Source organism: [Enterobacter] lignolyticus SCF1, from assembly GCF_000164865.1.
Classification (GTDB): domain Bacteria; phylum Pseudomonadota; class Gammaproteobacteria; order Enterobacterales; family Enterobacteriaceae; genus Enterobacter_B; species Enterobacter_B lignolyticus.
This window is the reverse complement of the sequence record NC_014618.1, coordinates 4,343,714-4,401,384: the sequence shown is the minus strand read 5'-3', so window position 1 is coordinate 4,401,384 and position 57,671 is coordinate 4,343,714. Positions and strand designations below refer to the sequence as shown.

General features: G+C 58.9%; 50 protein-coding genes (1 of these 50 cut by a window edge). 10 read left to right on the top strand and 40 right to left on the bottom strand.

The genetic code is table 11. From position 1 onward, the window contains the following. Positions 1–85: 85 nt before the first annotated feature. Positions 86–2,233, bottom strand: a complete 2,148-nt coding sequence (locus ENTCL_RS20415) for a formate dehydrogenase H subunit alpha, selenocysteine-containing (RefSeq protein ID WP_013368036.1) — start codon at positions 2,231–2,233, stop codon at positions 86–88. A gap of 272 nt (positions 2,234–2,505) precedes the next feature. Between ENTCL_RS20415 and ENTCL_RS20405 the strand changes: the two genes are divergently transcribed. Beyond that, on the top strand, positions 2,506–3,237 hold the full coding sequence (locus tag ENTCL_RS20405) for a response regulator (RefSeq protein WP_013368035.1): 732 nt from the start codon (positions 2,506–2,508) through the stop codon (positions 3,235–3,237). 2 nt (positions 3,238–3,239) lie between these two features. Here the strand turns inward: ENTCL_RS20405 and ENTCL_RS20400 are convergent, their stop codons facing one another. The 6 genes from ENTCL_RS20400 to ENTCL_RS20375 form a co-directional block, all read right to left on the bottom strand. After that, positions 3,240–4,256, bottom strand: coding sequence for a carbohydrate kinase family protein (locus tag ENTCL_RS20400; protein ID WP_157865616.1), 1,017 nt, complete (start codon positions 4,254–4,256; stop codon positions 3,240–3,242). Beyond that, complete coding sequence (locus ENTCL_RS20395; protein WP_013368033.1) at positions 4,253–5,113, bottom strand: ketose 1,6-bisphosphate aldolase; 861 nt, start codon at positions 5,111–5,113, stop codon at positions 4,253–4,255. Before ENTCL_RS20395 ends, ENTCL_RS20400 begins: the two co-directional genes overlap by 4 nt. Before the next feature lie 11 nt (positions 5,114–5,124). After that, the gene (locus ENTCL_RS20390; RefSeq protein WP_013368032.1) at positions 5,125–5,811 is read right to left on the bottom strand and encodes a D-lyxose/D-mannose isomerase; all 687 of its coding nucleotides are present in this window, start codon (positions 5,809–5,811) and stop codon (positions 5,125–5,127) included. Positions 5,812–5,878: 67 nt separating this feature from the next. Then, positions 5,879–6,820 (bottom strand): ABC transporter substrate-binding protein, encoded by a 942-nt coding sequence (locus tag ENTCL_RS20385; protein WP_013368031.1) that lies wholly within the window; start codon positions 6,818–6,820, stop codon positions 5,879–5,881. 30 nt (positions 6,821–6,850) lie between these two features. Further along, the gene (locus tag ENTCL_RS20380) at positions 6,851–7,861 is read right to left on the bottom strand and encodes an ABC transporter permease subunit (protein WP_013368030.1); all 1,011 of its coding nucleotides are present in this window, start codon (positions 7,859–7,861) and stop codon (positions 6,851–6,853) included. Beyond that, positions 7,858–9,378 carry a sugar ABC transporter ATP-binding protein gene (locus ENTCL_RS20375; RefSeq protein ID WP_013368029.1) on the bottom strand — a complete coding sequence of 507 codons (1,521 nt, stop codon included), beginning with the start codon at positions 9,376–9,378 and terminating at the stop codon, positions 7,858–7,860. Before ENTCL_RS20375 ends, ENTCL_RS20380 begins: the two co-directional genes overlap by 4 nt. 124 nt (positions 9,379–9,502) lie before the next feature. On the opposite strand from ENTCL_RS20375, the gene ENTCL_RS20370 reads away from it, so the two are divergent. Together ENTCL_RS20370 and yjdP are read left to right on the top strand one after the other, a co-directional pair. Further along, positions 9,503–11,785: a hybrid sensor histidine kinase/response regulator gene (locus ENTCL_RS20370; RefSeq protein ID WP_013368028.1), complete on the top strand. Its 2,283-nt coding sequence runs from the start codon at positions 9,503–9,505 to the stop codon at positions 11,783–11,785. 70 nt (positions 11,786–11,855) lie between these two features. Next, positions 11,856–12,170, top strand: a complete 315-nt coding sequence (gene yjdP / locus ENTCL_RS20365) for a DDRRRQL repeat protein YjdP (RefSeq protein ID WP_044612193.1) — start codon at positions 11,856–11,858, stop codon at positions 12,168–12,170. Here yjdP and phnP read toward each other — a convergent pair. From phnP to ENTCL_RS20300, 13 genes are all read right to left on the bottom strand, one after another. Further along, positions 12,167–12,925 carry a phosphonate metabolism protein PhnP gene (gene phnP, locus ENTCL_RS20360; protein ID WP_013368026.1) on the bottom strand — a complete coding sequence of 253 codons (759 nt, stop codon included), beginning with the start codon at positions 12,923–12,925 and terminating at the stop codon, positions 12,167–12,169. The two genes, yjdP and phnP, sit on opposite strands and share 4 nt — an antisense overlap. Before the next feature lie 11 nt (positions 12,926–12,936). Beyond that, positions 12,937–13,371: an aminoalkylphosphonate N-acetyltransferase gene (gene phnO / locus ENTCL_RS20355; protein WP_013368025.1), complete on the bottom strand. Its 435-nt coding sequence runs from the start codon at positions 13,369–13,371 to the stop codon at positions 12,937–12,939. Further along, on the bottom strand, positions 13,358–13,927 hold the full coding sequence (gene phnN / locus ENTCL_RS20350; protein ID WP_013368024.1) for a ribose 1,5-bisphosphokinase: 570 nt from the start codon (positions 13,925–13,927) through the stop codon (positions 13,358–13,360). Before phnN ends, phnO begins: the two co-directional genes overlap by 14 nt. Further along, positions 13,927–15,063, bottom strand: coding sequence for an alpha-D-ribose 1-methylphosphonate 5-triphosphate diphosphatase (gene phnM / locus ENTCL_RS20345; protein WP_013368023.1), 1,137 nt, complete (start codon positions 15,061–15,063; stop codon positions 13,927–13,929). The genes phnN and phnM overlap by 1 nt, the downstream gene beginning before the upstream one ends. Next, positions 15,060–15,740, bottom strand: a complete 681-nt coding sequence (gene phnL / locus ENTCL_RS20340) for a phosphonate C-P lyase system protein PhnL (RefSeq protein WP_013368022.1) — start codon at positions 15,738–15,740, stop codon at positions 15,060–15,062. The genes phnM and phnL overlap by 4 nt, the downstream gene beginning before the upstream one ends. 107 nt (positions 15,741–15,847) lie before the next feature. Next, positions 15,848–16,606 (bottom strand): phosphonate C-P lyase system protein PhnK, encoded by a 759-nt coding sequence (phnK, locus tag ENTCL_RS20335; protein ID WP_013368021.1) that lies wholly within the window; start codon positions 16,604–16,606, stop codon positions 15,848–15,850. Next, positions 16,603–17,451: an alpha-D-ribose 1-methylphosphonate 5-phosphate C-P-lyase PhnJ gene (locus ENTCL_RS20330; RefSeq protein WP_013368020.1), complete on the bottom strand. Its 849-nt coding sequence runs from the start codon at positions 17,449–17,451 to the stop codon at positions 16,603–16,605. The genes phnK and ENTCL_RS20330 overlap by 4 nt, the downstream gene beginning before the upstream one ends. Beyond that, on the bottom strand, positions 17,444–18,508 hold the full coding sequence (locus ENTCL_RS20325) for a carbon-phosphorus lyase complex subunit (RefSeq protein ID WP_013368019.1): 1,065 nt from the start codon (positions 18,506–18,508) through the stop codon (positions 17,444–17,446). The genes ENTCL_RS20330 and ENTCL_RS20325 overlap by 8 nt, the downstream gene beginning before the upstream one ends. Beyond that, a complete protein-coding gene (phnH, locus tag ENTCL_RS20320) occupies positions 18,508–19,092 on the bottom strand; it encodes a phosphonate C-P lyase system protein PhnH (RefSeq protein ID WP_013368018.1) in 585 nt (194 codons plus the stop codon). The genes ENTCL_RS20325 and phnH overlap by 1 nt, the downstream gene beginning before the upstream one ends. Beyond that, the gene (phnG, locus tag ENTCL_RS20315; protein WP_013368017.1) at positions 19,089–19,541 is read right to left on the bottom strand and encodes a phosphonate C-P lyase system protein PhnG; all 453 of its coding nucleotides are present in this window, start codon (positions 19,539–19,541) and stop codon (positions 19,089–19,091) included. Before phnG ends, phnH begins: the two co-directional genes overlap by 4 nt. Further along, positions 19,542–20,267, bottom strand: a complete 726-nt coding sequence (gene phnF, locus ENTCL_RS20310; RefSeq protein WP_013368016.1) for a phosphonate metabolism transcriptional regulator PhnF — start codon at positions 20,265–20,267, stop codon at positions 19,542–19,544. Between the two features lie 159 nt (positions 20,268–20,426). After that, positions 20,427–20,861: a VOC family metalloprotein YjdN gene (gene yjdN / locus ENTCL_RS20305; protein WP_013368015.1), complete on the bottom strand. Its 435-nt coding sequence runs from the start codon at positions 20,859–20,861 to the stop codon at positions 20,427–20,429. An 80-nt stretch (positions 20,862–20,941) separates the two neighbouring features. After that, entirely contained in the window at positions 20,942–21,277 is a 336-nt protein-coding gene (locus ENTCL_RS20300) for a zinc ribbon domain-containing protein YjdM (RefSeq protein WP_013368014.1), read from the bottom strand. Positions 21,278–21,687: 410 nt separating this feature from the next. On the opposite strand from ENTCL_RS20300, the gene crfC reads away from it, so the two are divergent. Beyond that, positions 21,688–24,018, top strand: a complete 2,331-nt coding sequence (gene crfC, locus ENTCL_RS20295; protein ID WP_013368013.1) for a clamp-binding protein CrfC — start codon at positions 21,688–21,690, stop codon at positions 24,016–24,018. Beyond that, complete coding sequence (locus tag ENTCL_RS20290; RefSeq protein WP_013368012.1) at positions 24,015–24,920, top strand: diguanylate cyclase regulator RdcB family protein; 906 nt, start codon at positions 24,015–24,017, stop codon at positions 24,918–24,920. Before crfC ends, ENTCL_RS20290 begins: the two co-directional genes overlap by 4 nt. Here the strand turns inward: ENTCL_RS20290 and kdgT are convergent. The 5 genes from kdgT to hdeA all read right to left on the bottom strand — a co-directional run bounded on the left by kdgT (position 24,917) and on the right by hdeA (position 30,272). After that, positions 24,917–25,915: a 2-keto-3-deoxygluconate transporter gene (gene kdgT, locus ENTCL_RS20285; protein WP_013368011.1), complete on the bottom strand. Its 999-nt coding sequence runs from the start codon at positions 25,913–25,915 to the stop codon at positions 24,917–24,919. The two genes, ENTCL_RS20290 and kdgT, sit on opposite strands and share 4 nt — an antisense overlap. 459 nt (positions 25,916–26,374) lie before the next feature. Next, a complete protein-coding gene (locus ENTCL_RS20280; protein ID WP_013368009.1) occupies positions 26,375–27,331 on the bottom strand; it encodes a nickel/cobalt transporter in 957 nt (318 codons plus the stop codon). 76 nt (positions 27,332–27,407) lie between these two features. Beyond that, on the bottom strand, positions 27,408–28,745 hold the full coding sequence (adiC, locus tag ENTCL_RS20275) for an arginine/agmatine antiporter (RefSeq protein ID WP_013368008.1): 1,338 nt from the start codon (positions 28,743–28,745) through the stop codon (positions 27,408–27,410). 116 nt (positions 28,746–28,861) lie between these two features. Next, positions 28,862–29,626, bottom strand: a complete 765-nt coding sequence (locus ENTCL_RS20270; RefSeq protein ID WP_013368007.1) for an AraC family transcriptional regulator — start codon at positions 29,624–29,626, stop codon at positions 28,862–28,864. A gap of 331 nt (positions 29,627–29,957) precedes the next feature. Beyond that, positions 29,958–30,272: an acid-activated periplasmic chaperone HdeA gene (gene hdeA / locus ENTCL_RS20265; RefSeq protein WP_013368006.1), complete on the bottom strand. Its 315-nt coding sequence runs from the start codon at positions 30,270–30,272 to the stop codon at positions 29,958–29,960. Positions 30,273–30,516: 244 nt separating this feature from the next. Between hdeA and ENTCL_RS20260 the strand changes: the two genes are divergently transcribed. Beyond that, the gene (locus ENTCL_RS20260; protein WP_013368005.1) at positions 30,517–31,092 is read left to right on the top strand and encodes an HdeD family acid-resistance protein; all 576 of its coding nucleotides are present in this window, start codon (positions 30,517–30,519) and stop codon (positions 31,090–31,092) included. Between the two features lie 35 nt (positions 31,093–31,127). Here the strand turns inward: ENTCL_RS20260 and ENTCL_RS20255 are convergent, their stop codons facing one another. The 5 genes from ENTCL_RS20255 to ENTCL_RS20235 all read right to left on the bottom strand — a co-directional run bounded on the left by ENTCL_RS20255 (position 31,128) and on the right by ENTCL_RS20235 (position 38,760). Continuing rightward, positions 31,128–34,253 (bottom strand): efflux RND transporter permease subunit, encoded by a 3,126-nt coding sequence (locus ENTCL_RS20255; RefSeq protein ID WP_013368004.1) that lies wholly within the window; start codon positions 34,251–34,253, stop codon positions 31,128–31,130. A 91-nt stretch (positions 34,254–34,344) separates the two neighbouring features. Continuing rightward, positions 34,345–34,875, bottom strand: a complete 531-nt coding sequence (locus ENTCL_RS20250) for a helix-turn-helix transcriptional regulator (RefSeq protein ID WP_013368003.1) — start codon at positions 34,873–34,875, stop codon at positions 34,345–34,347. A gap of 150 nt (positions 34,876–35,025) precedes the next feature. Next, positions 35,026–35,790, bottom strand: coding sequence for an AraC family transcriptional regulator (locus ENTCL_RS20245; RefSeq protein WP_013368002.1), 765 nt, complete (start codon positions 35,788–35,790; stop codon positions 35,026–35,028). A 273-nt stretch (positions 35,791–36,063) separates the two neighbouring features. Continuing rightward, on the bottom strand, positions 36,064–38,331 hold the full coding sequence (adiA, locus tag ENTCL_RS20240) for an arginine decarboxylase (protein WP_013368001.1): 2,268 nt from the start codon (positions 38,329–38,331) through the stop codon (positions 36,064–36,066). 228 nt (positions 38,332–38,559) lie between these two features. Continuing rightward, positions 38,560–38,760: a hypothetical protein gene (locus ENTCL_RS20235; protein WP_044612191.1), complete on the bottom strand. Its 201-nt coding sequence runs from the start codon at positions 38,758–38,760 to the stop codon at positions 38,560–38,562. Between the two features lie 625 nt (positions 38,761–39,385). Between ENTCL_RS20235 and ENTCL_RS20230 the strand changes: the two genes are divergently transcribed. Beyond that, on the top strand, positions 39,386–40,168 hold the full coding sequence (locus ENTCL_RS20230; protein ID WP_013367999.1) for a type IV toxin-antitoxin system AbiEi family antitoxin domain-containing protein: 783 nt from the start codon (positions 39,386–39,388) through the stop codon (positions 40,166–40,168). Continuing rightward, the gene (locus ENTCL_RS20225) at positions 40,155–41,081 is read left to right on the top strand and encodes a nucleotidyl transferase AbiEii/AbiGii toxin family protein (RefSeq protein WP_013367998.1); all 927 of its coding nucleotides are present in this window, start codon (positions 40,155–40,157) and stop codon (positions 41,079–41,081) included. The genes ENTCL_RS20230 and ENTCL_RS20225 overlap by 14 nt, the downstream gene beginning before the upstream one ends. A 55-nt stretch (positions 41,082–41,136) precedes the next feature. Here ENTCL_RS20225 and cbpM read toward each other — a convergent pair whose 3' ends face one another. The 4 genes from cbpM to ENTCL_RS20205 all read right to left on the bottom strand — a co-directional run bounded on the left by cbpM (position 41,137) and on the right by ENTCL_RS20205 (position 45,136). Then, on the bottom strand, positions 41,137–41,436 hold the full coding sequence (gene cbpM, locus ENTCL_RS20220; RefSeq protein WP_013367997.1) for a chaperone modulator CbpM: 300 nt from the start codon (positions 41,434–41,436) through the stop codon (positions 41,137–41,139). Further along, positions 41,436–42,365 (bottom strand): curved DNA-binding protein, encoded by a 930-nt coding sequence (gene cbpA, locus ENTCL_RS20215; RefSeq protein ID WP_013367996.1) that lies wholly within the window; start codon positions 42,363–42,365, stop codon positions 41,436–41,438. The genes cbpM and cbpA overlap by 1 nt, the downstream gene beginning before the upstream one ends. 125 nt (positions 42,366–42,490) lie before the next feature. Further along, entirely contained in the window at positions 42,491–43,177 is a 687-nt protein-coding gene (locus ENTCL_RS20210) for a GntR family transcriptional regulator (RefSeq protein WP_013367995.1), read from the bottom strand. Positions 43,178–43,219: 42 nt separating this feature from the next. After that, entirely contained in the window at positions 43,220–45,136 is a 1,917-nt protein-coding gene (locus ENTCL_RS20205) for a PTS fructose transporter subunit IIABC (RefSeq protein WP_013367994.1), read from the bottom strand. A gap of 241 nt (positions 45,137–45,377) precedes the next feature. On the opposite strand from ENTCL_RS20205, the gene ENTCL_RS20200 reads away from it, so the two are divergent. Further along, on the top strand, positions 45,378–47,654 hold the full coding sequence (locus tag ENTCL_RS20200; RefSeq protein ID WP_013367993.1) for a pyruvate formate lyase family protein: 2,277 nt from the start codon (positions 45,378–45,380) through the stop codon (positions 47,652–47,654). A gap of 9 nt (positions 47,655–47,663) precedes the next feature. Beyond that, positions 47,664–48,569, top strand: a complete 906-nt coding sequence (locus ENTCL_RS20195) for a glycyl-radical enzyme activating protein (RefSeq protein WP_013367992.1) — start codon at positions 47,664–47,666, stop codon at positions 48,567–48,569. Positions 48,570–48,633: 64 nt separating this feature from the next. On the opposite strand, the gene ENTCL_RS20190 is transcribed toward ENTCL_RS20195, so the two are convergent. The 6 genes from ENTCL_RS20190 to ENTCL_RS20165 all read right to left on the bottom strand — a co-directional run. Then, positions 48,634–49,527, bottom strand: coding sequence for a DUF4434 family protein (locus ENTCL_RS20190; RefSeq protein WP_013367991.1), 894 nt, complete (start codon positions 49,525–49,527; stop codon positions 48,634–48,636). Continuing rightward, positions 49,528–52,494: a phage receptor gene (locus ENTCL_RS20185; RefSeq protein WP_157865614.1), complete on the bottom strand. Its 2,967-nt coding sequence runs from the start codon at positions 52,492–52,494 to the stop codon at positions 49,528–49,530. 2 nt (positions 52,495–52,496) lie between these two features. Beyond that, positions 52,497–54,731: a cyclic di-3',5'-guanylate-activated glycosyltransferase NfrB gene (nfrB, locus tag ENTCL_RS20180; protein ID WP_013367989.1), complete on the bottom strand. Its 2,235-nt coding sequence runs from the start codon at positions 54,729–54,731 to the stop codon at positions 52,497–52,499. A 352-nt stretch (positions 54,732–55,083) separates the two neighbouring features. After that, on the bottom strand, positions 55,084–55,494 hold the full coding sequence (locus tag ENTCL_RS20175) for a PTS sugar transporter subunit IIA (RefSeq protein WP_013367988.1): 411 nt from the start codon (positions 55,492–55,494) through the stop codon (positions 55,084–55,086). Then, a complete protein-coding gene (locus ENTCL_RS20170) occupies positions 55,491–57,266 on the bottom strand; it encodes a glycoside hydrolase family 35 protein (protein ID WP_013367987.1) in 1,776 nt (591 codons plus the stop codon). Before ENTCL_RS20170 ends, ENTCL_RS20175 begins: the two co-directional genes overlap by 4 nt. Positions 57,267–57,276: 10 nt before the next feature. Then, positions 57,277–57,671 carry the final stretch of a PTS system mannose/fructose/sorbose family transporter subunit IID gene (locus tag ENTCL_RS20165; protein ID WP_013367986.1) on the bottom strand. Its footprint extends 436 nt past the window's final position, so 395 of the gene's 831 nt are visible here — the last part of the coding sequence; its start codon lies beyond the right edge, outside the window; the stop codon is at positions 57,277–57,279.

Here is a 57,671-nt window from a genome sequence, read left to right as displayed (position 1 = left end):
TCCGGGCGAGGCGTTTGATAAGGCTGAATAAATAAAAGGGGTGAATGAATCACCCCTTTTATATTTATCAATGAATTACTGGATATTATCCTAACGCGCTTTCACGCAGCCGGGATTTTAATTTCTCATATTCATCGATGACGTACTGCTCGGCGGCGCGCTGGTCGGCAATCGGCTCAACGCGAACGGCGCAGTACTTGTACTCCGGCGTTTTGGTTATCGGGCTTAAGTTTTCCGTTACCAGCTCGTTGCAGGCGCCAATCCACCACTGGTAGGTCATGTAGACCGCGCCCTTGTTCGGGCGATCGCTGACCTGCGCGCGGGTGATGATTTTGCCTTTGCGCGAGTTAACCCACACCAGCGCTTCATCCCGGATACCCAGACGCGCCGCGTCTTCGGTATTGATCTGCGCATAGCCGGGCTCGTCCGCCAGCGCCGCCAGCGCCGCACAGTTGCCGGTCATTGAGCGGCAGGAGTAGTGGCCGACTTCGCGCACCGTCGAGAGCACCATCGGGTACTCGTCGGTAAGCTTATCAATCGGGGCAACCCAGTCGCAGGTGAAGAACTGCGCCAGACCGTTCGGCGTATCAAACTTCTCTTTAAAGAGGTAAGAGGTGCCCTGGTCGGCGTCGGACTCATCGCGGCATGGCCACATCACATAGCCCAGCTCGCCCATTTTTTCGTAGGTCGCACCGTAGAAATCCGGGCACAGATGACGCAACTCGTCCCAGATTTCCTGGGTGTTGTTGTAGCGCATCGGATAGCCCATCCGGGTGGCGATTTCGCTGATAATCTGCCAGTCCGTTTTCAGATCCCACTTCGGCTCAACGGCCTTGAAGAAGCGCTGGAAGCCGCGGTCGGCGGCGGTGTACACCCCTTCATGCTCGCCCCAGGAGGTGGACGGCAAAATGACGTCGGCCGCCGAGGCGGTTTTGGTCATAAAGATGTCCTGGACGATGACCAGCTCCAGATCGTCAAACGCCTTACGCACCGCGGACAGCTCCGCGTCGGTCTGCAGCGGATCCTCGCCCATGATGTAGGCGGCGCGAACCTCGCCGTGCGCCGCGCGGTGCGGCAGCTCGCTGATGCGATAGCCGGTGTGTTCCGGCAAGCTTTCCACGCCCCAGGCCTTCGCGAATTTCTCGCGATTTTCCGGGAACTTGACGTACTGGTAGCCCGGATAGGTATCCGGCAGCGCGCCCATATCGCAGGCGCCCTGGACGTTGTTCTGACCGCGCACCGGGTTCACGCCGACGCTCGGTTTGCCGAGGTTGCCGGTGAGAATCGCGAGGCTCGTCAGCGAACGTACGGTCTCCACGCCCTGATAGAACTGGGTCACGCCCATGCCCCACAGGATGGCGGCGGATTTGGCGTTGGCATACATACGGGCGCATTCGCGGATTTCCCGGGCGCTGACGCCGGTGATCGCCTCAACGGACTCCGGCGTATAGCCCTCGACGATTTTGCGATACTCCTCGAAGCCCTCGGAACGGCTGGCGACGAAGGACTTGTCGTAAAGATCCTCTTCGATAATGACATGCCCGATGGCGTTGAGCAGCGCGATATTCGAGCCGTTCTTCAGCGCAATGTGCATATCGGCAATGCGCGCGGTTTCAATTTTGCGCGGATCGCAGACGATAATCTTCGCCCCATTGCGTTTGGCGTTAATCACGTGATTCGCCACAATAGGGTGTGAATCTGCCGGGTTATACCCGAAGATAAACACGAGATCGGTGTTATCAATCTCTGTGATGGCATTACTCATGGCGCCATTACCGACCGACTGGTGCAGACCTGCAACCGATGGGCCGTGTCAGACGCGAGCGCAGCAGTCGACGTTATTGGTGCCAATAACGGCGCGCGCAAATTTTTGCATCACATAGTTGGTTTCGTTACCCGTACCGCGCGAAGAACCGGTGGTCTGGATGGCGTCCGGACCATATTTCGCTTTGATGGCGCTAAGGCGCTCTGCGACGTAGTTCAGCGCCTCATCCCAGGAGACGGCCTCCAGTTTGCCACCGCGCTGGCGGCGAATCATAGGGGTTTTCAGACGGGGCGTCAGGATCTGGGTATCGTTGATAAAATCCCAGCCATAATAGCCTTTCAGGCAAAGCGTCCCCTGGTTGGTTTTGCCTTGCGCAGCCTCCGCCCGGATGATTTTGCCGTTATCGACGACCAGGTTTATCTTGCAGCCTGATGCGCAATAAGGGCAAACCGTGACGACTTTTTTCATCGGTCTCGCTCCAGTTAAACAATACGCACGAATGCGTTCACAGCAGCTTGATGCATCTTTTATGCCATGTTTTTAATGTGGGTTATTCCTGATATTACGGCCGGAAATCCGGCGTTTTACTGACGAAAAACAGACTCTCGTCAGTTTTGACGTGTCGAAATTCGGCGAGATGTGACAGCGGTTAAAGATTCATCACCCGAAAAGGGAATTGGCTGGAGAGGACCGCAGAATCGATCAGACTTACGCAATAACGGGCAGAACAGGGTCTGATAATGAAACCGGTGATTCTGGTGGTCGATGACGATGCCGCTATCTGCGAGCTGCTTCGCGAGGCGCTGAGCGAACACGTCTTTGAGGTGGCGGTCTGCCATCTTGGCCAGCAGGCGCTAGCGACGGCGGTCCGGCGGCCGGACGTCGCGCTGGTGCTGCTGGACATGATGCTGCCGGATATCAACGGCCTGCAGGTGCTGCAGCAGCTGCAAAAGCAGCGTCCGGCGCTGCCGGTGGTGATGCTGACCGGTCTGGGCAGCGAATCCGACGTGGTTGTCGGCCTGGAGATGGGAGCGGATGACTACATCGGCAAGCCGTTCAATCCCCGGGTGGTGGTCGCGCGGGTTAAAGCGGTGCTGCGCCGTGCGGGCGTGCTGGCGGCAGAGGCTGACGCCGGGCAGGGCAGCGGTATGACCTTCAACGGCTGGCGGCTGGATACCCTGCGCTGCGAGCTGACCAACCCTCGTCAGGAGGTGGTGGCGCTCACTCAGGGAGAATACGGGCTGCTGCAGGCGCTGGCGCAAAATGCCCGTCGGGTGCTGAGCCGGGAACAGCTTCTGGCCCTGACGCACAGCGAAAGCATGGAGGTGTTCGACAGGACCATCGATGTGCTGATTATGCGCCTGCGGCGCAAAATTGAGATCAATCCGCATCAGCCGACGCTTATCAAAACCCTGCGGGGGCTGGGCTACGTCTTTGCCGCTGATGTGGTGCATCGCGAAAAGGCCGCCTGAGGTTATGGCGTCACCGGGTTCTCGTCAATAAACGCCAGCAGTTCGTCGAGGGTTTTAGCGCCGTCAATGGCGTTGGCGCACTGCAGGCTTGCGCGGGCGCAGGCATGGGCCAGCTGCAGGCTTCTGGCGAGCGGCCACTGCTCATGGCAGCCATATAAAAAACCGGCGCAGAACGCATCCCCGGCGCCGACGCTGCCGACGATCTCCTCCTGTGCCAGCCGCCAGGAAGGGATCCACATTCCGCCGTCATCGGGCGATTGCCCCCACGCGCCCTCCGGGCAGTGGATCACCGCCCGTTTTTTCACCCCCGCCTGCAGCAACAGCGCCGCGGCGCGGGCAATATTGTCGATCTCCGGCTCGCCGCTGGCGGTGCGAATTTCAAGCCCGCTGAACTCCCCGGCTTCCAGCTCGTTGATCACCAGATAATCCAGATGCCGCAGCGCGGGCAGCACCAGCGGCTGATAGCGCGGATCGCCTTTGCGCGAGACCAGATCCAGCGACGTTTCGTAGCCCAGATCCTGCATCTGCGCCAACAGGCGCGCCGCGCGGGTGCCGTAGGTTTCATCGGCCAGATCGAGGGTATCGAGCAGCAGCAGATACCCGAGATGGAAGATCCGCATCGTGGGATCTAATTGATCGAACGCGGGAAGATCCAGTAGCCGGTTTGCGCCCGGCGAGTGGAAGAAGGTGCGCTGTCCGCTGGGGTCGGTCATCACCTGCGACATCGACGTGGGCGCAAAGGTGGTGCGCTGTACGTGCTGGCGATTGACGTGGTACTGGTCAAGCATGGCGTTGATGTAGTCGCCGTCGGCGTCTTCGCCAATCAGCCCGACCGCCTGCAGCGGCAGGCGGCAGTGCATTTTCGCCAGCGTCAGCAGCACGTTAAGCGGAGCGCCGCCGGTGGCGCGCTCGCTGTGGGTAATCTCCGCAAGCCAGCCGCGCTCCGGCCACTGTACGATTTTATGCACATGATCGACCAGCATATTGCCCGCCGCGATAATCCCTTTACGTTCCATTATGCTTTCCCCGCGCTGCCAAAAATTTGCATCTGTTCGGTGACGGTATCGGTAATCGCCATCTCTATACCGAGCAGCAGCTCCGCCAGCTCATCGTAGATGGGGCGACGGTGCGTCATCCGGTGCTCAATGGCCTCAAGCGCGGCCTGGGACATGCCGGTGTAGAAATTAATTTTACGAATGCCAAGCGCAATCGCGCGGCGAAAATCGGCGTTGCTGATCCCCGAACCGCCGTGCAGCACCAGCGGCAGCCCAGTCTGCTGACGGATAAGATCCAGGCGGGCAAAATCGAGCTTCGGCTCGCCTCTGTATTTACCGTGCGCGTTGCCGATGGCGACCGCCAGCGCATCGATCCCGGTCCGGTCGACGAAGTCGCGCGCCAGGCCGGGGTCGGTAAAGTGGCTCTTATCCGCATGACCATAGAGCGCGCCGCCCTCATCGCCGCCCACTGCGCCCAGCTCGCCCTCAACCGACACCCCCACGACGTGGCACATTTTCACCACTTCCCGGGTCTGGCGGATGTTTTCGTCGTAATCCAGCGTCGAGCCGTCAAACATCACCGAGCTAAAGCCAAGGCGGATGGCGCGAACCACCGTCTCAAAGCGCAGGCCGTGGTCGAGATTGAGCACCACCGGAATGTCGTGTCTGGCCGCTTCAAACCGGATTAGCTCCACCAGCGACTCCAGCGGCAGATATTTAAAATGGACTTCGGCGATATTGATGATAAACGGCGAGCGCTCCTGCTCGGCGGCGGCGTACAGCGCCCGCAGAAAATGGGAGTCGAGGACGTTAAAAGCGCCGAGCGCGTAATGATGCTCCCGGGCGTGCGCCAGGCCTGCGGCCAATGATATCAAGGGCATCATCGTCTCCTTTAGCCGAGAAATCGACGATACTCATTGCACAGCACCAGCTGCGCGGGTTTGTCTTCCTCTATTTGAGTGTAGCGGTCAATGGGGTTGAGGAAGTGATTATCGTGATCGTCGTCGTTAACGGAGGAGACTTCGCCGACCAGCACGTCGCCAAAGCCGCGTTCGCCCCAAAAGCTGTGATACAGCCCTGGCGGCAGGCAGATGCTCTCTCCCGGCGACAGGCGAAGCTGGCTACCGGCCGGGTAGATTTGACGGCAGCCGTCGAGCGTGACCGCCACATCGGTATTCTCCGTTTTTCCGCTGGCATCCGCATTCCACAGTTCGACGATCAGGTTGCCGCCGCCGCGGTTAATGATGTCCTCGCGTTTGCGCCAGTGAAAATGCAGCGGCGTTACCTGACCGTCGCGCACGTGCATGATTTTCTCGGCATAGCACTTCTCATAGGGCATCCCCTTCGGCGAGCCGTTGCGCAGGGTAAACAGCGTCAGCCCGAAGGTGGGGAAACTGCTGCCGCCGAATGCGGTAATATCCCAGCCAAGCTTCAGAGCGAAAACCTCCTGCCAGTCGTCGGGATCGAGCGTGCGCCATTTGGCTAAGGGGAAGCTGGCAAACGGCGGCAGATGTACGTCATGCTGGGAGAAAAACTGCCGGGTATGGCCGAGGATGTCGTTAATTTCGGAGCGTTTCATCGAGACTCCTTGAGCGTTGCGCGCTTTCCCCCTCTCCGTTGCCGGGAGAGGGGAGGTTGTACAACCGTTATTTCACCGTCCAGCCCTTATAGCTGCCGACGTTGCTCTTATCGATCATCGTCACCGGGATCAGCACCGGCGCTGTCGGCGCTGGCTTCCCTTGCAGAATGTCATAGCCTATCTCTACCGCTTTCGCCGCCATTACCTGCGGGTCCTGCGCGGGCGTGGCGACAAACAGTGAGTTCTCGCGCTTGAGCGCTTCTTCGCCGTCCGGGCTGCCGTCTACGCCAACGATAAAGAACTCGCTGCGTTGCGCCTGTTTTGCCGCCAGATCGGCGCCGATCGCCGTGGGATCGTTAATGGCGAAAACGCCGTCGATCTTCGGATTGGCCGCCAGCAGCGAGGTCATCACCTCCAGCCCGCCCTCACGGCTGCCTTTGGCGTTCTGGTTGGAAGAGAGGATCTTGATATCCGGATGTTTCTTGAACTCGGTCTCGCAGCCTTCCACGCGGTTCTGTACGGCGGAGACCGGCGGCCCGTTGATGATGACCACGTTGCCCTTGCCTTTCAGGCGTTCGGTAATGTGCTTACAGGCCATTTCTCCGGCCTGGGTGTTGTCCGAGGTGATGGTGGCGTCGGCGCCTTCCGCGGCAACGTCAACCGCCACGACCACGATGCCCGCCTCTTTTGCGCGCTTCACCGCCGGGCCGATGCCCTTCGAGTCGGCGGCGTTGAGAATTATCATATCGACTTTTGCAGCGATAAAATTATCAATTTGAGAAACCTGCTGGCCCAGATCGTAGCCGCTGGAGACCAGCGTCACCTTGACGTTATCCCCGGCCAGCTTGCGGGCTTCCAGCTCCGCGCCTTTGGTTATCTGCACAAAGAACGGGTTGGCTAAATCGCCCACCGTCACGCCGATAGACTTCAGATCTTTCGCCTGCGCCAGCGGCGCGGCGGCAAGCAGCGCGCCGACACAGAGCGCGGTTACTAAGGGTTTCAAACGCATGCTGTTTTCCTCACTCATAGGGTATTGTTGTTATGCACTTTGGTGGTGTCGGGTACGGTATTTGTCGATCAGCACCGCAATGATGATCACCGCCCCTTTGATCACCAGCTGCCAGAAGTAGGAGACGCCCATCAGCGTCATGCCGTTGTTCAGCGTGGCTATAATCAGCGCCCCGACCAGCGTGCCGGTGATAGTGCCGATACCGCCGACGAAGCTGGTGCCGCCGAGGATAACCGCGGCGATCGCGTCCAGCTCGTAGCCCACGCCGAGGTTGCCGTTGGCGCTGTACAGGCGCGAGGCGCTCATGACCCCGCCAAGTCCCGACAGCAGGCCGCTCATGCCGTACACGAACAGCAGCACGAACCACACCTTGATGCCGGTCAGCCGCGCGGCCTGCATGTTGCCGCCTACCGCGTAGATGTGAACGCCGAGCGTCGTACGCCGCAGAATGAACCAGCAGATAGCGACCACCGCCAGCGCAATGACCACCAGCCAGGGGACAGGGCCGAGATAGTTGTTGCCTATCCACTCAAAGCTGATGCTGGAGTTAATCACCGTGGTGCCGTCCGCCAGCAGATAGGCGGCGCCGCGCAGGGCGGTGTAGGTGCCCAGGGTGACGATAAACGGCGGCAGCCCGGCAAAGGCCACCAGCGCGCCGTTAAACAGCCCGAGCAGCAGCCCCAGCATCAGCGCCGCCGGGATGGAGAGCAGGGATAACTCGGGAATCAGCGACACCACCATCGCCGCCACCGCCGTGGTGCCAAGAATGGAACCGACCGAAAGGTCTATCCCGCCGGTCAGAATAATGAAGGTCATCCCGGCGGCGAGAACGATATTGATCGACGCCTGGCGGGTGATATTCAGCAGATTGCTTTCGGTAAAAAAGTTGGGGGCGATAACGCCGAATACCGCGACGATCAGGATGAGAATCGGCAGTATCCCGACGGTTTGCATCACATCGCCCATCAGCATCTTTTTCGCCGACGGCGATTTCGCCACGGCCTGCGGCGTGGCGGCGGAGGTTTCTTTGGGTGAGGTCATAGGTGCACCGCCTGATGGTGGGAGTCGTTCACGCCGGTGGCAAGACGCATGATGTTTTCCTGGGTGATGTCGTGGCCGAGCAGTTCGCCTTCAATGCTGCCTTCCCGCATCACATACACCCGATCGCTCATGCCGACCACCTCCGGCAGCTCGCTTGAGATCATCAGAATGGCGACGCCCTGGCGCGCCATCTGGTTCATGATGCGGTAGATTTCGCTTTTCGCGCCGACGTCCACGCCGCGGGTCGGCTCGTCGAGCAGCAGAATGCGCGGGCCGATCGCCACCCAGCGGGAAATCAGCAGCTTTTGCTGGTTGCCGCCGGACAGCCCGCCCGCGCGCACCTGGGCGTGCGGCACGCGGATATTGAGCAGCCTGATAGCATCATCGGAGATGTTCTGCGCTTTTTTGCGGTTGAGCATGCCGTAGTTCGCATCGCGCTCAAGCGTCGCCATGGTGATGTTTTCCTGCGCCGCCAGCTCAAGGAACAGCCCCTGTTCTTTGCGGTTTTCGGTCAAAAAGCCGATCCCCAGCTCGATGGCTTCACGCGGCGAATGGATAAGCACCGGCTCGCCGTCCACCTCGATCACCCCGCCGGTGGCTTTACGCACTCCGAAGATAAGCTGCGCCAGCTCGGAGCGCCCGGCGCCGACCAGCCCCGCCAGGCCGACGATTTCACCGGCGCGCACCAGCAGGCTGCAGGGCTGAACCTTGCCGTTATCGGTCAGATGGTGGACGTTCAGCCGCGGCTGGCCGTGGGGGATATCGCGCTCTTTGTTGAACAGGTCGCTGAGCGGGCGGCCGACCATCATGCGCACCAGCTCCGTTGCGTTCAGCTTGTCGCGCACCAGGCTGCCGACGTACTGTCCGTCGCGCAGCACGCTGACACGGTCGGAGAGCTCGTAGACTTCCGCCATCCGGTGGCTGATGTAGATAATCGCCATCCCTTCATCGCGCAGGCGCATGATGAGTTCAAACAGGCGGTGGGTTTCGCGCGACGACAGGGCGGCGGTGGGCTCATCCATCACCAGAATCCGGCTTTTGCGGTGCAGCGCGCGGGCGATCTCTACCTGCTGCTGTTCGGCGATGGTCAGCTTCATCACCCGATCGCCGGCTTTAAACTGCGCGCCGAGTCGGTCGATCACCTCCTGGGCCTCGGCCTGCATGGCTTTACGCTGCACCAGCCCACCGCGCGACAGCTCGCTGCCGAGAAAGATGTTTTCGGCGACGGTGAGGTTAGGCGCCAGCTGCATCTCCTGATAAATCAGCGTGATACCTGCCGCCAGCGCATCTTTGGGGCTTCTGATGGCGTGAGGTACGCCGTCAATCAGGATTTCGCCGCTGGTGGCGGTGTAGGCGCCGGCGAGGATTTTCATCAGCGTGCTTTTCCCCGCGCCGTTTTCCCCCATCAGCGCATGAATTTCGCCCGCATAGACCGTCAGATCGACGCCTTTAAGCGCATAGAACGCGCCAAAGGTTTTGGCGATGTTGCGCATGGACAGCACCGGCGTTCGGTTCATGGCGGCTCTCCTGAGAGTGGTCGATGTCAGCAGTCCATCACAGGAAAGTAAATGCAAAATGTCAGAAGCCGTTCATATTTGTCATATTGATGAAATCCGGCATATTCCCCCGACAGGAGACGCGATGCGACAGCGCCACCCTTCGTTTTTCGCCAGCGCCCGCGGGCGCTTGCTCTCCTTCAACCTGCTGGTGGTGCTTGTGACGCTGATGGTGAGCGGCGCGGCGGTGCTGGGGTTTCGCCACGCCAGCCGGATTCAGGAGCAGGTGCAGCAGCAGACGCTGGATGACATGACCGGCAGCATGAATCTCGCCCGCGATACGGCGAACGTGGCGACGGCGGCGGTACGCCTGTCGCAGGTGGTCGGGGCGCTGGAGTACAAAGGGGAGGCGGAGCGCCTGCAGGCGACGCAGCAGGCGCTGAAAACTTCGCTGGACCGGCTGGCCGCCGCGCCGTTGGCGCAGCGGGAACCGGCGCTGGTCAACCGAATTATCGCCCGCAGCAACGAGCTGCAGCAGAGCGTGGCGGGGATGCTGGAGCGCGGTCAGAACCGCCATCTGGCGCGTAACGCGCTGCTGAGCTCGCTGTACCAGAATCAGAGCTACCTGCGCCATTTGCAGGACATCAACCTGCGCGAAGGCGGGAAGGCGCTGGACGGACGGCTGCTGGCGGAGATAGACCGTCTGCTGACGGCGGCAATCGACACCCCCACGCCGCGCGCCACCGTGGTGCAAATCGACGCGGTGATGCATGCCCTGCCGCGCCTGAGCGCCGATCCGCGGGTGGGGTTTATCCTGCCGGACTTCACCGCCGAGCTGCGCAGGCTGGTGCCGCTGTCGCTCCAGCTTGAGCAAAGCGACCTCGCCATCAGCTGGTATATGTTTCACATCAAAGCGCTGGTGGCCATCCTCAACAGCGATATTAACCGGTACGTCGCGCAGGTGGCACAGGCCTCGGAGCAGCGGGCGGCGAAAAGCCATCAGGAGCTGGGCTCGATTATCGATTTTATCCTCAGTTTTGCCCTGCTGGCGCTGGTGATAACCGGTTTTGCCGGGTGGTATATCTATCGCAATCTCGGCTCCAACCTGACCGCTATCTCGCAGGCGATGTCGCGGCTGGCGCGGGGCGAACAGGAGGTATCGGTCCCGGCGCTGCAGCGGCGCGATGAGCTGGGCGAGCTGGCGCGGGCGTTTAACGTCTTTGCCCGCAATACCGCTTCGCTGGAGCGCACGTCCCGGCTGCTGAAGGAAAAGACCACGCAGATGGAGATCGACCGCGCCGAACGTCAGGAGCTGGAAGAAGCGCTGCTGCACAGCCAGAAGATGAAGGCCGTCGGGCAGTTGACGGGCGGGCTGGCGCATGATTTTAACAACCTGCTGGCGGTGATTATCGGCAGCCTTGAGCTGGTAACCCCTGACGGCGCCGATTCGCCGCGCATCTCGCGGGCGCTCCAGGCCGCCGAGCGTGGGGCGCTGCTCACCCAGCGGCTGCTGGCCTTTTCGCGTAAGCAGTCGCTGCATCCCCGCGCCGTCGAGATGAAAACCCTGCTGGAGAACCTTGGCGAGCTGATGCGCCACTCGCTGCCCGCGACGATTAGCCTGGAAATTGAGGCGCAGTCTCCCGCCTGGCCGGCGTGGATTGACGTCGGCCAGCTGGAAAACGCCATGATCAACATGGTGATGAACGCCCGCGATGCGATGGAGGGGCAGGCCGGCGTTATTCGCATCCGCACCTGGAACCAGCGGGTGACCCGCAGCGACAGCCGTCGCCACGACATGGTGGCGCTGGAGGTTATCGATCACGGCTGCGGTATGTCCCAGGCGGTGAAAGCCCAGGTGTTCGAACCGTTCTTCACCACCAAACAGACCGGCAGCGGCAGCGGGCTGGGGCTGTCGATGGTGTACGGCTTCGTGCGGCAGTCCGGCGGGCGGGTGGAAATCGAAAGCGCGCCCGGGCAGGGAACCACCGTGCGGCTGCACCTTCCCCGCGCCGCGGTTCAGGCGGCGGCGCTGCGCGATGACGATGTACTCCCGCAGGCGCCGCTGGCCGACCAGCTGGCGCTGGTGCTGGAGGACGAGGCCGACGTCCGCCAGACCTTGTGCGAGCAGCTGCACCAGCTTGGCTGGCTGACGCTGGAGGCGGAAAGCGGCGAGCAGGCGCTGCAGCAGCTGCAGGCTTCGACGGAGATTGTCCTGCTGGTCAGCGACGTGATGCTGCCGGGACCGCTGAGCGGCGTGGAGGTGGTGAATGAGGCGACGCTGCGCCATCCGCAGGTCAAAATACTGATGATAAGCGGCCAGGATCTGCGCCCGGCGCACCACGCCGCGCTGCCGGCGGTCGAGCTGCTGCGCAAACCGTTTACCCGGGCGCAGCTGGCTCAGGCGGTACGAAAAACGCTGCGGATTTGAGATTCCTCCGCTACACGCCCCAAGCGGGGTTGGTTACCGTAGTGGCAGTCCATCCCCGAGGCTGACCATGATGAAAACGTACTCCACCGCGCTGCTCTTGAGCCTGCTGTCGCTGACCAGCCACATGGCGCATGCCGATATAATTGATGATGCAATCGGCAACATTCAGCAGGCGATTAACGATGCCTATAAGCCGAGCAGCGACAGCGTTTATCATGATGAGCCCCAGTCGCAGAACGACGCCCGCAGCCGGCAGTACGATAGCCGTTATCGCCAGCTGGAGGATCGCCGTCGTCAGCTGGACGATCGCCAGCGTCAGCTCGATCAGGAGCGCCGCCAGCTCGATGAGCAGGAGCAGCAGCTCGAGGATGAGTATGGCCGTTAATCCAGCACAATCTCCATCCCGTCATACCCCGCCTCAAACCCGGGCGGCAGCGGATTATCCATCATCCACACGTCGAACTGATGGCTGATATGGGTCAGTATTACCCGGGGGCTGCGGATCGTCTCATTAATGGCGATGACGGTGTTCAGGTCGCAGTGGTTCTTCGGCGTTTCGGCGCGAGGCGGATGGCTGCAGTCGATGATAATCGCCTGCGGGTGGTTGTTGAGTAAGAACTTCAGCGTCTTGTCCGGCAGCCCGGCGGTGTCGGAAAGCCAGGCGACGCGGCTGTGGGCCGACTCCAGCAGATAGCCAAAGGTGAGCTTTGAGTGGTTCAGCGGCAGCGGCGTGACCTGTAGCCCCTGCAGCTCGAATACCACGAAAGGCTCGACGGTATGGCTAAAATCCAGCAGACCGGGGTGTCTGAAGAGGTCGTCGCAGCCCTGCTCGTCGGGCGGGCCGTAGACCGCAATGCGTTCGCCGACGCCCCAGCGCAGGGGAAACAGCCCCTGCACGTGATCCATATGGTAGTGAGTCAGTAAAAATTGCTGAAAGCTGCCCGCAGGCCAGCGTTCCATCAGGTCCGGCAGACCGGCATCCAGCAGCGTCACCGCCTCGTTATAGCGGATTTCAGCGCTGCACGGGCGGCGGCGGAACTGCGCCTGCGACCGCGCGCGACGGCAGGCGGCGCAATCGCAGCCAAATACCGGCACCAGCTGCGCGCCGCCGGTGCCCGTTAAGCGGATGGTCAGGCTCATACCCCTCCTCGCTACAGCGCTTTTTTGAAGCGTAAATGGCTCTGCTGATAGCCTTCGCGCAGGTAAAAACGGTGGGCGTCCGGCCGCGCTCTGCCGCTTGACAGCTCCATCATTGTGGCGCCGCTGCGGCGGGCCTCGTCCTCCGCCCACGCCAGCAGCGCCTGGCCGACGCTCAGACCGCGGTTGCGCGGCAGCACCACCAGCTCCTGTACCTCGCCGATCCAGTTGTTGAAGTTCAGCGGGAACTGCAGCTGCATGCCGATAAGCCCCACAACCGTGCCGTCCACCAGCGCGAGCTGGTAACGCTGGGTAGGGTTCGCCAGATTGGCGGCAAACCCGGCGGCGAAGGCCGCCCGGTCATACTCTTTTTGCTTCAGTTCGGCGATCAGCGCATAGACCGCGTGGGTGTCGTCGAGGGTGGCGTCGCGTAGTTCACAGGCAGGCATGCTGGCTCTCTTTGTGGTTACCGTGGGTGCGAATCAGATGCAGGAACATCTCTACAGACTGTAGCAGACTGCCGTCATTATTCAGCATAACGCACTGCTGAGGGGTATAGCGGGCGGCGCGTTCGAGGCGCTGGGCGATCTCCAGCGCATTTTCCCGCCCCCGCTGCTCCAGACGTTGGCGCAAAATATCCGGCGACACCTGCAGGCAGACCGGCAGCAGCGACTCGCCATACCGCGCCTTCGCCTGCGGCAGATGGGCGCGCGAGCCGTTCACTACCACGTCGAGCCCGGCGTGCAGCCACAGGTCAATCTCCATACCGACGCCGTAGTAGAGGTTGTTGGCATGCCAGCTCAGGGCAAACAGATGTTGCGCGGCGCGGGTGAAAAACTCGTGTTCGCTGAGGGCGACATGGTTTTCGCACCCCGCGCCTGCGGGGCGGGTGATGTAGCGATGCGCCACCAGCATCTGCGGGTGCTCCTGCTTACGCAGCGCCTCCAGCAGGCTGTCTTTCCCGGAGCCTGACGGCCCGACCAGCCAGATAAGCTTTCCCGTCATCAGAAGACCCTCTTTCCCTGCCGCCAGACGTGGTTGATGTGGATGTGTTCGCCTTTGCGGTGCGCCAGCACCAGGTCGGCGCGCTTCCCATCGGCGATAACGCCGCGATCCTGCAGGTTCAGCGCCCGCGCCGGGTTGCGGGTCACCAGATGAATGGCCTGCGGCAGGGTGAAGCCGTTGGCGTCGTCGTCGGCGACGCGGAACGCGGCATCCAGCAGGCTCGCCGGATAGTAATCGGAGGAGAGAATATCCAGCAGGCCAAGCGCCGCCAGCCTGTGTGCCGCCACGTTGCCGGAATGCGAACCGCCGCGCACGATGTTTGGTGCGCCCATCAGCACGTTCATACCGTGCTGGCGCGAGGCATCCGCGGCCTCTAAGGTGGTGGGAAACTCGGCGATAACGCTGCCTATCTGGTGGGATTCCTCCACGTGCGCGTGGGTGGCGTCGTCGTGGCTCGCCAGCGCGATATCGCGCGCGCGGCAGGCGGAGGCAATCGCCTGGCGGTTGGGCTGCGACCACTGCGCCGCCAGCGCCATCTGTTCTTCCTCGAAGCGGTCCATCTGTGCGTCGGTCAGGTGGTATTTCCCCTGATAATAGTCGCGATATTTTGAACGGTCGGCATACTGGCGCTGGCCCGGGGAGTGGTCCATCAGCGACACCAGCAATACCGACTCGCGGTTTACCAGCTTTTCAAACAGCGGCAGCGTGGTGTGATGCGGCAGCTCGCAGCGCAGGTGCAGACGATGCTCGGCGCGGTTAAGGCCGCGCTTTTGCGTGTCTTCCACGGCGTTAATCATCTTTTCCAGGTTTTCCAGACGATCGCCGCCGTCGCGTACATCGCCAATCGCCACGGCGTCCAGCACGGTGGTGATCCCGCTGGCGACCATCAGCGCGTCGTGGCTGCTCATCGCCGAATGTGCGGGCCAGTCAACCTTCGGGCGCGGGGTGAAGAATTTGTCCAGATTATCGGTATGCAGCTCGATAAGCCCCGGCAGCAGCCAGCCGCCTTCGCCGTCCATCGCCTCGGGCAGGCGGCTCTGGCTTTCGGCGAACGTGCGGATTGCGCCGTCCTGCACCTCCAGGGAGCCCTGCACTACATCATTTTCAAGAATCAACTTTACATTATTGATAATCATGCTGTTGTACCCATCGGGTGGAGACGATCGGCGACGCGGCGGCGTACCGTTTCATCATGGAAAATACCGACAATGGCGGCGCCACGCGCTTTGGCTTCGTCAATGAGCGCGACCACGGCGGCGCTGTTTTTCTCATCCAGCGAGGCGGTGGGCTCATCGAGCAGCAGAATCGGGTAATCGACGATAAAACCGCGCGCAATGTTGACGCGCTGCTGCTCGCCGCCGGAAAAGGTGGACGGCGCAAGGTCCCACAGGCGCTCCGGTACGTTAAGACGCGTCAGCAGGCGCGCGGCCTTTGCCACACACGCCTCCCGCGGCACGCCGGTATCCAGCAGCGGCTGTATCACCACGTCCAGCGCGGAAATCCGCGGGATCACCCGTAAAAACTGGCTGACCCAGCCGACGGTGGTTTTACGCACCTCCAGCACTTTGCGCGCCGGGGCGGTGACCAGATCCACCCATTCATCGCCATGTTTAATATGGATGTGGCCTGAATCCGGCAGATAGTTGGCGTACAGCGAACGCAGCAGCGTCGATTTGCCGCTGCCGGAGTGGCCGTGCAGCACCACGCACTCGCCGCCTTCCACCGTCAGCGACGCGTTTTGCAGTACCGGCAGGCGCGCGCCGTGCTGATGGTGCAGGACGAAGGTTTTACTCACGTTTTTTACGTGGATCATGTTGGCCTCGTTGTTTGATTGCCGGATGGCGGCTGCGCCTTATCCGGCCTACAAAAGGTGCGTTGTTCGTAGGCCGGGGAAGCGAAGCGCCACCCGGCACAGCAACGTCAGTTCTGCAATACCGATGACACCAGCAGCTGGGTGTACGGGTGGTGCGGGTCGTCGAGCACGCGGTCGGTCAGGCCGCTTTCCACCACCTGGCCCTGCTTCATCACCAGCAGACGGTCGGCCAGCAGGCGGGCGACGCCCAGGTCGTGGGTGACGATCACCACCGCCAGATCGAGATCCACCACCAGGCCGCGCAGCAGGTCGAGCAGGCGCGCCTGTACCGACACGTCCAGCCCGCCGGTCGGCTCATCCATAAACACCAGTTTGGGGTGGGTGACGAGATTGCGGGCAATCTGCAGGCGCTGCTGCATGCCGCCGGAAAAGGTGGTCGGCATCTCATCGATGCGCGAGGGCGGAATTTCCACCGCCTCCAGCCATTTCTGCGCGGTGGCGCGGATGTCGCCGTAGTGGCGCGCGCCGGTAGCCATCAGCCGCTCGCCGATGTTGCCGCCCGCCGAGACCTGACGGCGCAGGCCGTCCATCGGGTGCTGGTGCACCACGCCCCATTCGGTGCGCAGCAGGCGGCGGCGCTCTCCTTCGCTCATGGCGTAGAGCGAGTCGTTCTGATACAGCACTTCCCCCTGCTGCGGCGCCAGACGCGCGGAGATAGCCTTCAGCAGCGTGGTTTTACCGGAGCCGGATTCGCCGACGATCCCCAGCACTTCGCCGGGCCACAGCTCAAAGGAGACGTCGGTAAAGCCCTTGCCCGGGGCGTAAAGGTGGGTCAGGTTGTTGACCGAAAGTAACGGTGAGTTCATTTGCTCAGCGCCTCGCTCTGTTGGCGGCAGTAATCGGTGTCGGAACAGACGAACATCCGCTTACCGGTATCATCCAGCACCACCTCATCCAGATAGCTGTGGCGGGAGCCGCAAATGGCGCAGGGCTCGTCCCAGGCCTGCACGGTAAACGGGTGGTCGTCAAAATCGAGGCTTTCCACGCGGGTGTACGGCGGCACCGCATAGATGCGCTTCTCGCGCCCGGCGCCGAACAGCTGCAGGGCAGGCATCATGTCCATCTTCGGGTTATCGAATTTCGGGATGGGCGACGGGTCCATCACGTAGCGCCCGTTGACCTTCACAGGGTAAGCGTAGGTGGTAGCGATATGGCCGAAGCGGGCGATATCTTCATACAGCTTCACCTGCATGACGCCGTACTCCTCCAGCGCGTGCATGGTGCGGGTTTCGGTTTCGCGCGGTTCGATAAAGCGCAGCGGTTCGGGGATCGGCACCTGGAAGATGAGGATCTGATCCTCCGCCAGCGGCGTTTCCGGGATCCGGTGACGGGTCTGGATAAGCGTCGCCTCTGCGGTTTGTTCGGTAGTGGCCACGCCGGTGATGCGTTTGAAGAAGCTGCGGATCGACACGGCGTTGGTGGTGTCGTCGGCGCCCTGATCGATAACCTTCAGCACGTCCGCCTCGCCGATGACGCTGGCGGTTATCTGGATCCCGCCGGTTCCCCAGCCGTAGGGCATCGGCATTTCGCGGCCGCCGAAGGGAACCTGATAGCCGGGGATCGCCACCGCCTTGAGGATCGCGCGGCGGATCATGCGTTTGGTTTGCTCGTCGAGATAGGCGAAGTTATAGCCGGTCAGCGGGTTAGCCACGATTGCTCTCCTGTTGCAGGCGTTTGAGCAGTTCCAGCTCGGCCTGAAAATCGACGTAGTGGGGCAGCTTGAGGTGCGAGACAAAACCGGCGGCCTCGACGTTATCGGCATGGGCCAGCACAAATTCTTCGTCCTGCGCCGGGCCGTCGATGTGCTCATCGTAGTCCGGCGCTTGCAGGGCGCGGTCGACCAGCGCCATCGCCATCGCCTTGCGCTCGCTCATGCCGAACACCAGCCCGTAGCCGCGGGTAAAGTGCGGCGCTTCGTTTTCCGGGGCGACGAAACCGTTGACCATTTCGCACTCTGTAAGCAGCAGTTCGCCGACGTTGACCGCAAAACCCAGCTCTTCCGGCACAATAGCGATCTCGACATAGCCGCTGCGGATCTCACCGGCGAAGGGGTGGTTACGCCCGTAGCCGCGCTGGGTGGAGTAGGCCAGCGCCAGCAGATAGCCTTCGTCGCCGCGCATCAGCTGCTGCAGGCGCGAGGCGCGGGAGCAGGGGTAGACCGGCGGCGTACGGGTAATATCGTCCGGGATGCTGCCGCTATCCTCTTCCGCTTTCGCCAGCCCCTGCTTTGCCAGCAGGCTGAATACGTGCGGCGACGGGTCCTGGCGCTGGGTATCGCCGCGCAGCGTCGGCGTTTCGCCGTTGGCGAGCAGCGTGAAGTCCAGCAGGCGGTGGGTATAGTCGTAGGTCGGGCCGAGAAGCTGGCCGCCGGGGACATCCTTGTACACCGCCGAGATACGGCGCTCAAGGCGCATCCCGGCGGTGTCGATGGGCTCGCTGACCGCCAGGCGCGGCAGGGTAGTGCGGTAGGCGCGCAGCAGGAAAATGGCTTCGACGTTATCGCCGCTGGCCTGCTTGAGCGCCAGCGCGGCGAGCTCGCGATCGGCGATTCCGCCCTCGGTCATGACCCGATCGACGGCCAGATTTAGCTGCTGCTCAATCTGCGCCACGCTGAGTTCGGCAAGCCCGGGGTCGCCCCGGCGTTTGTGCTCCTGCAGGAGGTGCGCGGCGGCAATCGCCTTTTCGCCTCCCTTGACGGCAACGTACATCAGCATACCTCCACGTGGGTGGTGCGGGGGATGGCGAGCAGCCGTTCGCCGCAGGTCAGGATCAGGTCAATCCCCAGCGGGAACGGGTGCGGTCGTTCGGTCAGCTCGTGGATGAGGCATTCCGGCAGCTGCGGCGCGACCATGCGCTCGTCGGCAATGCCCGCGCCGGTCAGGCGCAGCATGCGGCCGCCGCTCAGGCTTGCGACCTGCACAATCAGCGTGGCGCTGGTTTCCGGCGCCACGGCGGTGCCGCTCGACAGCGCGTTGAGCTGCTCCGCGCTGATGGTGCTGTCGGTGACGGCGTAGACCGCCTGCTGCGGCTGGTCAACCAGCGGCGCGTTGATGTGAAAACGCAGGTTCTGGCGGGCGATGTCGTTATCCATCGAGGCGGACAGCCACACCGGCGTGTCATTATCGGCAAGCGTCAGCAGCACGCTGGTGGTGGCCACACAGAGCGGCTGCCAGCCGTATTTCAGCTGGTGCAGCGAGACGATGACGCCCGGCTCGCTCATGGCTTTCAGCAGACGACGAAAACTGTGCTGGGCATCCTGCACCGGAAGGGAAAAAGCGGTTTGTAGGGTCATGCGTTATCTCCGCGCACCAGGGTAAAGAAGTCGACCCGGCTGGCATTCACTTCGGTACGGCGGGCAGCGATGCGCGCGGCGCGTTCCGCCTCCAGCGGGGCAATCAGGGTTTCCATCAGGGTTTGAAAATGAGTCTGCTGCTGCAGCAGGGCGTCGACGATGGCGCAGCGCTCGGCGTGGCGTTTGTCGCGCCCGAGTATCCAGCTGTAGCCGAGGGTGCCGTTCTCAAGGCGGATCACCGCGCGGGTCAGCGTGGCGTCTCCGGCAAAGAAGCGTTCGCCGGTCGCGCCCATTCGCGCCTGGATTTGCACCAGCCCGCTTTCCGGCGCCCGCAGGGGCTCATAGCCGGGGGCCAGCTTCAGCGCCTGCATGCGGGCGCTGAGATCCGCGGGGGCGCTGTGCGCGAGCGCGGACATCCAGCGCTTTCGGGTTTCGGTATCAAAATGCATTCAGTGCTCCATAGTGAATTCAATCATGTCGGCGCGGGTCAGGCTGACGGAGTACTCCGCCGCGTTAACCTCGCCGTCACGGTGGTTCAGCGTGCGCACGCACATCAGCGGCGCCATGTTCGGAATTTCCAGCAGCCGGCTCTCTTTGGCCTGCGCCCGGCGGGCGCTGATGCGCGTCTGGGTGCGGGTCAGCGAGACGCCCAGCTGCTGGTGGAGGAAATCGTGCAGCGAGCCGCTGCAAAACTGCTGTAGGGCGGGCCAGAGGGCCATGTCGGAGAAGTAGTGGTCGATCAGGCACAGCGCCATGCCGTTAACCCGACGCAGGGTGCGCAGATGGATCACGTTGTCGCCTTCCTGCACGCCGAGAGCATCGGCCACATGACGGGATGCCGGGCGCAGGACGGAGAGTAATTTTTCACACGAAGGATGGCTGCCCTGCTCCAGCAGGTTCTGGCTAAAGCGCGCCTGGGCGTTGAGCGGGTAGTCGAACGGGCGCATCAGCACCAGTACGCCGACGCCCTGGCGGCGCTGCACCCACCCCTTTTCGACCAGCTGATCGATAGCGCGGCGCAGCGTATGGCGATTGACCTCAAAGCGCGCCGCCAGCTGCTGTTCCGCCGGCAGATAGTCGCCGCTGCGGTAGTGGCAGCGCAGCTCCTGCTCAAGCTTTGCGGCAATCTCCTGATAGCGGGTCGGATAACTGGTCGGATGTCTGGATAAGTGCATCATGAGCAAATCCTCGTTCAACGTGGCGTCGCCGGGGTGAAGGAAACTGGCGACATCGTGACGAAGCAATGTGACGGTGCGGTTAATACTGGATGAATGAACGATGAAGAGTTGAAGACGGGGGAATGACAGGGCGGAAGGCGCCGCCCTGGAAGAGGATCAGTGCTGCTGTTTCACAACGTTTATCATCCACGGCACGCCAAATTTATCGCTGACTTTGCCGAACCCGTGGGCCCAGAAGGTTTCCTGCCAGGGCATTTCGATGCGCCCGCCCGCGGCGAGGGCGTCAAACCAGCGCTTGCCTTCATTCACGTCCTGGGTATCAAGCACCAGCGTAAAGCCGCCGTACTGTACGGCGCCCTGCATGCCGTCGCTCATCATAATGTCGCTACCGGCAATCTTTACGTTGGAATGGGCGATGGCGTCGGGAGGGAATTTCATGCCTGACGGGCAGCCCTCTTCGCTGTTCTGCGCATCTTTAGGCATTTCGCCAAAGGTGATCTTGTAGCCCAGCTCGGCGCCCAGCGCCTGGTGATAGAAGGCGATGGCCTGCGCGCAGTTGCCGGAAAATGAAATATAGGGACTTAAGGACATAACCATTACCTCAGTATGGAATGACCCGATAAGTGTAGACAGTGGTTGCCCGGTAAGCGAAGCATTACCGGGCGAAGAGGTTAGTTCTTTTTGACGAACTCGGACTTGAGCTTCATCGGACCAAAACCGTCGATTTTGCAGTCGATGTTGTGATCGCCTTCAACGAGGCGGATATTTTTCACTTTCGTGCCGATCTTCAGCATCGAGGAACTGCCTTTTACTTTCAGATCTTTAACGACGGTAACGCTGTCGCCATCGGCCAGCAGGTTGCCGTTGGCGTCCTTCACCACCAGCGCATCGCTTTCCTGCGCAGGCTCGGCGTTGTTCCATTCGTGGGCGCATTCCGGGCAGATGAACATGCCGTTATCTTCGTAGGTGTATTCGGAATTACATTTCGGACAATGTGGGAGTTGCATGGGTGACCTCATCAAAACAGGGGAAACGTCCCCAAAAAGCGGCGGAATGCCGAAAATTGGCCTTATTATACCGCAAAACCACACGCTTGTCGGGTTGTTTGTGCAGTCTCTGCGCACTTGTCAACTCCAGGTAAAGGTGGCCCCTTTGCTCTAACATAAATTGCCGATAAAATCAGTTTGAGTTATGGTGAAGATCGCATTTCCGAATATTATCATCGGCTATTCTTTCTTTTCGAGGCAGCGGAGAAAAATATATGTACATATATCCGTTGTATTTTTGATTTTGCGCTACCCTATATATTCCCGATTTGGGGGATGCAGTTGCTTATAATATATAAAAATAAAAGCAAGTTATAAAAAAGTCTGACAAATAAAAGTTATAAAATTTGCGTTAAGGGAATACTTTAACCATGTACACACAGACAATATATGAATTAAGCCAGGAAGCTGAGCGTTTGCTGCAGCTTGCTTTGCATCATCTGGGGTCGGTGAAAATGCTGCCGGGAAAACTGCCGGTGAACCTGCATGCGGCGGCGGACGGGGGAAATAGCAGCAGCCATGCCGTGGCGGCGCAGCAGGATACGCTGACCAATGAGCTGCGAAAAATAACGCGTCTGGAGATGGTGCTGGCGATTGTCGGCACCATGAAAGCCGGTAAATCGACGACGATTAACGCTATCGTGGGTACCGAAGTGCTGCCCAATCGTAATCGCCCGATGACCGCGCTGCCGACGCTTATTCGCCATACGCCGGGGCAAAAAGAGCCGGTGCTTAACTTTATGCACGTTGAGCCTATCGACCGCTTAATGCAGGCGCTGCAGCGTCGGCTTACCCATATCGACAGAACCGCGCTGGCGTTAAAACTGGAAATTGATAAGGACATGAATGCGCTGCTGGACCGCATTGCGCGCGGCGAGGCGTTTGCCAGATATTATCTTGGCGCGCAGCCTATCTTCCACTGCCTGAAAAGCCTGAATGACCTGGTGCGTCTGTCCCGGGCGATGGACGTTGATTTCCCTTTTGCCGACTATGCCGCGATTGAGCATATTCCGGTCATCGAAGTTGAATTCGTCCATCTGGCGGGATTTGACGATATGCCGGGCCAGCTGACGCTGCTGGATACCCCCGGGCCAAACGAGGCGGGGCAGCCGCATCTGCAAAAGATGCTCAACGAGCAGCTCACCCGCGCGTCGGCCATTCTGGCGGTGATGGATTATACGCAGCTGAAGTCAATCTCCGACCAGGAGGTCCGCCAGGCGATTACGGCGGTAAGCAAGTCGGTGCCGCTGTATGCGCTGGTCAATAAATTCGATCAGAAAGATCGCAATAGCGATGATGAAGATCAGGTGCGGGCGATGATCTCCGGCACCCTGATGAAAGGCTATATTTCGCCGGGGCAGATTTTCCCGGTCTCCTCGATGTGGGGCTATCTGGCAAATCGCGCGCGCTATGAGCTGTCGACGCAGGGACGCTTACCGGATCACAACGAGCAGCGCTGGGTGCAGGACTTCGCCGAAGCGGCGCTGGGGCGGCGCTGGCGGACGGAGGATCTGGATGACATCAGCCATATCCGCCATGCCGCCGAGCTGCTGTGGGAAGATTCGCTGTTTGAGAAGCCGATAGCCAGGCTGCTGCACGCCGCGCACGCCAACGCGTCTCTGTTCGCCCTGCGCTCTGCGTCGCATAAATTGCTCAATTATGCGCAGAACGTCCGCGATTATCTGGAGTTTCGCCACCAGGGGCTGAGCGTAGCCGCTGAGCAGCTGCAGGAAAATATCGTGCAGCTGAAAGAGGATATGGCGCAGTTTCAGATTCGCCAGCAGAGGGTCAGCGATGAAATTAACCATGAAGTGAAGCAGGCCATGACCGCGGCGGAGCGCTGGATAGCCTCCCAGCGCCACGAGCTGGTGCAGATAATTGAGAGCAGTTTCAGCGTGGAAAACCTGCATCTGATGGGCCAGGCGAACGGCGCGGAGCTGCATTGGTCGCAGGCGGAAAATACGGGCAAGCTGGTGCTGGAAGATGAGGGGCAGGCGCAGCGCCTGCTTACGATTATCCGCACCGACTGCGAAGCGACGCTTCTGGCGACGCAGCAGAGCATCACTCGCGAGCTGGCGCTGCGCTTTAGCCAGCTTGAAACCTCGCTCTGCCGCTCTCTGGACGATGCCCTGAGCCCGGTTGAGTCACAAATCAAAGAGGGGCTGCAGCGCGCCGGATTCCGCACCCGCATCAGCCTGCCGGTCTTTCAGTCGGGGGCGCTACAGCTCTCCACGCCGCAGTGGTTCAACAGCGCGATTACCGCCGAGGAGAGCCCGGCAGCGGCGTCGCGCGGCAGCGGTATGCGGGATACCGTTTCCCGCTGGCTGAACAATCCCAACTGGAGCTGGGATAACTATGTGATGACCCGAACCCGCTACGCCATTGATATTTCCGGGATCAAAAGCAGGATTATCGAGGGGGCCGACCTCTTTTGCTCACAAATCTTTAAAGCTTTAGCCGCGCAAGTCGATGTCTCAGTAACGGCGGGAATGGCGACGTTTTTTGCGGAGTTTTCGCAAAGCCTGGAGAGCCTGCAAAGCAGCCTGCAGGAGAGTCTGACGTTACGCCAGCAGCATCAGTCCACGGTGGAGACGTTACGCCAGCAGCTTAAGCAGAGCCTGACGGCCGTGCGCTGGATTGAAGAGGATGCGCGCCTGTTGCGCGATGACATTCAAATACTATTTGCGGCTGAGCAGAGATGAATACGCGATTGCTGGAGGGGCCGGGACGTTGGCTGGACTCCCTTCATGCCCGATTTATGGTCGATCTGGTGCTGGGGATTGAAAACCCGCGCCAGTATGTTCTGGTGCCGCAGCAGCAGCAGTTCCGCGAGCGTCTGCGCAATGAGATTGTCTCGCAAACGCAGCTGCGGCCGTGGTCGATGGCGGGATTGTTCAGCGATAACCCGGTCATGCGGCTGGGTCTGGCGCAAACGCTGGCAGGCCAGTTTGACCCCGGCTTTCTGGCGCTTACCCGCATGAGCCGTCACCTGCAGGCGCTGCATACCCGCAGCAGCGCCTCGGCGGAGCTGCGCCAGCAGTTTGCCGTGGCCTGTGAGCAGTTCCGCCAGCGCGCGGAGCATAAGCAGAAGGCGCTGACGCAGCGCGGGCTGGTGGTGCAGTCCGGCGTGCACAGCGAACAGGTCTTTACCCGCTGGCACGCCGGCAATTTTGACGGCTGGTCGCTTGCGGGGCGCTGCTATATCGCGCTGGAAGAGCTGAACTGGGGAGCGTTTGGCGATGCCTGGCGTCTGGCGAATCGCGAAGTGCGCGGCCTGCTCAGGGATAACCTGCGCGCCATGGCGGCGCAGTATCTGGCGCAAAGCATCGGGGCGTCGGTTGAGACGCGCCATTTCTATCAGCAGTGGCTGACGGCGCCTCGCTCGGTCGGTCTGCTGGATCATAAAGATATGCTGGGGTGGCTGGGCAGCGGGTGCGATCCGACACGCCAGCCGGTATGCTGGTCGGTAACGCAAACCTGGCAGCCGGTCGCGCTGGGGATGCCGCGCCTGTGTTCCGCCATGCGCCTGGTGGACGCGATGATGGCGGAAATTTTCGGCGACGACGATGAGGCCCCCGCTGCCGAGGGCCATCCGGAAGATTAATGGTGCAGGGTTTGCGCCGTCTCGCCGCCGGTTTGCGCGACGGGCTTTGCGGCGCCAAAGCGTTTTGCGTACAGCGCGGTAATAATCGGCACCAGAATCGCGGTGACGATGACGCTGGCGGCGACCAGCGCGGTGGCGGAGGCGGCAACCGGCTCAAACGCCGGGTTTATCTGGGCGATAATCACCGGGTTGGCGACCGCAGCGCCTGCGGCGGAAGACGCGGCGACCCCTGCCGTACCGTTACCGCCGCCAATGACGCGGTCGGCAATAATCAGCGGGATACCGGTGATGATAATCACCGCCACGCCCAGCACAATGCCCAACAGGCCGGTATCCAGAATCACGCGCAGGTTGATGGTGTTGCCCAACGCAAAGCCAAAGAAGGGGATCAGCACCGGCGTTGCTTTGCTGAAGAAGGCCCGGAGATCGTGGTCGAGGTTGCCCAGCGCAAAGCCAATCAGGAACGGCAGCACGGCGCCAACGAAGTGGTGTGGTTCAAACGAGGCCAGTCCGGCGGACCCCAGGATAACCATGGTCATCAGCGGACCGGACTCCAGCGACATCAGCACGAACGCGCCGGACTCCTCTTTGCTACCGTACTGGTTCATCAGGCTGGCGTATAAACCGCCGTTGGTCATATCCATTGCCGAGACAATCGCCAGCACGGATAATCCGGCGAAGAAACCCGCCTGAATACCGTTTTCCGGAATCACCATCGCCGCAATCATCGCGACGACCCACGCAACCGCAATTTTGGTGATCACCAGGGTGCCGGATTTTCGCAGCACGGTGCCCGTTGCGCGCAAGTCTATCGACGCGCCGATACAAAAGAACCAGACCGCCAGAACAGGTACCGTACCGCTAATCATACCTTTGGTAAAAGAACCAAAGTAATTACCGGCATCCGGCGCCAGCGTATTTAATACTGCTCCCAGAAGCAGTGGAATTAACATCATCCCGCCCGGGATGCGTTCAATTGTCGCTTTAATTTTCATTTTATCCTCACTTCCATCCCATCGATGACGACTGGGATGTAGATTGTTTTCTTTTCAACGAATTAGCGAGTAAGTGCGTGATGTTCGTCGCGCTAAGTTGCAAGCAAAAGGACGGCAAAACCAGGCTGTGCGAGCCATTTTTTCCTTATCAGGAGGCGCCGTGGCACTATCATGCGATCTATGGAATGATGATTCAATGAAAATGAAACATGGTTTTAGTTATCTTTGTCACATATCGGAAAGAAAGCGATGACCTTCCGTTTATAAACAAAGGCGCTGTGAATTTATTGCAAAAAAACTCAGTATTAAATTACTTAGGTATTAAACTATTTGCCTGGTAATTTTTTAGGGGAATTAGGCTGATATCTTCGCAGGATTTTCATTAATCCTGATGAGATGCCCGGGGGAATAGATCATTGAGACAAAGCTTATTTGATCAGCGTCCGTGTGACGGAGGGCTTAGCAGCCCGCCGCGATAAAGTCGCCGTTGGCGCTGACGGGAATGACGGTTAAAAACAGCACCATGGCAAACAGAACGATCAGCACGCCGCCGGTTATTTTGATCGCCGGAATCAGCCAGCGCACGTTCTGCGTACCTTCGCCAAAGAGCGCCACCGTGCGGGCCCGCGCGTAGCGCACCGCCAGCGACAGTCCCAGTATCGACAGCGCGGTGCCCAGCGCCATAGTCATCACCGCCGCAATCCCCCAGCTGACTATCCCCAGCGCATTAGCGAACAGTAAAATCATGATAGCGCCGCTGCACGGGCGCGCGCCGATGGCCAGCACCACGCCTGCCCGGGTTTTCCAGTCGGCATGGGCGACATCGACCCCGACGCCGTGATGGCCGCAGCCGCATTCAGGCGTATGCTGATGCAGCGGCACGGCGCGACGAATACGTATTTTTGACGCCAGCAGCCCCCTGGCGGCCTGATAGATGACCCAAACGCCGAAACCGCCTATCAGCACCGCGCTGATTTTCTCTACGTACCAGCGGCTCTCGCTGAGATCGCCGGAGGCGAGGTTGAAACCGACGGCCAGGATAAAGACGAACAGGATGGCGCTGACGCCCTGCATCAGGCTCCCGAGAAAGGGGACAACCCGCGACGCGAGCTGGCTTTCCTGGCCGGTGCTAAGCCAGGTGGTGACGATGAATTTGCCGTGGCCGGGGCCGACGGCATGCAGCACGCCATAGGTAAACGCCCCCACCAGCAGCCAGACGCCGCCCATGTACTGGTGATTATTCAGCTGCAGCAGGTACATCACCAGATAGCGGTGCAGGGTAATCTGGGTACTCAGGCTCCACTGCAGAAAGGCAGGCCAGTGGCTGTGTAACTGGAACGCGACGACCAGCAGCGTGGCGCTGAGCGCAAGCCCGGCGCTAAGGCGCCAGTCGCGGATGAGGGCGGACGTTGTCATGGGCTTTCGGCCAGTCAGGGAGCGTATAGTCCAAGTATACGTTCCCTGCTGGCCGCTGTCGTACGAAAAAACGACATTATGCCTTATCTACCGGAGCATCCAGCGGGTACGGGTTTTTATGAATACGGTTGTAGTTGAGGGCGTAGAACGCGGTGATGATCATCAGGGTGACGAATGACCACATCACCTCTTTCGCGCCGGACCCCACGACGGCCCAGATACAGTAAATGAAGGCGATAAAGGTCAGCAGCAGGTACATCGGGCGGGCTTTACCAAAGTGGCCGTGGCCGAGCAGCAGCAGCGCTGCGCAGGTATAGAGATAAGGCACCAGGGTAAAGATAACGGAGACCGACGAGACCAGGCCAAACTCTTTCGCCGCGTTCGGAGAGATGCTGCTGAACTGGAAGATAGTCATCAGCACACCGACGATAAGCAACCCGGCGACCGGCGTACCGGCTTTGTTCACACGGGCGAAAATCGGTGGGAACAGACCGTCGTCAGCCGCTGCTTTCGCAGTCTGACCCGCAAGCAGCGTCCAGCCGCCGAGTGAACCCAGGCAACCTGCCGCCGCGCAGAACGATACAATCGCCCCGGCGGTGTTCCCCAACGCCATGCGCGCCGCATCGCCAAAGGGGGAGGCAGAGACGCGCAGGGCGGCGTTGGGGATCATACCCATGATCGCGGTTGTCGACAGCACGTAGCAGACGGCGGCGATCAGCACCCCGCCAATGGTGGCGATGGGCACGTTACGTTTTGGATTTTTCACCACGCCGGCGGCGACCGAGGCGCTCTCAACGCCGATAAAGGACCATAGCGTCACGTTCAGCGTACTTTGGATAGCGCCAAACGTATTGAGACCGCTGACGTTCCACGCAGACATATAGGTTTCACCGTGAAACCAGAACCAACCAAACACGGCAATCCCGACAATAGGCACCAGCGCCAGCACGGTGGCGACGGCCTGTACGCGGGTGATCATCTTCGGTCCGACGATGTTCAGCAAAACGAAGATCCACAGTACCGCTACGCAGGTAATGGTCAGTACCATCGGGTCTTTGAGGATGGGGAAGAAGTAGCTCAGATAGCCAACCCCAATCACTACCATGGCGATGTTCCCCACCCAGCAGGCGAGCCAGTAAAGGACGTTGGTCTGGTAGCCTAAAAAAGGGCCAAAACAGCGGCGGGCGTAAGCGTATGAGCCGCCGGGACTGGGATCTAAGGACGACATTTTGGCATACACCATCGACAGCGCCAGCGCGCCGATAATGGTGACGAGCCATCCGTAGATTGCAATCCCGCCGGTTGCTGCCAGGTTAGCTGGCAATAGAAAAACCCCTGAGCCCATAATATTCCCGGACACCATCAGAGTGACGGGAATCAGGCCCACTTTGTGCGCATCAGCGTCGGTCGACATAGTATTTCTCCTGAATGTTATTCGGGATGAATAATACCGCGCAGCGCGCCTGTTTTTAGATAGCCCAGGGGGGTATGTCTGTTGCCGATACAATTATGGCTAATGTCATAACGATATCAGACAGTCAGGTATTGTTGCCGATGTTGTGCGACATAATGCAATGGTGTGGTGCCATAAAATGTTTTAAATACCGAAATAAAATACGAGGTGCTACGATAACCACAGAGTTGTGAAACCTGGGATATATTCTTATCCGCCATTAATAATTGCTGAGCGGCGTAGCGCATTCGACAATCAGTAATTATCTGACTGTAGCTGGTATTTTCATTCTTCAGCTTTTTTTTCAACAAGCTTGGGCTGAGGCACAGCGCGCTGGCGACCAGGCTTAAGCTCCACTCCTTATGAATATCGCTCTGGATAATCTGGTAGACGCTGTCTTTCACGCTGCTGCGCAGCATGTGCATCAGCAGCGCAATAAACCCGGTGTGATCAAGAAAGTTAGACAACACGGTAAACAGCAAAGAGCGGGTTCGCTCAATTTCACATCTTTCTGTGGTCTCAAGGATGCTGTGCAGCGCCGCCTGGCGGAACACTTCCGGCGTCCGGCTATAGCAGGAGATAACCGGCGCCGCCAGCCGCGACCACGGGGTTACCTGCGTCAGATCTTTATTCAGAAATTGCAAATAATCATTCAAAACAGGCCGGCTGACATGCGCAACTAACGCATTATTTAATTTAGAAAATTCAATAATATTATTATTGCAGGCAAGAATAGCCAGATGATTTTCCGGTAATGTAAAAGGGTGATGATCGTTGATTTTCACCTCAACGTCGGTTTCAGTTAAAACTACCACGCAAGGGGTACTGCTACAAAGCCTCATACTCGCACTCCAGGAATATGAATGAAAAATGTTACAAGGAAAAATGATGCCAGAAATTACAACGCTAATTGTATGATGAATGTAAAGCAGGCATAAAATACACTGCCAGATAATTATTTCAATGAAATGCGTGAATTTGTTTGTGTAAACAATACGTTACAGTTGTGTAAAGTCAGGGGGCTGGAATTTATGAGGCTTGACAAGATGAAAAACCGATGGGTTTATTTTGCGTTAAATATAAACAACAGGAGCAATGAATTTGTAAGATACAAAAATTGCCCCTGTTGGGATACCTGCAAAGGGTAGAATGATTTTATGGAAAAGTCGTTAACTAAATATGCTTTTTAAACTTTTCCCACTCACTTTCTACTTTGCTTTTAAAGCTGGCTTTTTTGTTTTCAGTACAGGCCTGGACAATCGCCGGGGTGACTGTTTCAATGCCTTTCACATCCATCACGGCGTCTTCAGGTTTATCTTTATTATTTAATGCTTCAGCGAAGCCAACAGCCGTTGGCTGGAATGAAGAATCCAGCGCAAGAAAGTCTTCACAGGTCCAGTTGTTAACCGGTTTTTGATGTTCAGCTGCCTGGCTCAGCGCCGGGATCAGCAGCAAGCTACCAAGAATAATGCCTGATACTTTCTTCATTTAACTGTCCTCAGTTATACATTTAACGATACCGCTTTATTATATCACTGCGGGCGCACAGGTACAGGCGATGGCTGCATTTGTATAACTTCATCGTTAATTGATAAATCCTTTAAAATCATTATCTTATTTATTTTATAAGAATGAGATATCAGAAACTATTATTAAACATGGCTTAACGCTTTACCCGTATTTGTCGTAAATTTATGACGTGGCTTTTTATACATAATTATGGAGATGTAAAATGTTAAATATCAGTCAAGATATTGTTTCTAAACTGGATGTAAGTATTTTGAAAAAACAAAAAAAACTGCTCATATTTATTGCTTGTCTGATGTTTATTGGCGGTATTCTGTTCATTATCTTCCCCTTTTTCTCCGGCGATATATTGAGCGTTATTTTGGGCGTAGTGCTGATCTGCAGCAGTATTGCCTTTATTGCGGTGATGTTCAAAAACCGGGTACACAACTTTTGGCCAGTGGTCTCCGGTATTCTGGTAAGCATCGCGTATATGGTGATGGGCTACTTTTTTATTACCGCCCCGGAGCTTGGGATGTTTGCGATAGCGACGCTGCTGGCCTGCCTGTTTTCCCTCGGCGGTATCATCCGCATCATGGCGTGGTTCAGACAGCGTCAGGTCAAAGGCAGCTGGCTGCAGGTGGTGATTGGCGTGCTCGATCTGTTCATCGCCTGGTGCTTCATCAGCGCGGCTCCGCAGGCGTCGATTGTGATGGTGTCGATGGTGGTGGGTATTGAGCTTATCATCAGCGCGTTCAGCTGCTTTGGCCTTGCGCGCCTGTTCAGCCAGTCTCGCGGGTAATAAAAAGGCCTGCCCACGGGGGCAGGCCGAAAGGATTACTGCTCCCGCCGTGCCGGAGTGAAGCGGGCGAAAAGGCGGAACACCACCACGATAAACGCGGGGACAAAGTAGATGGCCAGCACCGTGGCGGCGATCATCCCGCCCATCACCCCGGTACCCACCGCGTTCTGCGCGCCTGACCCGGCTCCATGGCTCAGCACCAGCGGCATCACCCCGAGTATAAACGCCAGCGACGTCATCAGAATAGGGCGCAGGCGCATCTGTGCCGCTTCCAGCGCGGCTTCGGTCAGGCTTTTCTTTTCGCGCTTCATCAGGTCGACGGCAAATTCCACAATCAGTATCGCGTTCTTTGCCGACAGCCCGATGGTGGTCAGTAGCCCCACCTGGAAGTACACGTCGTTGCTGAGCCCTCGCAGGCTGGTCGCCAGCAGCGCCCCTGTCACCCCGAGCGGCACCACCAGCATCACCGAGAACGGGATAGACCAGCTTTCATACAGCGCCGCCAGGCAAAGGAACACCACCACCACGGAGATAAGGTACAGCAGCGGCGCCTGGCCTGACGACAGCCGCTCCTGGTAGGACATCCCCGTCCAGTCATAGCCCACGCCGGCGGGCAGCTTCGCCACCAGCGCCGCCATCTGCGCCATCGCCTCCCCGGTGCTTTTCCCTGGCGCCGCTTCGCCGAGGATTTCCATCGCCGGTTCGCCGTTGTAGCGTTCAAGACGCGGCGAGCCCCGGGTCCAGCCGGTGGTGGTCACCGCGCTGACGGGCACCATGTCGCCGCTGGCGTTGCGCACGTACCAGCTGTCGATATTGCCCGGCTGCATGCGAAACGGCATATCGGCCTGCACGAACACCTTCTTCACCCGGCCGTTATCCATAAAGTCATTGACGTAGCGGCTGCCAAAGGCCACGGACAGCGCCTGAGTGACGTCTTCCAGCGGCACGCCCATCGCCTGCGCCTTCTGGGCGTCCACCCGCACCCGGAACAGCGGGGTGTCCTCCAGGCCGTTTGGCCGCACGCCGCGCAGGGTCTCCGGCGACTGCGCCGCCATGGCGAGCAGCTGGTCGCGCGCCTGCGTCAGCGCGGCATGGCCGAGGTTCGCCCGGTCAACCAGCTCCATATCAAACCCGGCGGCGGTACCGAGCTCCGGCACCGCCGGTAGATTAAAGGGGTAGACGATAGCCTGATTGATGGCCCCCAGGGTCTGCGCCGCCCGGTGAATAATCGCCTCGGCGCTGTCGGCCGCTGCGGTGCGCTGCGACCATGGCTTCAGGCTGACGAAGGCCAGGCCGTTGTTCTGCCCCTGACCGCTGAAGCCGAAGCCGCCGACGGTGAAGACCGACTGCACGTTGCGTTTCTCCTGCGTCAGATAGTAGTCGCTGACCTCGCCGAGGACGCGGCCGGTTTCGGCAAGGGTCGCTCCCGGCGGCAGCTGGGCCATGGTCAGCAGCACGCCCTGGTCCTCTTCCGGCAGGAAGGAGGTCGGCAGGCGCAGGAACAGCACCCCCATGGCGATGACAATGCCCAGGTATACCGCCATGTAGCGGCCCGTGCGCAGCAGGATGCGGCGGGTGCTGTCGGTGTAGTGGGCGGTCGCACGGTCAAAGAGGCGGTTAAAGCGCGCGAAGAGGGGATGCGGGGCATGGCCGCCCGCCGGGGCGGCTTTCAGCAAAGTGGCGCACAGCGCCGGGGTGAACGACATCGCAGTCAGCACCGACAGCGCCATGGCGGCGACAATGGTGACCGAAAACTGACGGTAGATTTCCCCGGTGGAACCGCCGAGCATCGCCATCGGAATGAACACGGCGGCGAGCACCACGGCAACCCCCACCAGCGCGCCCTGGATTTGCGTCATCGATTTATGGGTGGCCTCCCGCGGCGAGAGATGCTCCTCCTGAATGACGCGCTCCACGTTCTCCACCACCACGATAGCGTCATCGACCAGCAGGCCGATAGCCAGCACCATGCCGAACATGGTCAGGGTGTTAATTGTGAAGCCGGTAACCGCCAGCACGGCGAAGGTGCCGAGAATGACCACCGGTACCGCGAGCGTAGGGATAAGGGTGGCGCGGAGATTTTGCAAAAACAGGTACATCACGAGGAACACCAGCACGATGGCTTCCACCAGCGTTTTGACCACCTCCGCAATGGAAATCTTCACGAAGGGCGTGGTGTCATAGGGGTAGACCACCTGCATGCTGTCGGGGAACCAGGGGGAGAGGCGGGTCAGCTCGCTGCGGACCGCCTTTGCGGTGTCGAGGGCGTTAGCGCCGGTGGCGAGCTTAATCGCAATCCCGGCGGCGGGCTTGCCGTTGTAGCGGGCGACGGTGCCGTAGCTTTCGGCGCCAAGCGTAATGCGGGCGACGTCGCGCAGCAGCACATGGGAGCCGTCCTGCTGCACCTTCATCAGGATTTTCCCAAACTCGTCAGCGCTCTGCAGGCGGGTCTGGACGATGATGGAGGCGTTAAGTTGCTGGCTGTCGGGCTGAGGCGCGCCGCCGAGTTGGCCGCCGGAGACCTGGTTGTTCTGGGCCTGAATTTGGGCGATGACGTCCTGGGGCTGCAGGTGGTACTGGTTAAGCTTTGCCGGGTCGAGCCAGACGCGCATGGCGTAAGGGGAGCCGAAGAGCTGGACGCTGCCGACGCCGGGCAGGCGACTGAGGGGGTCCTTCAGGTTCGAGGCGACATAGTCGGCGATATCGTACTGGCTGAGGCTGCCATCGTCAGAGATGAAGGCGGCGACAAGGAGAATGCTGCTGCCAGATTTGGTGACACTGATGCCCTGTTGCTGAACCTCAAGGGGGAGGGAGGGAACAGCAAGCTGGAGCTTGTTCTGTACCTGAACCTGGGCGATATCGGGGTCGGTACCGGAGGAGAAGGTCAGGGTGATAGTGGCGTTGCCAGCGGCATCGCTGGTGGATGACATGTACATGAGGCCGTCGAGGCCGTTCATGTTCTGCTCGATGACCTGAGTGACGGCGCCCTGCACAGTGGCGGCATCAGCGCCGGGATACGCAGCGCTGATGGTGATGGCGGGCGGGGCAATCTGGGGATACTGGGCGATGGGCAGGATGGAGATGGCCATGGCGCCAGCGAGCATCAGAATAATGGCAAGAACCCAGGCAAAAACAGGGCGGTCGATAAAAAAGTTGGCCATGAAGGCGGCTCCGGTGACAGACGGTTACGAAAAAAAGCGGAGAACCCGCCGGGCATTGCGGGGCGGGTAAGTCATGAAAGGGAGACGTTTTCTAAAAGTACGGCGAGATATTAAGCGTGACGATATCGCTCATTCTGCGGAGTTTTAACTTGAACATGATATTAAACTTTTGACTGCGTAAGGTTTGCTCTGAAATATTAAGAGCAGAGGTGATGTCGTCTGGATCTTCCTGGTTTAAGATATGGCTGACAATTTTAAATTGGTTATGCGAAAAACCCATTTTGGGCTTGCGATAGGAAGCCCGACTGTCTGTCAATAATGATATCCAGTTTGCTATCTGCATTTTTCTGTTGACGAAAAACAGTGCCGAACGACTCTTTATTTTACTAATGTGGAATGGCGCCAGCATAATGATACCGCCAACCTCCAGTGTCTGCAGCATACTCACTGTAGCATCATCGATCACGTTGTTATGATAGACATCGATAATTACTTTGCTTGATGAGTCCGCTGCGTGATGGTTGAGATCGGATATTTTTTCTAGCTTTATCACGCGTTCATTTTTCAGCAAGTGCGTCACTCCCTGAAAAAGGAATGCATCTTTAGTGACCATAAAAATCATAAACAGGTTCCTGTTCTGATAGTGATCATGGTGATGTTGCTCCTGAATGTGATTCAGGAGCAATAATACCGGATGACGTCATCAACTTAATACTGGCGTCGAGGGGGTATGTCTGTTATCGATATTATTATGGCTGATGCCATAATAATATCAGGCGATCAGATAGCGCTGACGATAACGGGTGGCATAGTGCAGCGGCGTGATGCCATAGACCGTCTTGAATAGCGAGATGAAATAGGATGTGCTGCGGTAGCCGCAGGACTGTGACAACTGAGCGATGTTCTTGTCGGCGGTCAGGAGCTGCTGTGCCGCATAGCGCATCCGGCAATCCGTGATTATCTGGCTATAGCTGGTGTTTTCACTCTTGAGTTTTTTCTTCAGCAGGCTTTGGCTCAGGCATAACGTGCTGGCGACCAGGCTCAAATTCCAGTCTTTATGAATATCGCTTTGAATAAGCCGACTGACGCTCTCTTTTACGCTACTGCGCAGCATGTGCATCAGGAAGGAAATAAATCCCGGTTGTTCCAGAAATATGGACAGGACGGTAAACAAGAGTGAACGGGTGCGGGCAATTTCACAGCCTTCATGAGATTGCGTGATACTGTGCAGGGCCGCCTGTCGAAAAATCGCAGGGGTTCTGCATGGGCGTTGGTACATTGGTTCGGCGAGGCGTGGCCATGGCGTTATTTTTGTAAGATCTTTGTCCAGGAAATTGAGATAGTCATTCAGCACCGAACGGCTGATATGCGCTATTAATGCATTATCGACATGTGAGAGATCGATGTTGTTATGGTTACAGGAGAAAATAGCCAGGTGGTTTGCCGGTAGTATGAAAGATGGGCGATCGTTAATGCTAACCTGTACGTCCGTATCGGTTAATACCACCACACACGGTGCATGACTTCTGAGTCTCATTCCTACACTCCAGGAATATAAATAATAAATTGTATGACAAAACAGTGCAGATGATAAAATACACTGCCTGCTAATAATTTCAATGCTGCGCAGGGTATTCTTATGTAAAGAACCCTGTATTTAAATTCTGAGGGAGTGTTGCGGAAAAAATAAAAAAGCGCGGGACGGGTACCCGCGCAAAAAGAATACTCAGGATTATATTCAACTGTTCTACTGGTTCTACTACTCCAGGCTTTTAGACATACTGTCGGTTGCTAAAAGCCCTCGATTACCTCAGGCTTTTATACACATGACGTGATAAATGCCGTCGATAATTTCGGTGCCTTCGGTTTCGTGCTCGAAACCAGGAAACTCATGATCCCAGGACTGCAGGGCGCGCAGGTAGGCAATCTGCGGGCTGGTGCTGTTACCGAAGTTTTCTCCGGACAGCAGCATCGGGATTCCCGGCGGATACGGGATGACGGAGTTGGCGGCAATGCGGTTCTGCAATCCTTCAATGGCGACCATTTCGACGTTATCGGACACGATGGCCTGATACGCGTCGCGCGGGGTCATCATCGCTTCCGGCAGGGAGGCGTAGGCGGCATTCAGGCTGGCGCCCGGATTGTTGGCTTTCAACCAGGCGAACATTTTGTCGCCCAAATCGCGAACGCCCATTCCGGCATAGGTCTCCGGGTGCTGGTTGGCCAGTTCAGGCATGACCTGCGACAGCGGCGCGTTGCTATCGTAATGGCGCTTAAAGGAACACAGCGTGTTGATAAGCGTACCCCATTTACCGCGGGTGATACCCATGGAGAAGAGGAACATTATCTGGAAATCGGTGGTACGGGTCGGCACGATGCCGTGACGGCCAAGCCAGGCGGTAACCAGCGCGGCGGGGACGCCGCTGTCCAGCAGGCTGCCGTCGTCGCCCATGCCGGGCGCCAGAATACTGACTTTGATCGGGTCGAGCATGCTCCAGTTATCCGGCAGATCCTTAAAGCCGTGCCAGGTTTCACCCGGGCGCATAATCCAGCAGTTCTGATCGTGAGCCAGCAGTTCGGCAGGCGCATCTTCAAAGGCTATCTCTTGACCGGTTTGCGGGCAGGTCACCGTCTCTTTGTTCCACGGTTTGAAGAACCAGTCGTTGCTGTCGCTAAAATCGCGGTACAGGCGCGCCATGGCCTGGCGGAAATCAATGGCTTCGTCGATGACCTCTTGCGTCAGCGACAGGCCGCTGTTGCCGTCCATCATGGAGACCGCAACGTCGTTTGACGCGCAAATGGCGTACAGCGGCGAAGTGGTGGCATGCATCATGTAGGCTTGGTTGAAGCGGGAGAAGTTCACCGCGCCGCGTCCTTCGCGAACATGAATATAGGAGGCCTGAGAAAGCGCATTCAGCAGCTTATGCGTGGAGTGGGTGGCGAAGACGGTTGGACCGTTATGATCGCCTGGGGCGCCGCGCATAGCATAGTGGTCGGCATAGACCGGGTTGAAGCGCGCATAGCCGTACCAGGCTTCGTCAAAGTGAATACGATCGCTGGTCTGTTCCAGCAGCGCCTGCGCATTTTTGGCGTTATAGCACACGCCATCGTAGGTGCAGTTGGTGACGACGCTGTAGGACGGTTTGTGCGCGGCATATTCGCTGGTCAGCGGACTGGTGCGGATTTTTTCCTGCAACGCTTCCGGCTGCATCTCCTGCGGGTAGATAGGCCCGATAATGCCGTAACGGTTACGGCTTGGCACCATATAGACCGGCTTCGCTCCGGTCAGGATCAGCCCCTGTTCGATGGATTTGTGGCAGTTACGGTCAATCACGACCACATCATCGTCGGTCATGCAGGCCTGCATGATGGTGCGGTTGGAGCCGGAGGTGCCTACGACGACGGACCAGGAGCGGTCTGCGCCAAACACCCTTGCCGCATTTTTTTCGCTTTCGCCAAACGCGCCGGTGTGGTCAAGCAGAGAGCCGAGCGAGGTGCGTTCAATCCCCATGTCGGTGCGGAACAGGTTTTCGCCGTAATAGTCGTGATATAAGCGGCCTGCCGGCGTTTTGGTAAAGCCCACACCGCCCTGGTGGCCCGGCGCGGCCCAGGAGTATTCATGGATGCCGTTATATTTCACCAGCGCGGAGAACAGCGGCGGCAGCATTTGTTGGCGGTAGCGGTTCATCGCTGCCACTGCGCGTCCGGCGATGAAATCCGCGGAGTCTTCCAGAATCCATGCGAACTCATCGATAAGCTCCATCAGCTGCTGGTCAATCAGCGCGGTGGCCTTCTCGCGTTCTCCGAGCAGGAACACCGGCACGTTTTGCTGACGTTCGTGAAGCTTATCGAGCAGTTGGCGCACGCGCTGGTGCTCATCCTTTTCTTCCATCTGATAGCTGAACATCAGGCAATCAATGGCTTCGTTAGCGGCAATGATGGCGTAACCGTCGTCGAGCGAGGTGGATTGCATCACGTCAACGTCCTGGCGGCGTAGCGCCTCTGCCAGACGCGCGACCGCCGCGCCGACCCAGGTGTCCTGGTGCAGAAATTCGCTTTCAACAATGAGTATTTTCATGTGTTTAACCCCTATGTAGTGGTGGGACGCGGTAAGTAATACGCCGCACGGCGGGGGGAGTAAATGGCGCTCAGGGGGTTATCGACAGGGGGATTATTTTTATGGCTGATCCTGATATTTGGCAGGAAAAAACCCGCCGGAAGGGCGGGTTTTGGCATTATGGGGACGTCGGATCCTTAATCGGGTGCCGCCCGATGATTCCTCGACATCCCTTATTATTGCCATACGCTACAACGGTAGTCTGGCGTCCTGGATACGATGACGTTCAGCGGCTTCAAAAATATCGTGCAGGTGCTGGAGCTGTTCGGCGAGGATCATCAGCAGGACGTAATTAGGTCCTGCATCCGGGTTTTCCAGCATGACATTCGTCAGCACTCTGGCGCGATCAACCCGTTCGCGGGCATCGGGGTCTGCAGGTGTCAGGTTCATCATTGCGCCGCCTTCACGGTAGTACCGCGATGCAGGGCTGGAGGAGAGGGAAACGTCTGGATGAGGATTGTAGCCATAGGTAGTCTCCTGTAACGGGTTATATTTTCACCACCGGAAATGCCAATTTCACGGGTGGTGGAACCGGGCGGAGTTGGCATTACCGGCGTTACAGGAAACCGGCGCGTCTTACGACGCCCCCGCCCGATCCCACCATTGAGGTGTAACCGAACGCACGACACAAAAAAAGACGCAGGGCGCGTCATGTGTCGCCTGTAACAGTATTCAGGATGCCAATCCCGACGCCTGATTTTGCAGGCGCGAGGGAACGATATCGCTATCGGTCGTGGGCGGCAAGCGGTTTTGCCGGGCGGGCGCGGCACAGTGCGGATCTGGAATGCGCCTCGCAAAATCACGCTGATGATTAACGGATACTCCGGCATGTTATCTGTCTCTGTACGCCGACCGGGTATATTTGTCGCGCTTTTCCCAAAATCGCTTAAGTTTATATTTGATGTCGATTAAAAATCGACCAACTATTCAATTAATAAACTATTCATTGCCACGAGATATCCCAGGACCTACACTAGTTTAAAAATTTCAATAAATGTCAATATAGAGGCGACATTTGACAAGTTATATAAACTGGCTTATGCAGAACACCCTTCCCGGCCAGGTGTTGCTCCAGTCATGGCTTACCCGTAACGGCATAGACCGTAAGCTCTCTTATCTCTATGTCCAGAATGGCTGGCTCAGACGACTCGCTCATGGCGTTTACTGCCGGACAGGACGCGAGCCGGACTGGGTGGATGCGGTGTATTGTCTGCAAACACAGTGGGGAAAGCAGATACGGGTGGCGGGGCTGACCAGTCTTAGGCTACAGGGGTACGCGCACTACATTGAACCGGGCAGGCCGCAGGTCTGGCTTGCGCTTCCGGCCTACGTCAAACTGCCGGGGTGGTTCGCGGTCTTTGAACAATCCGCGACGTTTGTCGCACTGTATACGTCGAGTTTAACCGTTGATATAACGCCGTTTACTCTGGAACTGAAAATGGGTGACAGGCGGTTGACCGGGAGCGTATCAGAACTTGCCGCCTATGAGATCGCCTGCGGCGTCCCTTCGTTGATCTCATTCGAACATGCCGATGTGCTGTATCAGGGGATGAACCTTCTCAGCCCACGTAAGCTGCAGGCGCTGCTCTGCGCCAGCCATTCGGTTAAAACCAATCGGGTGATGCTTTATCTTGCCCAGCGTAATGCGCATCCTTATTTTCAGTACCTTAATCAAAACGGTATAGAAACAGGCAAAGGAAAGCGGCAAATCGTTCCCGGCGGCTGGCTTGAGCCGGATTATCAAATTACCGTTCCCCGCGCGTTTAAACCGGAAGGAACCGACGATGGATCTACGTGATAGTTATGCCCGACAGGTCAGGCTATTGATGATTGCTCTGCCGCATGCGGCGAAGGAACCCTGCTTTGCGCTGAAAGGCGGTACGGCAATCAATTTGTTTGTACAGGATTTTCCCCGTCTGTCGGTGGATATCGATCTGGCCTATAAGACTTTTGTGGATCGTGATACCGATCTGGCGAGCATCAACAGCGCTTTGATGCGTATTACAGAATCACTCAACCGCAGACCGGGGATCACGGCTATCCGGCAGGAGAATAAGGCCGATGAAAAGCGCATCGTCGTCCACTCAACGAATGCGCAGATCAAGATTGAAGTCAGTCCGGTCTGGCGCGGATTATTGTTACCACCAACAGAAATGCCGGTATGCGAACGGGTAGAAGCGGAATATGGTTTTACAACGATGAATGTCGTTTCACTGGCGGATCTTTACGGCGGTAAAATTTGCGCTGCGCTTGACCGTCAGCATCCTCGCGATCTGTTTGATGTTCTCAATATGCTGGAAAAACCGGGCCTGACGCGTGAGATAGTGGATGGTTTTCTCTGTTACCTGGCAGGTCACCCTCGCCCCATTGCCGAGTTGCTGGCACCAAACTGGGATATGGCGCAGATCTCCACACTGTACTCACAGGAATTTTCCGGGATGACGCAACAAGAAACATCGCTGGAGTCGCTCCTGTCAGTCACCTCGTTGCTGCTGCAGGCGCTGAAATCTCAGCTTACGGACAGGGATCGCCAGTTTTTACTCAGTTTTAAGCAAAACAATCCTGACTGGTCGCTGTATCGCTATCCTGCAATTCAGCATCTCCCGGCGATTCGCTGGAAACTGCGTAATCTGATTGTACTGAAGGATAAAAATCCGGCCAAATTCGCGGCGACGGTGGACAAGCTGGAGCGCGTTTTGGATAACGCGTAGAGCATGGGGCGTGGGCAGTACTCCGGGCCCGGTACCATACCGAACCCGGACTGCGTCAGCCGGTAAAGCGCGACAGCCGCTGGAGCAGCAGCCGGTTTTCCTGCTTCAGGCGCTCGTTTTCCTCCAGCAGAGTGAGGGTGACGGCGATGCCCGGCCAGTCGAGCGCCAGCTCGCGGCGCAGGCGCAGCGCGCGGTGCACCACGGTGACGGCGCGATCGTCGAAGATCCACTGCTCGGCCTGGATCCTGGCGGGCTCGATGACGCCAAGCCCGACGATTTCCTGCAGATCTTCTTCGGACACGCCGGTATGCAGACAAAATTCACTCACCGTAAAGGTGACAGTTACCTGAGCCATTATGCTTTCCCCCATGTCTGGCGCGGATCGTAGGCGGATTGCGCCTCCGCCAGCTGCTGCCACAGCGTGGCGCTTTGCGCATCGGGTTTAGGCGGCATGACGATTTTGATCACCGCGAACAAATCGCCGGTATGCTGCTTGTTCACCAGCCCTTTGCCCTTGATGCGCAGCCGCTGCCCGGCCTGGCTGCCCGGCGGAATAGTCAGCAGAATGCTCTCTTTGAGCGTCGGCACCGTGACCTTCGCGCCGAGCGCGGCCTCCCACGGGGCCAGCGGTACGACGATCTCCAGGTTGTGCCCGACGATGTCGAACAGCGGATGCGGCGCAATGCGGATAACCAGCCACAGATCGCCGTTGGGTCCGCCGTTCTCGCCCGGCGTGCCCTGGCCTTTCAGGCGAATGCGCTGTCCGTCGCCCACGCCTGCGGGGATTTTAACATTCAGGGTTTTGGGGATCTCCTGCTCCACCATACCGAAAACGTTATAGACCGGCAGGCTGTAGCTGATGGTGCGGCTGTGCGCTTCCAGCGTCTCTTCCAGAAAGACGGCGACGTCGATTTCAAGGTCGTGGCCGCGGGCGCTGTGCCGCTGCCGCGACTGCTGGGCGTGCTGGCCGAAAATAGAGGAGAACAGATCGTCGAAGTCTTCCGGGCGGTAGTTCTGGCCCTGCTGGCCATGGCCATGCGGCGCGTGCTGGCAGAACTGCGGGTCGTTGCGGTGCTGCCAGAGGGCGTCATATTCCGTGCGGCGCTGCTCGTCGCTGAGCACTTCCCAGGCTTCGGCCACCTCTTTGAAGCGGGCTTCGGCATCGGGTTCTTTACTGACGTCAGGGTGGTATTTACGCGCCAGACGGCGATAGGCGGTCTTGATGGTTTTAAGGTCGTCCGTCGGCTTCACGCCCATGATGGCGTAATAATCCTTTAATTCCATAGCATTATCTCGCGTATATCAAAGCTACTGAACGGGTTCCCTGAAAAGGTAACACCGGTAAGTGTAGGGCAAATCGCGTGATGCGGTGTGGAATAATGACCCGCTTTGTTGATGCAGCGCAGCCGTTAGCGCATTGACACCGTGGTGACGCTGTTGGTAGCCAGCGTCTCAAGCGTGTACTGCGCCAGCTGGCCGCTTTGCAGGTAAACTTTGTGACTTATCCGTAAGCGCACTTCGCCTTCGGACAGGCGCAACAGCCAGGCCTCATCGGCGTTAAGCATGGTGCCGGACCAGGTTTTGACGTCATGGCTGATGGCGAAACCGCAGGTCTGCTCAATATACTGCAGGACCGATTGGCGGCAGGTATCCTGGCAAAAATCCGGGAACAGGGACTGCGGCATCCAGGTCTCTTCAATGATTGCCGGCTGCTGGTTGATGATGCGCATTCGTCGGTAGTGAATCAGCAGCGCCCCCGCATCCTGAGCGAACAGCGATGCCAGCGCATCGTCCGCGGGTTGGATGTCGTAACTCAGCACCACGCTGTCCAGCGTCTGGTCGCGATGGATGCGCTCGGAGAGCGTGATAACGTTGTTGTCCTGATAAAACTCCGGCGGATTGACGAAGATCCCCGAGCCCTGGCGCGTGTGTACGAAGGACTCGCGTTTCAGACGGGCAACCGCTTTCTGAATCGTCGGGCGGCTCACGCCATAGCGTTCCGCGAGGGCATGCTCCCCCTCGACAGGCGTTCCTGCGGGGTACTCGCCTTTGAGGATCTGCTCTTTCAGTAGATGATAAATGTCGAGATACTTCATGGCGCCATTTCAGGCGCGCCGGTCAGCGCGCCCGCCGTTGTCTCAGATTTGTGATTGAATGAGAATCTGCTGTTTTTTCGCCATTTTAAGTCGTTTGAGCGCAATAGCAATCACCGCCGTCGTGATGGTGCCGCAGACCATCGCCAGCAGCGCCATCAGCGGTTTATCGAAGCCGCCAAGTAAGACGATGATGGGGCCGCCGTGGGCGACATTACAGTTCAGGCCGAACACGAAGCCGAGCACGCAGGCGACGGCGGAGCCTATCATATTCGCCGGGATCACCGACAGCGGGTCCCGGGCGGCAAAGGGGATCGCCCCTTCGGAAATGCCCACCAGCCCCATTGCGGCGGCGGCTTTGCCGTTTTCGTATTCCTCTTCATCGAACAGATTAAAGCGCTTGCCGATGAACGCCGCCAGCGCCATACCCAGCGGGGCGACGGGGATGGCGGCGGCCTGCGCGCCCATAAACTGGGTTTGCCCCTGGGCGATGAGCCCGACGCTGAACATGAACACCACCTTGCCGAAAGGACCACCCATATCAAAGCCCTGCATCAGTCCCATCACCAGACCAATCAGAATGATATTGCCGGTCGACAGGTTGGTCAGCAGATGGTTGAGGAAGGCCATCAGGTCAGCAACGGGCGCGCCGATCACGAAGATGAACAGCGCGGCGATAAAGGCGGTGCCGGCGATTGGGGCAATCATGATCGGTACCAGCGGCTGCAGCATCTTATGCCATGAGAAATGGGTTAACCATTTGATGAAGTAGCCGACCAGCAGCCCGGCGATGATCGCGCCGATGAACCCGCAGCCGGCGCTGGCGCCGTAAAACGTTCCCGTATTGGCTATCCAGCCGCCGATGAACCCAGGGGCCAGCGCCGGGCGTTCGCCTATCGCATAGGCAATGTATCCGGCGAGGACGGGAATCATCAGCGTGAAGCCTACCACGCCGACGTTCAGCACCTGGTTCCACAGGCTGCCTTCGGGGATGGCAAGCCCGGATGCCGTGGGCACGCCGCCTAATGCGAGCGAAAGCGCGATCATCAGGCCCCCGGTGACCACGAAAGGAATCATGTAGGAGACGCCGTTCATCAGCGATTTATAGAGCTGAGAGCCCGCCGATGATGCCGGCTGAGCGGCGGTTTTCGCCGTGGCGCTGGCCTGCTGCGGCGTTGACGCCAGCGCCTGCTGGATGAGGCCTTTGGCGTCTTTAATCGCCGCTTTTACACCGGTGATGACAACCTTTTTACCGCTGAAACGGTGGAGATCCACCTGCTTATCGCAGGCGACCACGATGGCCTCTGCGCGAGCGATATCGCCCGGCGTCGGCGCGTTTTTCACGCCGATAGAGCCGTTGGTTTCAACGATCGCCTCATACCCCATTTCCGCCGCCGCTTTTTCCAGCATCTCTGCGGCAAGGTAAGTATGGGCTATCCCTACCGGGCAGCCGGTGACGCCGATGATGAGCCCGCGCGACGGCCGGGACGATGGCGCCTCTTCGCCAGCCTCATCCGGGCGACAAAAGTAGTCGATGACCTCCTGCTCAGAGCGGCAGGCGAGAATGCGCGACACGCTGTCATCATCCACCAGCCTTGCGGAAAGCTGCGCGAGGATCTCGATGTGCGCCTCGCAGGCCCGCTCCGGCGACGCAATCATCAGCAGCAGATGCGTAGGTTTGTCATCTTCTGCTCCGTAATCAATACCTTCCCGGCTAATCCCAATCATGACCGCCGGCGACAGCACGCTGGCGCATTTTGCGTGGGGCAACGCCACGCCGCCTTCAAAACCGGTATTACCTGTGGCTTCTCGCTTCAACACCTCCTGCACGAAGGCGTGGGGCTGGTGAATTTTTCCCGCCCGGAACAGATATTCCGCCATTTCGTTGAACACGGCGTGCTTGGTCGTTGAGTTGAGATCAAGGCAAATCAACTCGGGGTGAATCAGGTCGCTTATCTTCATCGCGCATTCTCACTGGTTAATTTGTAATTACAATTTTTGAGAGGCTAGAAGGTTGAGAGACGTACGATCTTGATATTGATCATTTGTCCTTCGCCATTTTTGCTTTCTTTTGTCTGTTTTATCGCCTTATTCACAAATGATGCGCGCGACAACGCGCGATAGCTGTTTTTATGACATTCATCACAGACGAATATTTGTAATTACAAGTTAATAAAAAAAGATCCTGAGAGGAGAGAGACAAGTGAGCAAACAACCCGTGATAACCGAGCAGGTCGACGTCAATAAAAAGCTGCCCTGCGAAAAAAGCCCGGAACAGCAGCTGGCCATTATGGAAGCGTATACGACGGCGTTTCAGTCCACACCGGAGCGTTTTGCGCGGGAAGTTCGCTGTTTGCGCGTGCTGTACCCTGCGCTGTTCCGTCGCCCGGAGGCGGAGGATCTGCTGCTCGGGCGGCTGGATGCCTTGCCGATAGGTTTTGGCTGTGTGACGTCGGTAGGCGGCGTCGGCCACTACTGCAATTTCGCCAAATTACACCAGCTGCGCGACGCGCTGCCGATGCCGGAACAGCGCGAGCGCGTCGCGGCGCTGGAGGCGTTCTGGCGTGAGCACGATACGCGCTCGATCTATTTTCGCCAGACGCTCACCGACGATACGCTGGGAAAATTTGTTGATGTTAACTTCCCGGCGATCGCCACCGCCCGCCTGAGCGGCATGTATCTCGACTACCCGCAGCTGATGGCATTGGGCATTGACGGCCTGCGCCAGCGGGTATTGCAGCAATTCTGTATGGATGCGGAAAACGCATTGCTGCGTACCGCCTTTCTCGAGGTATTGATGCTGCTGCAGCAGGTCATTGACCGGCATATCGCGCTGGCGCAGGAGGAGGCCGGGAAGGCGGCCGACGACGCGCGGCGGGAGCATATGCAGCATCTGGCGGCGGAGCTGGCGGCTATTCGTCATCACAAACCCGAAACCTTTGTTCAGGGGATCCAGTTAAGCTGGTTATACAGCCTGTGTTCCGGCGTGGTGAACTATGGCCGGATGGACGATTACTTAGGGGATCTGCTGGTGGCGGATCTCGAGGCCGGACGGCTGACCGAGCGCCAGGCGATTGACTATATCCGTTCGCATTACCGCCTGATTGAAGCCCGCAAAACCACGGTCAACGGGCGCGTGATCGTCGGTGGGAAAGGGCGTCGGCATCCGCATAACGCGGACGTCTACTGCCGCCTGGCGATCCAGGCCGTGGCGGAAAATCAGGATACTGAACCGCAGTTTACGCTGCGTATCCATCAGGGGATGGATGAGGCGATTTACCAGCAGGCGCTGGCGGTTATCGGCAGCGGGCTGACCTACCCCATTCTCTACAACGATGACGTCAATATTCCCGCCGTGATGAACGCGATGGGCGTCGATGAGCCGGAAGCGCAGCACTATGTGCCTTTTGGCTGCGGCGAATTTGTGCTGGCCGGGCGCGGCGTCGGGACGCCAAACACCTGCATGAACCTGCTGAAAATCCTCAATATCGCCCTCAGCGGCGGGACGGATTTCTGGGACGGGAAAAATAAAAGCGGGGGCGTACCCTTAACCGCGCCGCAGAATATTACCTGCTTCTCCGACGTGATGGATAACTACAAGCGCTTGCTGGATTATTACATCAGCATTTGCGCCCGCGCGCAGGCGTTTTCCTACAAGGTGATGAATGAGCAGGTCGGGTTCTTGTTCACGTCCCTGCTGACGGCGGACTGCGTGCAGCGGGGTAAGGCGCTGCTCGACGGCGGCGCGCGGTACCTTGGCGGCACCAATGAAACCTACGGCAACATCAATGCTGCGGATTCGCTGGCGGCAATAAAACAGGTGATCTTTGATAAGCAGCTGTATCGCTATGACGAGCTGATCGCCGCTCTGCAGGCGGATTTCGTCGGCTATGAATCCCTGCAGCGCGCGCTGATCGCCGCGCCTAAATACGGCAATGATGACGACGAGGTGGACCCGCTGGCGGTGGAGATGCACCGCTATGTGTGCGATGGCGTGCGTGAATCCGCCCGGCGCGTGGGGCTGGACAGCTACCTGGTCGTGATTATCAACAATCAGGTGAACACCGAGTGGGGGCGGGCGACGAGCGCCTCGGCGGACGGGCGGCACTGCGGCGTGTACATGAGCAATGCCAATAACCCGCAGAGCGGCGCGGATAAGAATGGCCCCACGGCGATGCTTAACTCTCTGCTGAAGCTTGAGGCCAGATATCACGCCGGGTCGGTACAAAACATCAAATTCAGCAAGAACCTGTTCAACACCCGCCTGCCGCTGGTTCGGGCGATGATGGACAGCTGGTTTGAACGCGGCGGACCGCAGCTGATGGTCAGCGTGGTGGGGAAAGGCGAACTGGAGGCCGCGTACCAGACGCCGGAAAAATACCCCAATTTGATTGTGCGGGTTGGCGGGTTCAGCGCCAGGTTCGTGAATCTCGACAGGGATGTACAGCGCGAAATTTTGAACCGCACGCTTAACGATTAAGAGGGCACCATGCCGCAGAAAGGGATTGTTTTTGATATCCAGAAGTTCTGCCTGCACGACGGCCCGGGGATAAGAACCACGGTGTTTCTCAAAGGCTGCCAGATGCGCTGCGTCTGGTGCCATAACCCGGAGTCTATCGCCGTGCAGCCGCAGCTGGCGTTTATGGCGAGTAAGTGCGTCGGCTGTCAGCGCTGTGCGGCGGTTTGTCCGCAGGGGTGCCACCGTTTTGCGCAGGGAAAGCATGAGATTGATTTTGACGCCTGCAGGGCCTGCGGACGCTGCGTGGAGGTTTGTCCGGAGCAGGCCTTAAAAATCTACGGCCGGTCGTATGAAGTCGATGAGCTTATCCGTGAAGTGGCTAAAGACGTGCCCTATTTTACCAAAACCGGCGGCGGTCTGACGCTTTCGGGCGGTGAGGCGATGTTCCAGTTTCCCTTTGCGCTGGCGCTGGTAAAGGCGGCAAAACAGGCCGGGCTGCACGTCTGTATTGAGACGAATGGTGCCTCCCGACCCGAGCGCTACCGTGAGATTGCGCCCTGGGTAGATCTCTTTTTACTCGATTACAAAGCCACCGATGCGCAGCAGCATAAGCAATTCACCGGGCTGGGGAAACGGGTGGTGGATATGACGCTGGAAACGCTGGCGGAGGTTGGCGCGAAGGTGATTTTACGCTGTCCGCTTATCCCCGGTTATAACGTAAACGATGCGCATCTGGCCGCCATCCGGCGCGTGGCGACGCGTTATGACAACATCCTGCATACGGAAATTTTGCCCTGGCACAATCTCGGCGTGGCGAAATGCCGTGAGCTGGGAAAAAAGGCGGGGTGCCAGCAGCCGCTCCCGGAGACATCCGAGGTGGATCGCTGGCTGGAAACGCTGAATGCCGGGGGAGGGAAGCCCGTGCGCCGGGCGTAAAGGCGATACAAGAGATAAACCTGACGGGTCGTCAGGTTTATCTGCGGAGCGCTCTGCGCCAGGGCTACTCGTGGCTCATGACCCCACGCGCCACGGGCAGGTAGCGCAGCGAGAAGTACAGGCTGTCTTTGCCGCAGGGCGAGGTTTGTTTCAGCAGCGCGTTGATGCGGGCATCGGGCATCGGGCGCGCGCTGAAGGTTTTTCCGCTACCGGCCTCGAAGACTTCGTACACCACGCCGCGGGCGGGGGAGGCGCTGGCGCAGCCTGCCGCGGCGTCCAGATACAGCGCGCGCTGGGCGTCGGTCAGCTTGCCGACGCCGGTGCCATCCTGCACCCAGACGTTTACGCCGGCGGCCTTCATCTGGCCGACCAGCTGGCTGTAGCCCTGCGGCGCCATATTACCGGCAAAGAAGCTGCTGATATAAACCGGCCTGTCGGAAATCGCGCCTAGCGCGCGGCGCGTGTCGGCTAACCATGTGAGCATCGGCTGGCGCGCGGCGTCGCTGCGCCAGTTGAGGTCGTCTATTTCGGCGCTGAGATACCAGCCGTCCGGTTTGACGCCGGCGGTATCCAGCCAGAGGCGGGCCTGCTGAATATCCAGCGCCCGCAGACGGCTGAGGTAGCTCTCCTGCGCGGCGGCGGACTGCTTCTGACGGCTAAAGAAGTCCGGGTCGGCGTTCAGGCCGACGATGACCTTCAGTCCGGCGCGCTGCGCGGCCGCGGCTTTGTGCTGCAGCAGGGTGCGATCGTGTTCCTGAGTGAACGCGTCGCCATAGCGGGTCCACTGCAGGATCAGGGTATCAAACCCCTGCTGGCGCAGATTGTGCATCAGCGACTGCCAGCTGGCCTCGCTAATCGGGTTGTCCCGCAGCTGCGGCTGCCAGAAAACGCCCTTCATGGCGTTCGCCAACGGGCTTGCCAGCAGCAGCGCCAGCAAAAGGTGCGGTAACTTACTCATTTACCAGTGAACTCCCACGGTGAAGAAAGCGTTGTTTCGCTTGTCGATTTCCTGGTTGATGCTGTTAAAGGTGTGCTGGTACTCCAGGCCCAGGCTGACCTTATGCGGCCAGGCGTCGTAGTGCGATTCGCCGGTCCAGATATTCCAGCGCACGCCTAAGCCGCCAACCTGGCTGCCCTGGGTTTTGCCATCGCGGTAGCCGTTGGTCTGCACATGCGCGTAAGGCTCAATGGTTTGCCCCTGCGCCACCTTCTGGTGCCAGCTGACGCGGTAGTCCGCGGTCCACGCCTGAATATCCTGACGAACGTACTGCGCGGCGTCCAGATAGAGGTTCTGCGCGAACCAGCCGCTGCCGTTAGGGTGCCATTCGTCGCTGTACTTCCCGTCGTTCAGGAACGACGCGCTGGCCCGCAGCATGGTGTCGCTTTCGCCATGGCCGCGATCCAGCGGTACCTGCTGCTCGATGGCCAGGAAGAAGGTGTAGTCATGGAACGGCTTCCAGCGCAGACCGGCGCCGAGCATCGGGTTTTTCACCGGTAGCGCGACGCTGCTGCCGCCGGTATCGGCGAACAGGCGGCTGTAGACCGACAGCAGGTCGCCGTCCAGCAGCATATTGCGGCCTAACCGGTACTCGGCTTCCATCTGCGCGAAGCTGCGGTAGTTCTGCCCCGGCGCGCCGCCGCCCGCGTGGGTGGCCGGCGAGCTGACCGCGCCGGAGTTCAGACCGATGGAGGTATCGACGTTAAACGTCCAGCGGCGGCCGATATCCTCATGCAGGCGGCGGAAATCGTACCGCTGCTGATTCAGCTCCGGCGTGAGCGGTTCAACCTGCGCGCCGTTATCGATATCGTCAATCACCTGCTGCGCGTACCGCTGCGTCTGCGGGATATCGCCCAGCCGCTCGTTGACGTACACCAGCTGACGGGTGATGGCCGGATCGTCCGGCAGGGTTTTGTGCGCTTTTTCCAGCGCCTCGCGGGACTGCGCGTACTCGCCGTCATCCCACAGAGCGTAACCCAGCGCCGCCTGGGTCGTGCTGTTGTCCGGCTCCAGCGCCAGCGCCTGGCGTAAATCGCTGATAGCGCCCTGGGTATTGCCGAGCTGACGGTACACCGCCGCCCGGGAAATAAAGAGGTCGGCCGTCGGCGCAAGGTCGAGCGCCCGGGTGTAGTCCGCCAGCGCCTGTGCGGGCTGGGTAGCGAGGTAGCGCTGCGCGTGCAGGCGCCAGTACGCGGCGCTGTTGTCGAGGCCGCGTTTTTGCGCCTCGTCCAGCCAGCCATCGCGCGCGGCGCCATCGCCTGCCGCCTGAGCGGTGGTAGCGGCGGCCAGCAGATCGTCGTTGTTCATCTCCGTCAGACGGACGCTTTTCCAGGCCTGTAGCGCGGTGGCATAGTCTTCAACCTGGTAAGCCTGATAGGCCACGGCGCGCTGGTGGAAGGCGTTCGGCTGACGGGCCTGCGCCTGCTGGAACGCGTACAGGGCGACGCCGGGTAAGTCACTGCGTTCGCAGTTGGCAAGCAGGCTCCAGGCTCCGGCGTCGTACGATGCGGACATATCGCCGAGCAGGCGGCGCACCTGCCGGCAGTCGCCGCTGACGCCGGGAAGTTGGCTCTGCAGCTGGCGCTGCGACGGCGAGGCGAGGGGTTGGGCGAGACGGGCGAGTTCGGCCGGGGTTGCCCACTCCGGGTGCGCCTGCAGCAGCCCTGACAGGCGCGTTATCAGCGCCTGCGACTGGGCGCTGTTGCCGCCGAACGGATAACGCTGCATCAGCAGGGTTGCCGCTTCGCGGGACTGTCCGGCCTGCATCAGCTGCCAGGTGAGCTGATCCAGCCGCTGAAGACTGGACGGATCCCGGGCGTACAGCTGGCGGGCGAGGCGCAGCGTCTCCGGGGTGTCATGCGTGGCGAGGCTCACCGCGTAGCGTTCGTCCAGCATTTCGTTGGCCGGCATGGCGTCCAGCAGGCTGCGGGCCTTCGCGTAATCGCGGTCTTTCAGGGCTTCGGGCAGCGTGGCGCCGACGAGGTAGCGTCGGTTCTCGCTGAAGCGGGCCTGGTAGCTTGCCAGCGCCTGCTGCGGGTTTTCGCTATAGCGCGAAAGCAGGTACAGCCAGCGTTTTTCCTGCTCCGCGGTCTGGAACTCTGGGGGCCGCTGCGCCAGATAGCGCTGCAGACGCGCTTTTTCACCGCGACGGGCAAGCTCGCCGGCGTAGGTAAGCTGATTATCAACGCTGTTAAAACGCCCCTGGGCCTGTAGCGCCAGGATTCGGTCGTCCATGCGCCCCGCCAGCAGAATATCAAACCACTGCTGCTGCTCCGCGGCGCTGAGGGTTTTCTGCTGACTGAACAGCGTGTCGGCGATCTGCCATTGTTTCAGGTAGATGGCGCGCTGCAGGATGTTGGTTCTTAGCTCCTGGGCCTGCGGCTGGGCGGTAAAATCGGCGGCGTTAAGCTGCGCGAGAGCGATGTCGAGACGGTTGAGGCGTATCGCGTTTTGTCCCACCTCGCTGCGACAGCGCGGCGTCGGCTCGGCGTCGCAGCGTTTCTGCTGCGCCAGCAGATCCTCGACGGTTCTGACCGGGATGACTTTAACCGGGATAGCGTCAAGCGTTGTTTGCAGCCGCGCATCGCCCGGATGGCTTTTGATAGCCCCGGTAAGCAGCTCTCGCGCCTGGTCATTACGGCCAAAATGCCGATAGGCCTCGGCAAGATATAGCGTCAGCGGGACGTTATCCGGCGCCTGCTGATGAATATACTCGAACTCGCCCAGCGCGGTTTTTTCATCGTTGGCCTTCTGCGCCTTCAGCGCCTTTTCCAGGTGCGGATAAATCACAAAATGACGATAGTCGCTCAGGCCGAGGGCCGCGGCGCTGGTATCGGTCGTTGTGGTTTGCGCCATTACGCCGGCGCTGAGCAGCGACGCTACCAATAAACTCAACAGCCGGGGGGCGCTTGCGGCCCGAAATTCCATGCTCATGCGTGTTCCTGTTCCAGTTCAGCCAGTTGCGCGTCGGTAAGGCCCGCTTTATGCAGCAGCGTTTGTATGGAGACCTGCAGCGTCTGTTGCAGGACCAGAACACGGTCCAGCACGTCCTGGGTCACGACGCCTTCACTGACCAGAAATTCGCCAAGGGGCAGCTCGCTGCGCTCGTGGCGCAGCAGCAGGGCGCTCATCGCGGAGTTACTGATGTGGCCAAGCGTCGTCAGCACTTCAGCAAAGAGTAGCTGACGGGGAACGAAATGCCGCCAGATGCCGTCCGCCTGCTGACGGTCCAGCCAGCCGCGGGAAACGGCGGTTTCCAGCAGCGCGCGGTCGTCTAGGCCGCGGTGACGGGCGTACCAGTAGCGCAGCCCGGTGACCACCTGGCCGCGCTGGGCGATGACGTACCTGACGGGACATCCCATTTTACGCTCCAGCGCGGCCAGCGATACCGGGTCGATACCGTTTTCACTGGCGACCACCAGCGTGTCGTTTTCGCGGCGCAGCGGCAGCACGGCGTAGCGCAGGGCGACGGAGTCCGGCATCCCGGCGATCAGCGACTCGGACAGGGTCCAGGCATCAACAGATTCCGCCGTCACGCCGCTTTGTTCAGCCAGCGCCTGCGCCAGCTGCTCCGACGTGATCAGGCCCTGGTTCAGCAGCGAACCGCCAAGACGCAGCCCCGGCGTGCGGTTCATCAGCGCCTCTTCCAGTTGGGCTTCCGTCAGCGCCTGATGCTCGATAAGGATCTGGCCAAGCGGGCGCAGCGCGCGGTTTTCCCCGGTGACGCTTGGGAAATCGTGGGTGGTTTTATCCCAGGCCACGCGGCGCGGGTCGCCGTGCTGAATCACCTGCTTCAGCGCGCGCCAGTTCGCCATGAAGTTGATCAGGTTGCCCCAGAACAGGCGCAGGATGGAGAGCAATCCCTGGCCCAGCCCGTAGTAGATGGTTACGAAGATGACGCGCTGCAAAATGCGGTTAACCATCAGGCCGAAGTTAATCCACAGCAGCGTTACCAGCCAGGGGCCGCCGGTGAAGATCGACAGAAATTGCCAGGCGTCCGGCCAGAGGCGCTGATAAATCAGCAGCAGCACCAGCTGGATCATGATAATCATCGCCGTAAAGCTCAGGAAGTTGCTGATGGCTCCTTTGCGGTCGCGCCACAGGAAGTAGTTCAGCGTTGTGCTGTCGCTCCACTTATGGGTTTTAAAGCCCTGAAAGACGATGCCGATAATCCAGCGTGATTTCTGACGAACGGCGGTGCTGAAGGTATCGGGGAAATATTCGCGCACGCAGATGACGTTCGATGAGCGCACGCTTTGCAGGAAGCGGCGCGGCTCTTTGTTGTCGGCATCCGGGTTGACGACCGGGAAGCGGACAAAAATCTCGGTCATCCCTTTTTCTTTCAGGCGAAAGCCGATGTCGTAATCTTCGGTAAGGCTCTGTACGTCGAAGGCGATACCGTCGCCGTCGGTCAGCAGCGCCATGATCGCGCGGCGGCTGAAACAGGTGCCGACGCCCGCGCTGGGAACCTGCCCGGCGATGGCTTCACGTACCGGAACGTCTTTACCGTGCAGTTCGGCGAACTCATCGATATACGACATGCTGGTGAAGTGGTTCCACTCGCGCTCGAAGGGGTAGACGGGGATCTGAATCAGGTCTTTACGGTCGACGAGATAGTTGAATAACCGCAGCTCCATGGGGGAAATAACGTCTTCCGAGTCATGCAGAATAAAACCGGCGAACTTAAAGTTGACGCTACGCTCGAACTGCGTAATCGCGTCAAGAATGTTGTTCAGGCAGTCGGCTTTGCTGGTTGGCCCCGGGCGGGCGCAGACCACTTTATGTACGTTAGGAAAACGCGCGCAAACCTCATCGACATCGCGCTGGGTGTCCGGATCATTGGGATAGGTGCCGACGAAAATATGGTAGTTTTCGTAATCCAGCGTTAACGCCGCAAGCTCCGCCATATTCCCGATAACCCCGGTTTCATTCCAGGCCGGAACCATGATGGCGAGGGGTTTTTCATCCGGTTTATATAATTCCTGATAGCTCATCGGGCTATGCTTACGGTAAACCGTGAGCGCCCGCTTCACGCGCCTGCACCAGTAAACGATGTCGATGAATAAATCATCTAAGCCACTGATAAGCATCATAAATGCCAGGGCGATGGCGATGACCTTAAGGCCATAGAGATAGGTAGAAAAGATATCTACGAACCAGTTCATTCTACTACCTGAATTAAATTATTTTATATACAAAGTAACATATAATAATGAAATAGTCACTAAGTAGACTATTTACGGCAGGTGCGGAAAAACCGTTGCCTCATGCAGGTTGCAGGCCATGCTACGCCTGGATTTATCGGGGGAATATGGGCGGAAAATATATTATAGCTATAACAAAAAATGAACGCTTAATTGTAGCACAGAGACAATACCATTTTATTATAAAACCTCCAGCGGTTAATGTTTTTGGCTATGGAATTTGCCCCAGGCGAAATAGAAGGAAATACCTTCCATGGTCATCATGAAATATAAGACGATTTGCGCATATTCATCAAAACTTCACGTGTAAATGTCAGGCTTGTCCGCGGTTGGTCAGGTTTCGCGCTTTCGCGCTGATATCGATAATACCGTCATGTGCGGCCTGCAGGAGATCCGTTGCCGATAAGTACGATGAATTATCCTGCATGCAGGCCAGCACCATCGACAGATTGAGCCCGGCGAACACCGTCGTCTGCGGGTGCTGTAGCCCGTATTTCAGCGCCACGTTCGCCGGTGTGCCGCCGGCAATATCGCACATCAGCACCGCGGGTTCGTCGGCGGAAGGCGAGAGCAGGGTGTGCAGCGTAAGCGCCAGCGACTGAGGACTGTCGCCAACGCGCAGCGCCAGGGCATGAACGTTATTGCGCGGCCCCAGGATATCGAAGGCGGCGTCGCGAATGGCCACGGCGATATCGCCGTGGCTGAGTAAGACTAGCTGCGTCACGTTGTGCTCTCAGTAACCTCAATGTAAACCGGTTTATTCAGCAGGGCTAACGCACCCACCTCCACCCCTTCGGTTTCGAAGATGATCAGTCGATTCTCTCCCTGCTTGAGCAGCGGCGCCGGGATATACAGATAACCCAGCGGCCCGCGATACCAGTAGCGACCAAGATTGAACCCGTTGATAAACGCCACGCCTTTACCGAGCGAGCGGGTATCAAGGAAGGTATCAGCCGGGCTGTCGATAGCAAAGCAATATTCATAAAATGCCGGTTGCTGCGGCTGCCAGCCCGCGGAAAAATCGACGTCGTCGATATTATCCAGCGGCAGCGGAAAAATGTCCCAATCCGTCTCCAGATGCAGGTCAATGACCAGCCCTCCGCGCAACCCTTTGCGCTGGGTGGGGGCCAGCAACCGCGGACCGTAGTTGACCCGACCCATATTTTCGATGAGCAGATCCAGCACGTTGTCAGCCTCGCGTAACGCAAACGGAATCTGCTCGCCTATCTGCTCGTGATACTGGGTCGCCAGATGTTCGCCGTTGCAGTAAAACTGCACCCGATCGCCCGCATCGACCACCCGGCATTTCTCGACCTTCCCGGGGCCTGCCTTATGACAGCGGTAGAGAATATAACCGTAGTTTTGTCCGACCTCTTCCATCGTCAGCGGCCAGGGGCTTTTTACCGGAAGGCTCAGGGTTGGGAGCGTTGCAAACAGGCTGACTTTCCGGCTGAGCGCGATCGCGCCATAGGCGCGGTGTGGTAGCCCAACCGGCTCGAACTGTTCCGCCTCCGGCGAGTGCTGACGGATAACCTGCTGTACGGCGAAGAATTTCGCCCCCGGCTCGCCCCATTCGCTCAGCAGCGCGTCGTAATCATAGGAGGTGACCTGCGGCAGGTCTTTATCACCGCGTACGGAGCAGCCGTTCATAAAACCAAAGTTGGTACCACCCTGAAACATGTAGATATTGATGCTGGCGCGCGTCAGAAGAGTGCGTATTTCCTGGCCGACGTCGTCGGCGTCACGGCGAATAATCGCGTCGCCATAGCGGTTAAACCAGCCGTTCCAGAACTCCAGGCACATCAGCGGACGCTCCGGCTGGAAGGCTGCGAGGTTATCGAGGCTTTCGGCGGAGCGGGAGCCGAAATTCGCTGTCGCCAGAACGTTGTCTTCGCACAGGGACCCTGCCTGCAGCGCCTCTTGCCAGGCACCGTCGGAGGTGAATAGCGGAACGCTGACGCCATATCGGCGCATCATTGCCGCCAGCGTGCGAAGGTAGGCTTTGTCGTTGCCAAACGAGCCATATTCGTTTTCCAACTGCATCATCACCACTGGCCCACCGCGATCGTACTGCCAGGGTGCGAGGCGGGGGAGCAGTTCAGCGTAGTAGCGCTCGACCGCCTGTAAAAACGCGGGCTGGCTGCTGCGTACCCTCATCGACGGATCGCGCAGCAGCCAGGCCGGAAGGCCGCCAAACTCCCACTCCGCGCAGATATAAGGCGAGGGGCGCAAAATAACGAACAGTCCTTTGCGCTGTGCCAGCGCGATGAAGCGCTCGACGTCCGCCATGCCGGTAAAGCAAAAGCGCTCCGGATCCGGCTGGTGGATATTCCACGGCAGATAGGTTTCCACACAGTTGGCGCCCAGCGCTTTGAGGTTGTTGAGGCTGTGCTCCCAGTACTGCGGTACGAGGCGGAAATAGTGGATTGCGCCGGAAATCAGCTGCACGGGTTTGCCGTCCTGCAGCAGGTTTTTTTCGACCGTAAAGGTACCCATATCGTCTCCGTTAACCGAGAATGCCGGTGTTATAACCCACGATGGAGATCAGCATCACCACCCAGATAACGCGGGTGGAGTTCATCCGGCGCAGCCCCAGCAGCCAGTACACCAGCCCTACCAGCAGGACCGGTAGCAGCGATGGCATTAGCTGGTCAAGGGTTTCCTGGATTTTCAGCTCGACGCCGCCGCTTTTAAGCGTCAGCGGCACCGTAATGTGCACGACCGAGGCGATAAGCGCGCCGACGACCGTGACTCCGAGCAGGGTGGCGGCTTCGGTAATAGACTTCAGCCGGGTATTCATGCTGCCGACCATGTTGATGCCTTGGCGATACGCAAACCCCAACTGCGGCAGACGAAAGCCGAAGATGATCAGGATGTGGGCAATGATCCAGAAAATGGCGC

What these genes read in the sequence shown, in the direction of transcription:
- ENTCL_RS20405 (WP_013368035.1), top strand. Translation starts at nt 2,506, where the DNA reads ATGAAACCGGTGATTCTGGTGGTCGATGACGATGCCGCTATCTGCGAG.
- ENTCL_RS20395 (WP_013368033.1), bottom strand. Translation starts at nt 5,113, where the DNA reads ATGCCCTTGATATCATTGGCCGCAGGCCTGGCGCACGCCCGGGAGCAT.
- ENTCL_RS20390 (WP_013368032.1), bottom strand. Translation starts at nt 5,811, where the DNA reads ATGAAACGCTCCGAAATTAACGACATCCTCGGCCATACCCGGCAGTTT.
- ENTCL_RS20385 (WP_013368031.1), bottom strand. Translation starts at nt 6,820, where the DNA reads ATGCGTTTGAAACCCTTAGTAACCGCGCTCTGTGTCGGCGCGCTGCTT.
- ENTCL_RS20380 (WP_013368030.1), bottom strand. Translation starts at nt 7,861, where the DNA reads ATGACCTCACCCAAAGAAACCTCCGCCGCCACGCCGCAGGCCGTGGCG.
- ENTCL_RS20375 (WP_013368029.1), bottom strand. Translation starts at nt 9,378, where the DNA reads ATGAACCGAACGCCGGTGCTGTCCATGCGCAACATCGCCAAAACCTTT.
- ENTCL_RS20370 (WP_013368028.1), top strand. Translation starts at nt 9,503, where the DNA reads ATGCGACAGCGCCACCCTTCGTTTTTCGCCAGCGCCCGCGGGCGCTTG.
- yjdP (WP_044612193.1), top strand. Translation starts at nt 11,856, where the DNA reads ATGAAAACGTACTCCACCGCGCTGCTCTTGAGCCTGCTGTCGCTGACC.
- phnP (WP_013368026.1), bottom strand. Translation starts at nt 12,925, where the DNA reads ATGAGCCTGACCATCCGCTTAACGGGCACCGGCGGCGCGCAGCTGGTG.
- phnO (WP_013368025.1), bottom strand. Translation starts at nt 13,371, where the DNA reads ATGCCTGCCTGTGAACTACGCGACGCCACCCTCGACGACACCCACGCG.
- phnN (WP_013368024.1), bottom strand. Translation starts at nt 13,927, where the DNA reads ATGACGGGAAAGCTTATCTGGCTGGTCGGGCCGTCAGGCTCCGGGAAA.
- phnM (WP_013368023.1), bottom strand. Translation starts at nt 15,063, where the DNA reads ATGATTATCAATAATGTAAAGTTGATTCTTGAAAATGATGTAGTGCAG.
- phnL (WP_013368022.1), bottom strand. Translation starts at nt 15,740, where the DNA reads ATGATCCACGTAAAAAACGTGAGTAAAACCTTCGTCCTGCACCATCAG.
- phnK (WP_013368021.1), bottom strand. Translation starts at nt 16,606, where the DNA reads ATGAACTCACCGTTACTTTCGGTCAACAACCTGACCCACCTTTACGCC.
- ENTCL_RS20325 (WP_013368019.1), bottom strand. Translation starts at nt 18,508, where the DNA reads ATGTACGTTGCCGTCAAGGGAGGCGAAAAGGCGATTGCCGCCGCGCAC.
- phnH (WP_013368018.1), bottom strand. Translation starts at nt 19,092, where the DNA reads ATGACCCTACAAACCGCTTTTTCCCTTCCGGTGCAGGATGCCCAGCAC.
- phnG (WP_013368017.1), bottom strand. Translation starts at nt 19,541, where the DNA reads ATGCATTTTGATACCGAAACCCGAAAGCGCTGGATGTCCGCGCTCGCG.
- phnF (WP_013368016.1), bottom strand. Translation starts at nt 20,267, where the DNA reads ATGCACTTATCCAGACATCCGACCAGTTATCCGACCCGCTATCAGGAG.
- yjdN (WP_013368015.1), bottom strand. Translation starts at nt 20,861, where the DNA reads ATGTCCTTAAGTCCCTATATTTCATTTTCCGGCAACTGCGCGCAGGCC.
- ENTCL_RS20300 (WP_013368014.1), bottom strand. Translation starts at nt 21,277, where the DNA reads ATGCAACTCCCACATTGTCCGAAATGTAATTCCGAATACACCTACGAA.
- crfC (WP_013368013.1), top strand. Translation starts at nt 21,688, where the DNA reads ATGTACACACAGACAATATATGAATTAAGCCAGGAAGCTGAGCGTTTG.
- ENTCL_RS20290 (WP_013368012.1), top strand. Translation starts at nt 24,015, where the DNA reads ATGAATACGCGATTGCTGGAGGGGCCGGGACGTTGGCTGGACTCCCTT.
- kdgT (WP_013368011.1), bottom strand. Translation starts at nt 25,915, where the DNA reads ATGAAAATTAAAGCGACAATTGAACGCATCCCGGGCGGGATGATGTTA.
- ENTCL_RS20280 (WP_013368009.1), bottom strand. Translation starts at nt 27,331, where the DNA reads ATGACAACGTCCGCCCTCATCCGCGACTGGCGCCTTAGCGCCGGGCTT.
- adiC (WP_013368008.1), bottom strand. Translation starts at nt 28,745, where the DNA reads ATGTCGACCGACGCTGATGCGCACAAAGTGGGCCTGATTCCCGTCACT.
- ENTCL_RS20270 (WP_013368007.1), bottom strand. Translation starts at nt 29,626, where the DNA reads ATGAGGCTTTGTAGCAGTACCCCTTGCGTGGTAGTTTTAACTGAAACC.
- hdeA (WP_013368006.1), bottom strand. Translation starts at nt 30,272, where the DNA reads ATGAAGAAAGTATCAGGCATTATTCTTGGTAGCTTGCTGCTGATCCCG.
- ENTCL_RS20260 (WP_013368005.1), top strand. Translation starts at nt 30,517, where the DNA reads ATGTTAAATATCAGTCAAGATATTGTTTCTAAACTGGATGTAAGTATT.
- ENTCL_RS20255 (WP_013368004.1), bottom strand. Translation starts at nt 34,253, where the DNA reads ATGGCCAACTTTTTTATCGACCGCCCTGTTTTTGCCTGGGTTCTTGCC.
- ENTCL_RS20250 (WP_013368003.1), bottom strand. Translation starts at nt 34,875, where the DNA reads ATGATTTTTATGGTCACTAAAGATGCATTCCTTTTTCAGGGAGTGACG.
- ENTCL_RS20245 (WP_013368002.1), bottom strand. Translation starts at nt 35,790, where the DNA reads ATGAGACTCAGAAGTCATGCACCGTGTGTGGTGGTATTAACCGATACG.
- adiA (WP_013368001.1), bottom strand. Translation starts at nt 38,331, where the DNA reads ATGAAAATACTCATTGTTGAAAGCGAATTTCTGCACCAGGACACCTGG.
- ENTCL_RS20235 (WP_044612191.1), bottom strand. Translation starts at nt 38,760, where the DNA reads ATGAACCTGACACCTGCAGACCCCGATGCCCGCGAACGGGTTGATCGC.
- ENTCL_RS20225 (WP_013367998.1), top strand. Translation starts at nt 40,155, where the DNA reads ATGGATCTACGTGATAGTTATGCCCGACAGGTCAGGCTATTGATGATT.
- cbpM (WP_013367997.1), bottom strand. Translation starts at nt 41,436, where the DNA reads ATGGCTCAGGTAACTGTCACCTTTACGGTGAGTGAATTTTGTCTGCAT.
- cbpA (WP_013367996.1), bottom strand. Translation starts at nt 42,365, where the DNA reads ATGGAATTAAAGGATTATTACGCCATCATGGGCGTGAAGCCGACGGAC.
- ENTCL_RS20210 (WP_013367995.1), bottom strand. Translation starts at nt 43,177, where the DNA reads ATGAAGTATCTCGACATTTATCATCTACTGAAAGAGCAGATCCTCAAA.
- ENTCL_RS20205 (WP_013367994.1), bottom strand. Translation starts at nt 45,136, where the DNA reads ATGAAGATAAGCGACCTGATTCACCCCGAGTTGATTTGCCTTGATCTC.
- ENTCL_RS20195 (WP_013367992.1), top strand. Translation starts at nt 47,664, where the DNA reads ATGCCGCAGAAAGGGATTGTTTTTGATATCCAGAAGTTCTGCCTGCAC.
- ENTCL_RS20190 (WP_013367991.1), bottom strand. Translation starts at nt 49,527, where the DNA reads ATGAGTAAGTTACCGCACCTTTTGCTGGCGCTGCTGCTGGCAAGCCCG.
- ENTCL_RS20185 (WP_157865614.1), bottom strand. Translation starts at nt 52,494, where the DNA reads ATGGAATTTCGGGCCGCAAGCGCCCCCCGGCTGTTGAGTTTATTGGTA.
- nfrB (WP_013367989.1), bottom strand. Translation starts at nt 54,731, where the DNA reads ATGAACTGGTTCGTAGATATCTTTTCTACCTATCTCTATGGCCTTAAG.
- ENTCL_RS20170 (WP_013367987.1), bottom strand. Translation starts at nt 57,266, where the DNA reads ATGGGTACCTTTACGGTCGAAAAAAACCTGCTGCAGGACGGCAAACCC.